Source organism: Clostridium moutaii (genome assembly GCF_041205085.1).
In the GTDB taxonomy this organism is placed as follows: Bacteria; Bacillota; Clostridia; order Clostridiales; family Clostridiaceae; genus Clostridium_B; species Clostridium_B moutaii.
The window spans coordinates 57,672-115,342 of record NZ_JBGEWD010000007.1 but is presented as its reverse complement, the minus strand read 5'-3'; the positions used below and the strand labels follow the sequence as shown (position 1 = coordinate 115,342).

Sequence of the window (57,671 nt, the reverse complement as noted above, 5' to 3'; positions counted from 1 at the left end):
TTAATGGAGGAGTTTAATATGAAGCATATAAGAACTATAAATAATACTAATATAAAAGATAGCCTAAAAAAACCAGGGTGTAAAGAATGTGCTAATTCATGCCAATCAGCATGTAAGACTTCTTGCACAGTAGCCAATCTGGCTTGTGAAAACTAACATAAATTTTAGGCAGTAACAAATAAAACAGTTACTGCCTAAAATTTATGTTGTAAAAAATTACTGCTTTTATTGTAGGAGGGAAAAACTTGGCTAATATTCATAAATTTATACAGGGCGGATATCGGTATGCATTAGATGTAAACTCTGGGGCACTTCATGAGGTTGACGAGTTAGTGTATGATATTTTAGATGATGAAGAATTGCCTGGTATAGAAGATACGTTAAAATTTCTTAAAGATAAATATAAAAAAAAGGATATTGTAGAGGCATACGGAGAAATAGAGCAATTAATTAAAAAGGAGATGTTATATTCTAAAGATCTGTATGAAGACATTGCACTAAAAAATGATAACTCAGCATCTTTTATAAAAGCACTATGTTTAAATATTGCACATGATTGTAATTTAAGGTGTAAATACTGCTTTGCAGATGAGGGTGAATATAAGGGAAGCAGAAAACTCATGTCTGCTGCTGTTGGTAAAAAAGCTATTGATTTTGTCATAGAAAAATCGGGTCCTAGAAAAAATATAGAGGTGGATTTGTTTGGCGGCGAACCTCTTATGGCTTTTGATGCTGTAAAAGAGATTGTGGATTATGCAAAATCTCAGGAAAAAATACATAATAAAAGTATTAGGTTTACAATGACTACAAATGCTACACTTTTAAATGATGAGATAATGGATTATTTAAATAAAAATATGGGGAATATAGTATTGAGCATTGATGGAAGAAAGGAAATAAACGACAGTGTAAGGGTGAGAATAGATGGAAGCGGTACTTTTGATTCCATATTACCTAAAATCAAAAGTATGGTAAAAATTAGGGACAAGTCTAAGCAGTACTATGCAAGGGGAACTTTCACCAGAAAAAATACAGACTTTTTTAAAGATATAAAATATCTTGCAGATGAAGGATTTGATGAAATATCTATAGAACCTGTAGTACTTCCTAAAGACAATCCATTGTCTCTAAGGGAAGAGGATCTTCCTACTATTTATGAACAATACGATAAGCTATATGAAGAAATGCTTCGTAATGGTGGAAAAAAATTTAAATTCTATCATTTTAATATAGATATTACAGGAGGACCTTGTGTATATAAAAGAATATCAGGCTGCGGAGCAGGACATGAGTATGTGGCTATAACTCCGGATGGAGACATATATCCTTGTCATCAATTTGTGGGCAATGAGGAGTTTAAAATGGGAAATTTGAATGATTGGAATAATTTGAGGAATGATATTTCCCAGGAATTTAAAAATGCCCATATATACAATAAACCTAAATGCAGACAATGTTGGGCAAGGTTTTACTGCAGTGGAGGATGTCAGGCTAATAATTATAATTTTAATGGAGATATGAAAGAGCCTTATGCACTAGGATGTAAAATGCAGAAGAAGAGAATTGAATGTGCTATTGCGCTTAAAGCTAGAAATACAGCTAAATAAAGGGATTAGTTTTAATAAAGAGCCCGATTCCCTGGTTTATTTAGAGCTAGGGACAGGCATTTTTTTATGTTTTTAAACGGATTTTCACCATGCCATATGGGGAATATCTTAGACAAAGCAGTAATATGGATTATATATATTCACATAAAGTTAATATATAATGTAATTCTATTTGGATTTATAGTATTGACGGTATTTTTTTTAAGTAATATAATTTTTAATGTGGATTGTTGTAAAAAAATAGTATTTATTAGGTTAAGGAGGATAAAGATGAAATCTAAGGTTAAAAGTACCATAGTTTTCTTCCTATGCATAATTTTAATAGGTTTTTTAGCTTATTCGGGAGCATATGGGGTAACTTTAGGAGGATATGAACTGAAACCTCTTGGTCAAGTGATAAATAAGGGACTTGATCTTCAAGGTGGCGTTTCTGTGCTTGAGGAAGTTCAGGGAAATAATGTGGATCAAAAGACCATAGATAGAACAGTGGAGCTTTTATCTTTAAGGGTTAATAAACTTGGAGTAAGTGAGACAGTAGTTGCCAGGGAAGGTCAAAAGAGAATAAGAATTGACATACCTGGAAAATTTGATGCCAAGGAAGTAATAGATGGTGTGGCAAAAACCGGTGAACTTAAATTTGTAGGGCCGGACAATAAGACCATACTTACAGGCAAGGACGTGAAGGATGCTACGGCTTCCATTGATTCACAAAATGGAAACAAACCAACTATAAGTTTGGAATTGAATTCAGAAGGGGCTAAGAAATTTTCAGATGCCACTCAAAAATTTTTAGGACAAAAAATTGCAATTTATTTGGATAATGAAATGCTTACCAATCCTCAGGTAGATGCACACATAACTGATGGTAGAGCTAGTATAAGTGGTGGTAATCAGACTTTGCAGGAAGCTCAAAGACAGGCTGACTTAATAAAATCAGGGGCGCTGCCGGTTACAGTAAAACCGGTACAGGTTAAAACCGTAGGAGCTTCTCTTGGAGCCAATGCCCTTCCACTTAGCATATTAGCTGGTAAGATTGGAATAGGACTTGTAATGCTGTTTATGCTGTTATATTATAGATTGCCGGGACTTATTGCAGACATAGCACTAACCTTGTATGTGTACATAGTTTTAGTAGCTTTTGCCAACGTGAATGTGACTCTCACTTTGGCGGGTATTGCAGCATTTCTTTTAACGGTGGGGATGGCAGTAGACGCCAATATACTTATATTTGAGAGAACTAAAGAAGAACTTAAAAGCGGAAGGTCAATTAAAGCGTCTATAGATGCAGGTTTTCGTAGGGCCATGAGTTCAATCCTGGATTCAAATATTACTTCCATTATATCAGGTTTTGTACTCTATAATATTGGAACAGGTTCAGTAAAAGGATTTGCCCTTACCTTGATTATAGGTGTAGTTTTAAGTATGTTTACGGCTATAACCGTAACCAGAACCCTTATGAAGTTAGTAGCCAATATAGGGTGGTTTAATCATATAAAAACTATTGGAACATTTGGAGTGCATGACTTTAGAAAGGGGGTAGTAAAATAGTATGAATGGCGTATATAAGATTATTGAAAAAAGGAAAATATGGTTTACTATATCCCTTATAATAATTGTAATTGGAATGTTTACCATTGCCACAAAAGGACTGGAATATGGATTGGATTTTAAGGGTGGCACCATAGTGGAAATAAATTTAGGTACAGATTTTAATAAAGCAGACGTGGATAGTATAATAAAAAAATACTCCAATGATTTTCAATCTAATAAGACTGATAATAAATCCATAACCGTAAAAGCAACTTCCCTTAGTAATGATGCTGTCAGCGGTATTGTAAAAGATATAAAAGCAAAGTATAAAAAAAGCAGTTTGACAAATCAAGAGAACATCGGAGCTGTTATAGGAAAAGAGACTAGAGTTAAAGCCATAGAAGCTGTGGTAATAGCTATTATAGCCATGTTCATATATATAGGTATAAGATTTGAACTGAGCTTTGGTATAGCAGCCATTATATCTCTTATTCATAATGTACTTGTAATGTTATCTGTATATGCAGTACTTAGAGTTTCCATAGATTCTAATTTTATAGCAGCAGCACTTACAGTTATAGGTTATTCCATTCATGATACTATAGTTGTTTTTGACAGAATAAGAGAAAACCAAAAATACATGCGAAGGGTAGATCCTATTATTGTTGCAGATGCTAGTGTTACTCAGACCCTGGCAAGATCTATAAATACTGTATTGACCGTTGTAATAACACTTTCTTCTGTGTATATTCTAGTTCCTTCTGTCAGGGTTTTTTCAGAACCTATCCTTATAGGAATAATTACAGGATGTTATTCTTCTATATGTATAGCTAGTCCATGTTGGGTTATGATAAAAAAACATATGTTGGCTAATAGAAAAAAATTACCTAAAACAACATAGTTAATTCTTTAAAATATACATTTAATATGATAAAATAAAAAATCTAGAGTATATTGCAACTCTGGATTTTTTTATTGTAGAAAATCTAACCATACTGTGTTTGTAATAGAAGACAATATCATTTATAATATAAGTGCTTTCGATAAATTTGGAGGATTTTATTATGGAGATGCAAAAGGAAAATATACAGGATTTTAATTTTTTAGGCATGAAAAACCCATTTCTTCTAAAAGATATGGGGGAAGCTTTAAAAAGAATAATAGAAGCTGTAAATGAAAGAGAAAAGATAGTAATCTATGGCACCTGTGATTTAGATGGTATAGCTTCAGTGTCTCTATTACTGCTTGTGCTGAAATATCTAAATGCGGATGTAGAATATTTTATATCTGATGAAATTAATGATTTTGATGTAAAATCAGATATAATAGAAAATCATATAAAATTTTTAGGCGCCAAGCTTATAATAACTGCTGGATGTGGGATAAAATCTGTTTCCGAGATAGAATTATGTAAAAATCTAGGGATTGACGTCATAATAACAGATTATCATAAAAGTGGAGAGGTTTTACCAAGAACAATTATTGTGGATCCAAATCAGAAACAGTGTACATATCCTTTTAAGGATTTGACTGCAGCAGGTGTAATATTTAAATTGTGTCAGGCTATATCAATGTATTATGAGATGAAATACATAGGCAAGTATTTGGATCTTGTAACCCTTGGGATTCTTTCAAAGCAAGTGGATATAAGCGGTGAAAATAAAATTATGGTAAATCATGGCATGTATTATATAAATTATACGAATAATTATGGAGTAAAGGCTTTACTTAAGGTAAATAATATTTCTAATGTGAATAGAGAAAATATATGCAATCTTTCAAGTGGGATGATGTGTTCAATTAAAAATAAAAGATATATAGATAATGCAAGGATTACAGTTGAACTTTTTATAACCGAAAGTATGGATAGGGCAGAACAGATAGCTAAATATTTAAAAAATGAAATTGTGTAGTTCATAAATACTATGGCTTGAATATTTATGAATATTTAATATATAATTATAGAATGAAGGAAAACTTATATTGGGATTAAAATTAGATTGCAAGCTAATAAAGTTATTTTGAGGGGGAATATAATTGGATTTACAGAACAGCATAAGAGTGATAGAGGGATTTCCGAAGAAAGGAATAAGTTTTAAAGATATAACTACTTTACTTCAAGATAAAGATGCCTTTAAATATACTGTAGATAAAATGGCGGCATATTTGAAGGACAAGAATATAGACATAATAGTTGTTCCTGAAGCAAGGGGCTTTTTGTTTGGGGCCCCAATAGCTTACGCTATAAATGCTGGTTTCGTACCTGTGAGAAAAAAGGGGAAATTGCCCTGCGATACACTAAAAGTTAAATATTATTTGGAGTATGGCAGCGATGAACTGGAGATGCACAAGGATGCAATAAAGCCAGGGCAGAGAGTTGCCATAATTGACGATTTGCTTGCAACTGGAGGTACCATTAGCTCTGTTGTTAAATTAGTAGAAGAAGCTGGTGGAAAAGTTGTAACCATAGACTTTGTAATAGAATTGACGGACTTGAAGGGAAGAGAAAAATTGAAGGAGTATGATGTAAATTCCTTGACTCAATACAATATTTAAAGGGTATCCAATGGCTAACATGGCTATGAATTTCAACTTTGTAAAGTGTGGGATGATAAGCAACTGAATAAGTTCTTATAAGGTTCAGGTAGGAAAAATATTTCTCATGGCAAAGCTCCACTTGAATCTAAGAATCACTTGATAAATTTCAAATTGCAAGTTTTAACGGTATATAATATAATGTTAATAAAAAATAATGGCTGGTTTAATAGACCAGCCATTGATTTTAGGGAGTATCAGTATGTTAGAACGATTAATAGAATTAATAGATAAAAATTGCAATAATATAGATAAAAATATGGTTAAAAAGGCCTATTATTTTGCTGATGAAGCCCATAAAAGGCAAAAGAGGGAATCTGGTGAGCCCTATATAATGCATCCTGTAGAAGTGGCTTGTATATTAGCAGAAATGGGATTGGATACTAGCACAATAGTGGCAGGACTTTTACATGATGTGATTGAAGATACCGACTTTAGCCATGAGGATGTGAGTAGAGAGTTTAGCCCTGAAGTAGCGAACCTGGTGGAGGGTGTTACCAAATTGGGTAAAATAGAATATAAGACCAAAGAGGAACAGCAAGCGGATAACGTCAGAAAAATGCTGCTTGCCATGGCAAATGATATTAGAGTCATACTTATAAAATTGGCAGATAGGCTTCACAATATGAGAACATTAAAATATTTACCTGTGGAAAAGCAAAAGGAAAAGGCGAAGGAAACCTTTGACATATATGCACCGCTGGCACATAGGCTTGGAATGTCAAAAATCAAATGGGAATTGGAAGACTTAGCTTTTAGATATATAAATCAGAATGAATATTATTTCATAGTCAGAAAAATTGCAGAAAAAAGAGTTGAAAGAGAAAGATATATAGAGCAGATAATAAAACAGCTAAAAGAGAGTTTAAAAAAGGCAGGTATAGATGCGGATATTGAAGGCAGGCCAAAACATTTTTACAGTATATATAGAAAGATGGTGCAGAAAAATAAGACTATAGATCAAATTTTTGATTTAACAGCTGTGAGAATTTTGGTGGATACAGTAAAAGATTGTTATGCGTCTCTTGGAATAGCTCATACTATATATAAACCCATACCGGGAAGATTTAAAGATTATATTGCTATGCCGAAACCCAATATGTATCAGTCACTTCATTCCACAGTTATGGGACCTCAGGGAAAGCCCTTTGAAATACAGATAAGAACTTTTGAAATGCATAAAACTGCAGAATATGGTATAGCGGCCCATTGGAAGTATAAAGAAGGGGTTGAAACGGCAGAGGATATAGATAAAAAACTTACCTGGCTTAGAGAAATGTTGGAATGGCAGAGAGAGACCTCGGATGCAGAAGAATTTATGGAAAGATTTAAAATAGACTTGTTTTCAGATGAAGTATTTGTCTTTACACCTAAAGGCACTGTTATAAATTTACCTTATGAAGCAACTCCCATAGATTTTGCCTATAAAATACATACGGATATAGGAAACAGCTGTATCGGAGCAAAAGTAAGCGGAAAAATGGTACCTCTGGATTATCATCTGAAAACAGGAGAAATTGTAGAAATACTTGCATCAAGCACTCCAAAGGGTCCCAGTATTGACTGGCTGAATGTAGTCAAAAGCAATCAGGCAAAAAGCAAGATAAGGGCTTGGTTTAAAAAGGCTAGAAGAGAGGAAAATATATTAAAGGGCAAGGATCTCCTGGAAAAGGAGACAAAAAAGCAGGGATATAATTTTGGTGAAATTGCAAAAGGTGAAGTTATAGATTTTGTACTTAAAAAATACAACATGAATTCTTTAGATGATCTGTATGCTTCCGTGGGAATTGGTGGTTTGAATTCTTCTACCATAGTTTTAAAGATGAAGGATATGTATATTAAAACTTCCAGAATGGATATTGATGATTGGAAAGAACTGCGGGATAAGCTGAATAAATTTACCAGTAAACCTCACAAAAAGGATAAAAAGTCTCCGGGGGTAATTGTAAAAGGTGAAACCAATGTACTTGTAAGATTTGCAAAATGCTGTAACCCAGTACCAGGAGATTCTATAATAGGTTATATAACCAAGGGCAGAGGGGTTTCTATTCATAGAAAAGATTGTAAAAATATAGATTTTCTGCTGAAAAACAAGGATAATAAGGTAGTAGAGGTAAGCTGGGGAAAACCTAAGGGGGAGTATATTACCGAAATTAAAATAGAAGCTGAAGACAGGCAGGGGATTTTGGCTGAATCAATGGAAATTATAAGCGACAGTAAAATTTATCTTTATGCTATAAATGCCAAACCAGTTAAAAATGGAATAGCTGTTATAAATGTAAAACTAAAAATATCCAGCATTGATGAGCTTAAAGATGTGATGAGAAAATTGAGGAAAGTAAAAGGTATTATTGAGGTTTATAGAACAGAAAATTGATTATTAAGTTAAGGGGTGTTTGCCATGCGTGCTGTAGTTCAAAGGGTGAAAAGCTCTAAAGTTGAAGTAGATGGAGAAATTATAGGTGAAATAGGAAGGGGATTGAATGTACTTTTGGGTATATCTGTAGAAGATAATAATGAAGATATACCTTATATGAAAGATAAAATACTAAATTTAAGAATATTTGAGGATGAAAATGGGAAATTAAATAAATCCCTTCTAGATGTAAAAGGAGAACTGCTTATAATTTCACAATTCACCTTGTACGGGGATTGTAGAAAAGGCAGGAGGCCAAGTTTTATAAGGGCCTTGTCAGGGGATAAGGCTAATGATATATATGAAAGATTTGTAAGGGAATGCAAAAATTCAATAGATAGAGTTCAGACTGGCAAATTTGGGGCAGATATGATGGTAACTATAGAAAATGATGGACCGGTGACCATTATGATAGACAGTGAGAAAAAATTTTAAATTTGATTTACGAATACAGGAGGTGTATTTTGTGAAATTAAGAAAATTAATTGTGGGAGTATATGCGGCCAATTGCTATATATTATCGGATGAAGATGCAGCAGAGTGTGTTGTGATTGATCCAGGTGGAGATGTAAAGGACATAATAAATGCAATAGATGATTCTAAGTCCAAAGTGAAATATATATTGTTGACTCATGGCCACGCAGATCATACAGAAGGGGCAGAACAGATAAAAAATAGATATAATGCTCCCATAGGAATAAACAAGTTGGATTATGAAATGATGAAAAAAAGAGATCTTATGTATGGTACTATGACAGCGGAACCTGATATTTATTTTAAGGATAATCAGGTATTTCAAATTGGAAATATAAATTTAAAAACAATATTTACTCCAGGACATACTCCTGGAGGAGTGAGCTTTTTAACAGAAAATTTAGTTTTTACTGGGGATACACTTTTTCAGGGATCTGTTGGAAGAACTGACTTCCCTGGAGGAAATTTTGAAGCAATTATAGGTAGTATAAAAAATAGACTTATGATTCTTCCGGATGAAACAGAAGTGTTACCAGGTCATGGGCTTAAAAGCTTTATTGGTAAGGAAAGAATTTATAATCCGTTTTTGTCTGAAGAAAGGAGTTGAAAATACTTTAGCTGCATTTTATTATCAATTAATGCTGCTTTTAAATGAATATGAAAATAAAAGTTAAATTAAATCCTAATATATACAGATATCAAATATTCCAGATAATAAACTTGTTTTATGATTTTACGGATATAGTTTTTGTAGAAGATAAAGACTGGGATTTTAATATTATGATATTGGAAAATATCATGTTGATAGAAGATAAGCAGGGTATTCATAAAACAGAGTTTCAAAGTGATTTAACGGACAATGAGAATGTTAGGAAAATAGTATTTTTATATTTTAGTCAAAACATAGACAGAAATTTACCCTGGGGAACTCTGGTTGGAATAAGACCAAGTAAAATAGCATTGAAATTGATAAAAGAGGGTAAGAGCAAGGGAGATATAGCAGAATATTTTTATAGGCACTTTTGCTGCAGAAAGGATAAATCAGAACTTTGTATTGATATAGCAAGCAGGGAAAGAAGTCTAGTAAATACCAGCAGCAAAAATATAAGTGTATATATAGGAATGCCATTTTGTCCTACTAAATGCATTTATTGTTCTTTTGCCTCTAATCCTATTGAAAAGTGCAAAAATGTTGTAGAAGATTATCTCGAGAGCTTGATTTATGAAATGAGACAAATTTCGCATTATATAAGACAACATAATTTAAATATAGAATGTGTGTATTTTGGCGGGGGAACCCCAACTTCAATAATTGATGAAAAATTTGAAAAAATAATGGATGAAATATATAATGGTTTTATATGTGATCATAAAATAAAAGAATTTGATGTAGAATGTGGCAGACCTGACAGTATAACTTTAAATAAATTGGAAATCATGAAAAAATATAAGGTAAGTAGAATAAGTATAAATCCACAGACAATGAATGACAGTACTTTAAAATTTATTGGAAGAAAGCATTCTGTAAAAGATATAGGGAAAAAATTTTATATGGCAAGACAATGTGGATTCAACAATATAAATATGGACATAATTGTAGGACTTCCTGGTGAAGGTATAGAACATATTAATAGGACTTGTGAAGAAATAGAAAGGCTTTCCCCGGATAACTTAACAGTACATGGTATGTCTGTGAAGAGGGGATCCAGGCTCTATGAAAATATATTAAACAATGTAAAATATTCTATTGCTGATAATAAAGAATTAAATTCCATGTATAAAAGGACATCTGCACTAGCTAAAACATTGGATATGAAACCCTATTATATGTATAGACAAAAAAACATGGTGGGCAACATGGAGAATGTAGGATATACCAGAGTTGACAATTCGGGAATCTATAATATAGAAATGATTGAAGAACAGCAGACCATAATAGCTTGCGGAGCTGATGCCGTTACCAAAGTTATATTTTTAGATGAAAACAGGTTGGAAAGACAGGCAAACGTAAAGGATGTGAGGGAGTATATAAATAGAGTGGATGAAATGGTTCAGAAGAAAATAAAACTTTTGGATACATTGTATTAAATATATTATAAGTAAATTGGTTATGAAATCCATAGGGTTTTATTGCCAGGCAAGCAGGGAGGAAATAAAGTATTATGATTATACAAGCACCTAGAGGTACTAAAGATGTATTGCCTACGGAATCTTATAAATGGCATTATTTAGAAGATATATTTAAAAACATAGCAGCTTCTTATGGATACAGGGAGATAAGAACACCTGTATTTGAATATACGGAACTTTTTGAAAGAGGAGTAGGTGAAACTACAGATGTAGTTCAAAAAGAGATGTATACATTTAAGGATAAGTCAGGCAGAAGCTTAACTCTTAAAGCTGAAGGAACTTCACCGGCAGTAAGAGCTTTTGTAGAGAGCAGTTTGTATAATGAAGCTCAGCCAACTAAATTATTTTATTTTACACCGGTTTTAAGATATGAAAGTGTCCAAAAGGGAAGACTTAGAGAGCATCATCAGTTTGGCATAGAGGCTTTTGGTGCTGAAGAAGCTTCACTTGATGCAGAAGTTATAAGTTTGGCAATGAGAGTATACAGGGAACTGGGAGTAAAGGGGTTGGAATTAAATATAAACAGCATAGGGTGTCCTAAGTGCAGAAAGAAATACAATGAGATCTTAAAAAATTTTCTATCTGAAAGATATGATGAGCTCTGTGATACTTGTAAAAGCAGATTTCATAAAAACCCTATGAGGATATTGGACTGCAAGGTAGAAAGCTGTAGGGAAATAGTAAAGGATGCCCCTTTAATATTAGACTATCTGTGTGATGAGTGCAGAGATCATTTTGAAAGTTTACAAAAGTATTTAACTGCCCTTGGAATAGAATATAAAATAAATCCGTTGATAGTTAGGGGACTAGATTACTACAGTAAAACTGTATTTGAAATAATCAATAATAACATAACTGTATGCGGTGGGGGAAGGTACGATTATTTAATAGAAGAGGTCGGAGGACCACAAATGCCTGCTGTAGGATTCGGAATGGGAATAGAAAGGACACTTTTAACCTTGGATGAAAATGGAATAGAAATACCAAGACTTCCCTATATAGATTTATATATAGGTGCTATGGGAAATGCTGCAAAGGTAAAAGCTCTTAATCTGGTAAATAAATTGAGAGAGAGAAATTTAAGGTGTGAGTGTGATCATATGAATAGAAGTGTAAAAGCTGAAATGAAATATGCAAATAAAATAGATGCCAGATTTACAGCCATAATAGGTGATAATGAGTTGCAGTCAAATACTGCTAAATTTAAGAGAATGTCGGATGGAGAACAATTTCAGATTGATTTGCAGAATATAGATGCAATTTTAAATTTAGTCAGATTATAAAATTGTGTTAAAAATTTAAATGGTCAAATAATGAAGGAATAGGAGTTGAAAAACCGTTAAAATAACATTATTTAAAAGCTTATAATGTAAATACACCTTGGAGTGCCGGACCAGGGAAGTTTAACTTCAGGCACAATGAACAGGTAAATGCACTTATTTTATATTACAATAAGGCATATATAACGGAATATAATGGGAGAATCATTAAATGGACTTAAGAGAACTCATATGTGCGGTGAACTTAGAGAAAGCAATATAGGTGAAAAGATTACAGTAATGGGGTGGGTTCAGAGAAAAAGAAATTTAGGCGGACTCATATTTGTGGATCTTAGAGATAGAACAGGAATACTCCAGATTGTATTTGGAGAGAAGATAAATAAGGAAGCTTTCGGGAAGTCAGACAATGTTAAATCTGAATACTGTATAGCGGCTACTGGAGTTATTGTAAAAAGAGAATCACCTAATAGGGGAATTCCCACTGGCATGGTAGAATTAAAGGGAGAGTGTATAAAAATATTTTCAGAGTCTAAAACACCTCCAATATATATAAAAGAAAACTTGGATACGGATGAAAATATAAGACTGAAATATAGGTATCTTGACCTAAGAAGACCTGATATGCAAAGAATACTTATGTTAAGGCATAAGGCAGCAAAGGTCATAAGAGATTTTCTAGATGAAGAGGGATTTGTTGAAATAGAAACGCCAATACTTGGAAAGAGTACCCCTGAAGGTGCCAGAGACTATCTTGTGCCCAGCAGAAATTATAAGGGGAAATTTTATGCGCTTCCTCAATCACCTCAGCTCTTTAAACAGCTTTTAATGGTTTCGGGGTATGATAAATACTTTCAGATAGTTAAATGCTTTAGAGATGAGGATTTAAGGGCAAATAGGCAGCCTGAATTTACTCAGGTGGATATGGAACTTTCTTTTGTAGAACAAGAGGATGTAATGAATGTAAATGAAAAATTGCTTCAGAGAGTATTTAAGAAAATATTGAATTTAGATATAAAGCTTCCTATAGAGAGAATGCCTTATAAAATTGCCATGGAAAAGTACGGAAGCGACAAACCGGATTTAAGATTTGGCATGGAGATAAATGATATAACTGAAGTTGTAAAAGATACAAATTTCAAGGTATTTCAATCTGCCATTGAAAGGGGTGGTTCTGTAAGAGCTATAAGAGTTCCGAATTCCGCTTCCATGAGCAGAAAGCAAATTGATAAGCTGGTGGAGTTTGTAAAAGATTATGGGGCTAAGGGACTTGTATGGATGGAATACAGAGAAGATGAAGTTAAGTCATCTGTATCAAAATTTTTAACTGAAAAAAATACTGAGGATATATTGGGCAGCATGGAAGCAGTGCCCGGAGATCTTATATTGATAGTTGCCGATAAAAATAAAATTGTATTTGAAAGTTTAGGTGCACTTAGAGTTCATATGGCAAAAGAAACAGGTATTTTAAAGGATAATAATGAATTTAGGTTTGTATGGGTAACAGAATTTCCTCTTCTATCTTATAATGAAGAGGAAAAGAGATATCAGGCGGAACATCATCCATTTACTATGCCTATGGATGAAGATATACAATATCTAGATAGTGATCCTGGAAGGGTGAGAGCCAAGGCATATGATATAGTGTTAAATGGAGAGGAGCTAGGTGGAGGAAGTATAAGAATACATGATACCAAGCTGCAGGAAAAAATGTTTCAGGTAATTGGAATTACAGAAGAAAATGCCTGGGAAAAATTTGGGTATCTTCTTGAAGCATTCAAGTTCGGGCCACCACCTCATGGAGGTTTGGCTTATGGATTTGACAGGATGGTAATGTTTTTGGCAAAAACTGATAATATAAAAGATGTTATAGCATTTCCTAAAAATCAAAATGCATTTTGCCCATTGACAGAAGCTCCAAATGTAGTAGATGAATCTCAACTAGAAGAACTTGGAATTGATATAGAGGATTTAAATAAAAAGAATTAAATATCTGCATAATAAAGATAAATTTTTAAAAATGTAGTATAATAATACTGATGATTTGAGGAAATATAATTTTTATTTATGTTTAAAGTTTAATAATTCCTGCTGTGTACGTGGAATGAGTTGATGTTGACCGAACATTTTATAAAAGGGAATTTGACTCTTCTCGTGGAATGAAACTCAATTTAATTTGAGCACAGGAAGCGAGAAGGAGATGCCCACCTGCTGGGAGCGGGTTCAAAGTAACTCACGATACGGCATGGTGGGATTTTACTGTTTTAAAATATATTTTTTGACAATTAATACACTTTTTTTCATATTTTCAATATTATAATTTTTGTAGACTGGTTTTTAAAGAAGACAGAGAGTCAATTATTTCTTCTCGAGGAAGGTTACCAGCACACAATTCACTGTCACTTTTTAACAAAAGATTGTTGTAAAACTCTATTGAATATTTGATAGATTGGGCACTATAGGCACTTTCCTGTAATAATTCATATATTATATCTTCAGCTTTATCGTATTTGCAGGATTTTGTATAATAAGCTATAATTTGATTTTCAAGTTCATAGGATAATTTGTACTGGCATATTTTACCTATGATGGAGTCTATATCTGAAAAATGAACCTCCAGCTCACAATCAACCCTTTCACTTAAATAGGCATTTAAAAATAAATGAAGAGATTTTTGATGTATGTAAAACGAATCATTTAATTTATTTTCACTTTCCAGGACATCACCCTCTTCTTCTAATAATTTAGCCATTATTATACACTTGTCTGTATTTATAGTTCCATTAATTTTTACCATTTCCATTAAGCTATCCACAGAAAGAGAGTTGAAAAATTTTAAACTTAGTCTAAACATATCTTTAAAAGCAGTATCAATTAAATCTAAGGTCTCCCTGTAATTTTTATTTTTTTTGCCATCCAATATCTTAATTAACAGTTCATTGAACTTTTTGATTAATTCTGCAGTTATAGTTCTTTTTAACATTGTATATACCTCCAAGATATTATAAAGAATAATGTCAATAATATTATATATTATTATACTAAAAAATTATTTTATTTACTATAAAAAGCCATAATAAATATTGAATACTAATATCCATTGTGATATTATAATATATAGAACATATAGTCTTTAAAACTACATTCGATAATATCAATATTTATATTTGATAAAGGAGTGATAATATATGGATAATCAATTGAAGTTTTACACAAGGGGTGAGGAAATCGCTAATGCTGTAACTCATGGAATAGGTGCGTTATTGTCAATCGCAGCTCTCGTGCTTTTAATTGTTTTCTCCGTTGAAAAAGGTGATAAATGGTATGTGATAAGTTATACTATATATGGAACTTCCATGTTCATTTTGTATTTAGGATCCACTTTATATCATAGTATAACTAATGTAAAGGCCAAAAGAGTGTTTAGAATATTTGATCATGCATCTATTTATTTATTAATTGCAGGAACATATACACCCTTTACGTTGACTATTTTAAGAAGTTCTGTAGGATGGACAATTTTTTGGATAATATGGACTTTGGCCATTTTGGGAATAATAATGAAAGTATTCTGGGTGGGAAAATATGAAATTGCATCTACTTTATTATATATTTTTATGGGATGGATAATAATTTTTGCCATGAAAAAACTGTTGATATTATTATCTCCCGTGGGTATAGCTCTTTTGGTTGCAGGAGGAATTATATATACTGTTGGGGCCATTTTATATATGATGGATAAAATACCTTATAATCATGCAATATGGCATCTTTTTGTCATGGGGGGAAGCGCATGTCACTTCTTCTGTATATTTTTATATCTGTTCCCCAATTCATAGTTATGGTTAAAAAGCGCTATTGAAATATATTCAATTTCAATAGTGCTTCAAAATGTGTAAATACTCAGTTGCAAAATAATTTTAGCTTTTATCCACTAGATTATTGGCTACATTTACCACAAAATCCTGGACATTTGTTATTATAGAAGTTACTTCTAGACTTCCTCTGTCTCTTAATTTATTTACTACAAATTCTGATATGTCTACAGTGTATATGTAAACGGGTCTTATTTTTTTACCCTCTATTTTGTATACTGGAGTCATATTTCCCGTTGCTATGGTATGAAGTTGAGTTGCCAGACATATAACTGTAGTAGCTTTTTTACAATAAGATCTCATGGTATCCTGAGCGTTATATACATCTGAGACTACAGAAGGAAGGGGTCCATCATCCCTTATAGAACCCGCAAGTACAAGAGGAATTTTATTTTTAATGCAGGAGTAGACAACACCATCTTTTATATTCTCTTTTTTAATGAAGTTATTAAGGGAGCCATCTTTTCTTACTTTGTTTATTACATCTATATGATTATAGTGGCCGTTTATTACAGAGTGTTGAGTATATATATTTTGACCAAGTGCTGTCTTAAAAAAAGAACCCTCAAGATCATGGGTTGCAAGTGCATTTCCTGCAAAAATACAATTTGCATATCCATGTTCTATAAGAGATGACATGGCTTTTTTAGAATCAGCATCAAATACTACAGCAGGGCCTAATACCCATAATATATATCCATGTTCTTTTTCATATTCCAGCAAGTCATATAAATTATCATAATCTTTGGAATAAGAACTCTCCCTGCTTCTTCCAGCTCTAAATGAAAACACTTGATTTTCCGAGCTGAAATTATCTTTAAATCCATTTGTATGCACGAAAATGCCTTCGCTGGAATCCTCACTTCTCCCAAGTATTACTTCTTCTCCGACTTCTAAATTTCTAAATTCTTTTATCTTTAAATTGCTGTCTTTATCTAATACTACTACGCAGTCCATTCGACTTTCAGATGCTAATACCCATTTTTGGCTTATTTTAAAATATTCTGGATATATGGAAGTAGCATGATAATTATCGGGAGCCACTCCTTTTACTTCAACTTTTTTTGTAGCTACATTAGGGGAAGAAAGAAATGGTTCGCTCAAAAAATTAGGTAAATGATAATCAGGTAATTTAAAATTCATTGCAAAGACCTCCCTATAGATTCAATTAAATATAATTATATCAAAAAATGTGAGTTAAAGGATAGGTTAGAGTTCAAATTTTTATATTATATGATAGTAGAATCCAATGTGGGGACTCCAAATAAGCAGAAACTTGTATTATTGTAAAAGATAATGGAAACTTAATTAGACATTTTATGACATAATAAATAGAATTCTATAATATAGGATGAAAAATATAATATTTAATAAAATATTATAGCATAAGATGCAAATAAATGATGAAATATTTTGGTAAAGTTTTAGTAAATATTAAAAGGAGTATTTATATATTATGTAGAATATATAAGCAATAAGTTTATTTGTAAAGGATAATAATTATGATTAATAGTAATGTTTTTGGATTTCATTCTTCATTTTACTATTGTGGATTAGAACATTTAATTGTAAATATGTATCAATATATTAAAGATAGTGTTGATAAAAGGGAAAAAATATGTATTTGTACTGATGACAGGATATATTTGGAATTATTAAAGTATCTAGGTGCATATAGCAAGTATATGAAATGTTTTAATGCAGTTGAAATGATGGATTATTATAAGAAAATGGGATTAAATGAGACAAAAGTAAAGCTTTCAAAATATATAGGACAAAATATTAAGAAGGGTTATACAGGAGTAAGATTTATTATGCAAATTGATTATGTGATTTCCAAAACCTCTTCCAAGGATTTCTTATGTTTTGATGAAAATATATCAGATATAATTTCAGGGACAAAGGCTTCCTTTATGTGTATCTACGACTTTGAAGACTATTTAAACAATAAGAATTTTATAGATGATAATGTCCTTAGGGAATCCTATAAAAATCATTTTTTTAGATTATATAAGGGTAAATTAGAAAAATGGAATAAACTATTAAATTTAAAATAATCCTAGTTGAAGAACTAGGATTATTTTAAATTACATTCAGAATTTTTAGCAAAATCCATTAACTTATGGGAGTTATTACATTATCAAGGCAATATAAGTTTAACCTTAATTAATAAAAAGTATACATTTGGAAGAATATATTATCAATAATAATATGTAATAATTAAATAGTATATATAAAACTTTGCCTAAGTTAGTAATTAAATTTACATTACCTTATTTCTAATTTATAATAAGGGTGATATTATATAAGAGTTAATAGTTAATGAGATAAGGCTTCTTTATAAACGAAATGATTTTGGAGGTAATTTAATGAATGATGAAAAACTATTAATACTAGATGGCCACAGTTTAATGAATAGGGCATTTTATGCACTGCCGGATTTAACTAATTCAGAGGGAACTCATACCAATGCAGTTTATGGATTTTTAAATATGTTGTTAAAAATGAAAAAGGAAATTGAGCCCGATTACATAGTCTGTACTTTTGACAGAAGTGCACCTACTTTTAGACATGATAAGTACAGTGAATATAAAGCTGGAAGAAAAAAGATGCCTCCTGAATTATCCCAGCAATTTCCTATAATACAGGAAATATTAAATATGATGTCCATAAATATTTTTGAGATAGATGGATTTGAAGCAGATGATTTAATGGGAACACTATCTGTTTTTGCTGAAGATAAAGGAGTAGAGGTATATATAATTACTGGAGATAGAGATGCTCTTCAATTAGCTACAGACAGGGTAAAGGTGGTTATAACTAAAAAAGGAATTACACAAAGGGAAATATATGATAAAAATAGAATGATAGAAGAATATGGCGTAACTCCTACACAATTTATAGATGTTAAGGGACTTATGGGCGACAACTCAGATAATATACCAGGTGTTCCGGGTATAGGTGAGAAAACTGCCTTTAAGTTAATAAAAGAATATAAAAACATAGAAAATGTATTTGAGAATATAGATAATATCAGTGGTAAAAAGTTAAGAGAAAATTTAAAAAAATATATGGAGCAGGCTGCATTTAGTAAAAAACTTGCTACTATTATTACAGATGTGCCTATAGAGATGGATTTAAAGTCAATTGAATCTAAAAGTGAATATGACGCTGAAGGACTAAAGGGTTTGTTTGAAAAGCTTGAATTCAAGTCTTTAATAAGTAAGATACCAAAAATAGAAGGGCAGGAAAAACCTGAAATAGATGACTTTAAGGTGGAAGTCAATAATATAAATACTTTAGCTGGATTACAAAAATTTGTAGATCATTTAGCGGACTCAAAGATAGAGGATAATTTATTATATGTGAATTTTAAAGTGGTAAGTGAGAAAGTATATTCTAAAAACTTTATAGATAAAATATTTATAAATTTAGGGGAAGAAAACTTTGAAATAGATATAAATAAATTGTATGGTGAAGACAGCAGCAGTACAGTTAAGCTTATGAAAAACTTATTTGAAAATCCTGATTTGGGTAAAGTCAGCTATGATATAAAAGCTCCTTGTAGTATACTGCATAAAATGGGCATAAAACTTTTGAAAATAAAATTTGACATAAAAATAGCAGCTTATCTCATAGATTCATCCAAGTCAAATTATGAACTTGCAGATATTATTAAGCAATATACTGGAATAAATATTTCCAAAGAAGATAAAAATCTTTTTGTTAAAGAAACCATGATGTTTGATAAAATATATTCTTCACTAAGACAAAAAATAGAAGAAGGAGATATGGAGAAGCTTTTGTATGAAGTGGAGCAGCCGCTTATACATGTGCTTGCGTCAATGGAATACGAGGGATTTAAAGTTGACATGAGTAAACTTATGCAGCAGGAGAATAAATTCAAGTTGGAAATAGAAAGGATACAAAAGAAAATATACTCCCTTGCTGAAGAGGAGTTCAATATAAATTCTCCAAAGCAACTGGGAAAGATACTTTTTGAAAAATTAGATCTGCCTGTGATAAAAAAAACCAAGACAGGATATTCCACTAATGCGGAGGTATTGGAAAAATTAAAGGATAAGCATCCTATAATTGAAAATATAGTTTACTACAGGCAGCTTACAAAATTGTATTCAACTTACATTGAAGGTTTAAAAACTGTTATAGGAGAGGATAGTAAGATTCATTCCAGTTTTAACCAAACAGTGACTACCACTGGAAGACTTTCAAGTACAGAACCTAATCTCCAAAACATACCTATAAAATATGAAATGGGTAAAGAAATAAGAAAAATATTTGTGCCGGATAATGAAAATTGTGTTATACTTTCAGCGGATTATTCACAGATAGAGTTGAGGGTACTTGCCCATATTGCAGATGATAAAAATTTAATAAGTGCATTTATAAATCACAGTGACATCCATACTAAAACTGCTTCAGAGGTATTTAAGGTACCAATAGATCAGGTTACACCTACTCAAAGAAGCAATGCAAAAGCTGTAAATTTTGGTATAGTATATGGTATAGGTGATTTCAGCCTGGCCAAAAACCTGAAGATATCCAGAAAAGAGGCTAAACTTTATATAGATACTTATTTTGAAAGATATCCAAACGTAAAATTATATATGGACAATATAGTAAAGGAAGCTAAAAAGGATTTTTATGTTACTACATTGATGAACAGAAGAAGATTTATACCTGAAATAAAGTCTTCAAATAAAATAATAAGATCTTTAGGAGAAAGGCTTGCCATGAATACCCCTATTCAGGGGAGTGCGGCGGATATTATAAAAATAGCTATGGTTAATGTGTACAGGAGATTGGAACAGGGCAATTTAAAAAGTAAATTAATACTTCAGGTACATGATGAATTGATTTTGAATGTATATAAGGAAGAGCTTGAAAAAGTAAAGGGTATTGTGAAAGAGGAAATGGAAAATGTATTGGATTTGAAAGTTCCTCTTGAGGTGGATATAAGTATAGGCAGCAATTGGTACGAGGCTAAATAAGAAGTGTTAAAAGAGGGATGGCTGTGATTAAAATAGGACTTACTGGAGGGATAGGAAGCGGGAAAAGCACTGTTTCCGATATACTTCGGGAAAAGGGTATGGAAATAATAGATGCAGATGATATAGCCAGAAATGTAATTGAGAAATATCCTGTTATAATTGATAAGATAAAATCAATTTTTGGGGAAAGATTTATAGATGATTCAGGAAAACTTAAAAGAAAAGAATTTGGAGATTATATATTTTCATGTAAATATGAAAGAATAAAATATGAAAATATTATAATGCCTTTTATTAAGAGAGAAATATTAGACAGTATTGATAAACTGGAAAAAAATAATGAAAGGATTTGTATAGTAGATGGAGCTACTCTTATAGAAAATAGATTTTATAAGCATTTAGATTTAATTTTACTGGTTTGGGTAAACAGGAGCGTTCAAATATGCAGGGTAAAAAAAAGAGATAAATTGACGGAGCTTCAGATAATCCATAGAATAAATTCTCAAATGTCTTTAGAAGAAAAGAAAAAATATGCAGATTTTATATTGGACAATTCAGATACGTTGGAAGAAACCAAAAGGCAGCTGGAGGAGATATTTAATAAGATAAATATGAAATTATAGGGGGGTGAAGTGCCTTAAAATAATATTTAGGGCATAGATGAGATTGAAATCTATAAGTAGAATAGTAGTATTTATGTTAATAATAATGGCAGTATTAAATGCAAAGAATATTGTAAGATACTATTTTCCTTTAAAATATTCAGGTTATATAGTGAAGTATTCTAAAGAATATAATTTGGATCCACATTTTGTGATGGCTGTGATTAAGACGGAAAGCAATTTTAAAGCAGATATCAGATCCAATAAAAATGCAATAGGTCTTATGCAGATAACTCCAGATACTGCAAAATGGGCGGCAGAGAAAATGAATATAAGAGATTTTAGAGAAGATATGTTAAATGATCCGGAGTTTAATATTAAAATGGGATGTTGGTATTTGAACAATTTAAAAACGGAGTTTAACGGTAACATGAAACTTGTCCTAGCTGCTTATAATGGAGGAAGAGGCAATGTGCAGAAATGGCTGAAGGACTCTCAACATTCAGCAGATGGAGAAAATCTTCAGTATATACCTTTTAAAGAGACAGACAAGTATATTAAAAAGGTGGAGGTTAGTTATAAAGTTTATGAATATTTGTATGGGGAAGCTTCTTTAGATGCATCCCTGGTAAATCTATGATAAATTTTAGTTGACAACTATGTAAAAAGTTATTATAATACTATTGTATGCGAGAGTGGCGGAACAGGCAGACGCGCACGTTTGAGGGGCGTGTGAGTAAAATCGTACGGGTTCAAGTCCCGTCTTTCGCACCAAATAGAATATAAAACTGTATATTAAGGATATTTAAATACGTTTAAAAAAGGCACTATGTTAGTTGTAAAAAACAGTTACCATAGTACCTTTTTTTATTACACCATAAATGCACTACTTCCAGCTAGTTTTTCCACTATCTCTGAATCATTAAAAATTTAAAGATTAAAAACATTTTTTGGAATCCATCTTATCCTGGACTTGAACAAGAGCTTCTCCAAAACGCTGAAAATGAACTATTTCTCTTGCCCATAAGAATTTAAGAACATCTATTATATCAGGATCGTCCGTTAAAGTTATTAGATGCTCATAAGTTGTTCTGGCTTTTTGTTCTGCTGCCATGTCCTCATGGAGGTCTGTTATTGGATCCGCTGTAGCGGTTATATAGGTGGCAGTCCAAGGAAATCCATTTGCATCCTGCCAATAAAGTGCACGTCCATGCTGAACAAAGTGCCCTCCTAGGCCTGCTTCCTCCAATTCACATACAGTAGCATCTTTTAATAATTGGTATACCATAGCACCTATAATTTCCACATGAGCCAGTTCTTCAGTGCCAATATCAGTAAGTAAACCTTTAGTTTTGCCTGTAGGCATGGTATAGCGCTGATTCAAATATCTGAGAGAAGCGCTTAATTCCCCATCAGGTCCTCCGTATTGAGCCACAAGGTATTTAGCCATTCGTATATCCTTGCTTTTAATATTAACAGGATGTTGTAATTTTTTTTCATAAATCCACATATATGTGACCTCCTATTTGTCAGGCTCCCAAGGCCAAGGTTCATTTATCCACGACCAAGGATATTCGCTTTGACTAAATCCAAAATTAGTGAGCATGCCGAAATTTACTTCATATTCTTTTTTTAGGTACATAAGCTGTTTTGATAAAGTATTATAATCGGCAAGAGCTTTCTTATTGTCAGGAAAATTGTCTAGAAAAATATTTAGATCCACTGCAGCAAATTCCACTTGTCTAATCTTATCTAATAATTTTTTACCATCCTTCATGTTTATTTCCTCCTATATTATCTTGATCTTCGGGATAAGGCATAACGAGATTAGGGAATACAGTACCCTTTTCCAATGCCGTATTTAAAGGAAGTAAACCTATATAAGGCTGCATAGGAACATAAGCTCTTGCTAAACTTTTACCTGATGAGTTAGTTGGAAACATAGAAGGGGATATATATTCGGAATCCGTATAGGGAACAAATTTTGAATGCACTATTTTCACCTCTTATATTCTCTTTACAATGATAATATATTCATGGTTATGAATTGTGTTAACGTAAATTGTACACATAAAATTTATTTGGGGTAAATTAATAGAAATGAGTTAATATGAATTTTTATGTATTTGCTTTTTATAAATTTATCAATATAGGTTTTAAATATTGCCATTTAATGATATAATCATCTTGGATAATATTATTAAAATATATGGAATTAAGTATAATAATGACTATGGGTAAATAAGATTGTGTAAACTCCTAGAAAATTTTAGCTATATAATCTGTGTACCCTCCACTTATATATTTTATATTTGTTAGGAGCTTACATAAATCTTTCTACTATATTATACGATTGAAGAATTTCTATTGCTTCAAATAAGATTATATTTTATTTGAAGTATTTTTTTAGGTATAAAATCATCTTTTATTATACAAAATAAAATTGGAGGTGTTTTTATGTCAATAAATTTAACAAACAAAGAAAGATTACTGTTGGAGGATCAAAAAAGCCATGAAGCTATGTGTATAAACAAGTACACAAATTATGCCAATCAAGCTAAAGATTCTCAGCTAAAACAATTGTTTTTAAACAATGCTTCAATTGAGCAAGAACACTTGAACAGCGTTAATTCACTTTTAAACGGAACAGTTCCAGATTTAAATAATAAGCAAGGTAATTCCAATTTAAATGTAAATTCAAGTAGCTCTTCACCGCAGGTAGGTATGGCTCAAGTTAGCGATGAGGATATGTGCAAGGATATGCTTATGACTGAAAAATATATTTCAGGTACATATGATACTTCAATATTTGAATTCAGGGATACAAATGCCCGAGATGTATTAAATCATATACAAAAGGAAGAGCAGAAACACGGTGAGTCCATTTATAAGTACATGGAAAGCAAGGGTATGTATAAGCTTCAGTAGTAAAATCATCTTACAAAAATATCATATAGCTAAAAAGGGATTATAAACTAACATTAATCGTCTTAAAAGCAATAGAAATATTCATAATACTTTTGAGGCGATTTTTAATATTAGACTTGCATACTATAATTTTATGATATATCATGAAATCATAGTATAACTTGATGTGGCAAGTCAAAGAGGTGATTATATAAGTAAAATTGCTTTAATATTCATGGATAATTCAGAATATTGATGTATTACTTAGACATAGGAGGATTAGTTATGGAAGATAAGTATGGAAGAAAGATAAATTATCTCAGGGTTTCACTTATAGATAGATGTAACTTAAGATGCAGATATTGTATGCCTAAAGAGGGAATAATAAAAAGACCCTATAATGAATTATTAAGGTTCGAAGATATATTAAAGATTATTAAAGCAGCAGCTCATCTTGGAATAAATAAAATTAGATATACCGGAGGAGAACCACTTATAGTAAAAGATATAGACTATTTAATAGAAGAGACTGCCAAGATACAGGGAGTTTCTGATCTAGCCATTACTACTAATGGTACATTATTATATGATTTAGCAGACAAATTAAAATCAGTTGGCCTAAAAAGAGTAAATATAAGTTTGGATACTTTAAAAAGGGACAAGTTTAATTATATTACAAGGGGAGGTAATATAGATACTGTATTAAAATCTATTGAAAAGTGCTTGAGTATTGGATTAACACCTGTTAAGATAAATGTCGTACTTATAAAGGGATTTAATGATGAAGAGGTTGTAGATTTTATAAGAATTACAAAAGATTTGCCTATAGAAATTAGGTTTATTGAATTAATGCCAATTGGACAGGGTGAAAAGCTTTATAAAACCAGTTATTTATCTTCGGAAAATGTTTTGAAAATTATAAAAAATACTTTTGAGTTAGTTCCTCAGAAAACTCATTCAGGAAGTACAGTTTCTTTATACAAGGTGGATAATTACCGTGGTAATATAGGATTTATAAGCCCAATGAGTTGTAAATTTTGTAAAAATTGCAATAGAATAAGACTTACTTCAGTGGGAAACCTAAAACCCTGTTTGCATTCAGACAAAGTAATTAATTTAAAATCCTGTCTGAATAATGCTGAACTTCTTACGGAAAACTTAAAACAAGGCATACTTAGTAAACCATTACAGCATAATATGGATTCAAAAAATAAAAGCGAAAGCAATAAGATGATGTATCAAATAGGAGGTTAAAAACTATTGTAAGTTTATCCCCATTGCTGTAAATATTTTTATCTGGGCTAATTCTGATTGGGACAAGTTGGTTAGCTGATAGGATTTTGAATTACCGGTTTTAGCCCAAATAACAAAATGTTCACAGTTATTTTCTAAAAGATTATAGCTTTTTTCCCCAAGTCTTGTTTCTGCCCTTTTTACAGTCTCTTTAGGATTAAATTCCACACTACTTTTTACATTTAAAATAAAATAATTTCCTGGTTTAAAATAAGTATCCATATCTGTTTCCTTTATTTGGGCATCTGTTGCAGTACCTGTACTGCTGCAATAATGAATCACTTTATTATTGCCAATATATATTCCATAGTGATTATATTTATATCCCATAAAATTATCAGTAGTTCCCACTATATCCCCATATTGAGGTTTTCTTACAATTCTCGATAGCGTAGATGAATTGCCTGCTTTTATAGTGAAGCATAACTTTTTGTCCTCTTTCATCCTATAATTTTTAAAATGTAAATTTGAAGATAAAGTAACATAAATTTTATCATTTTCATTAAATCCATCTAAAGGGGGATTTATAAGTAAAGTTTTACCGTTGGCACTGGGAAATATATATACATCAATAGTGTCATTATTTTTATCTTTTACAGATATATTTTTTAAAGTGGAATCGTTCCATATAATTTGACCCTCTAGTGGTATTTGAATCTGACTGTATTTATAAATATTTGTTGCTTTATTTTGAAATATATAAGTTCGACAGATAAAAAATGCAGCCGCAATTATTATAAATATTGATATTAATTTTACAAAAAAGTATTTCTTCATCTAAGACACCTTGCTTTGTATTTTTAATTATCTTTTTTAGGAAACCAACCTTTAGATACCCTTTCCTTTTGTTTAAATAATTCCAATATACCCCATAGAAAAGTGAAACCTAAAATGCCTAAAAAACCAGATAGTATGTTGGATTTAATTAATAGGGAAAATGCTATGCTCAAACAACCTATTAATAAAAATAAAGGCCATATTTTTACTCCAAAATAATATTCACCTTTTATTACAAGTATATGGCCAATACCTGTTAAGATTAATACGAAAATACCAGTTATAAGTCCATAGTAATTAAGCATGTAATCCCTCCTTATCAAGTGATTTTTGGGTTAAGGTGGAAGTCTTAACCATAAGGAATGCCACCGTATCTGAAACCTTAGAAAAACTTATCCAGGGGTGTATTATTGCTTATCCCACACTTTATGAAGTGATGGCCTTAGCAATGATAACCATCGGATAAAAATTTTGAATTTTACTGCCTGTACTAAATATAATACCAGTATATCTTTTTTATGTACATCCTACTATTATAAAACCAAATAGATGATATAAATTTTATATGATATAATAGCTATGGTATATCTGGATTCATATAATTTTTGAGTTTAAGGGAGGTATAGTATGAAAAGGTTTATTTCGGTGCTTTTACTGCTGATATTTCCAATTTTTCTCTTAGCAGGATGTGGACAAAAAAATAATCAGGCAGAAAATGAGTTTAAGAATAAAAACTGGAACGATATATTGAAATCTGCAAAGGGAACTACTGTAAATTTTTATGGATGGGGAGGAAGTGAACAAACCAACAAATGGTTGGATAATTATCTTTCTAAAGAGTTGAAACAAAAATACAATATAACTTTAAAAAGAGTACCTATGGATATTGATGATATATTGAATAAAATGCTTGGGGAAAAACAAGCTGATGGAAAGGGCACTATAGATGTAGTTTGGATAAATGGAGAAAATTTTTATACCGCAAAAAAAAACAGGTTGTTGTATGGACCATTTACGGGAAAATTACCTAATTATAAAAAGTACATAGATCAAAATTCCAAGGATGTCCAGTATGATTTTGGATACCCCATAGATGGATATGAAGCACCTTATGGAAAGGCACAATTTGTAATGATATATGATACAGCAAAAGTAACAAATGCTCCTAAAAACTATGAGGAGCTTATGAACTTTATAAAGGCGAATCCAGGAAAGTTTACCTATCCTGCACCACCGGATTTTACGGGAAGTGCCTTTGTAAGAAATATAATATACGATATAGTTGGTTATCAAAAATTCTCTAATATGAAACCGGATAAAGAAACTGTGGAAAAAGAGATAAAACCGGCTATAGATTATTTAGAAGAAATAAAGCCTTATCTTTGGAATAAAGGCGAAACTTATCCTTCCAATATATCTATGTTAAATAATTTATACAGTGAGGGACAAGTATTGGATACTATGTCTTACAATCCCAATTCCGTAAGTCAGCAGATAGAAAACGGTCAGTTTCCCAATACCTCAAAATCCTTTCTTTTTGAAAAAGGGACTGTGGGAAATACTAATTTTCTAGCAATACCTTTTAATGCTCCCAATAAGGCAGGGGCTATGGCGGTTATCAATATGGTGTTGAGTTTCGATGCACAATATTCCAAGTATAATCCTGATGTGTGGGGAGACTTGCCAGTATTTGATAATAATAAATTGGATAATAGTGAAAAGGAAAGGTTGGGTAAGGTAAAGATTGGTGAAGGTGCAATTCCTCAGGAACAGCTTTTTAAAGCCAGGTTACCCGAAGTACCGGCAGATTTAGTACCTATTATAGAAAAAGTGTGGATGGAAAATATACCAAACAAAAAATAGAGGAAGGGTAAAGGTGAAAAACCAGCTTATAGAAGAAAAAATGAAACCCTATTTTCTGTTAAGTCCCATGTTAATTATAATTGTAGGTATTTTAGGTTTTGGAATAGTAAATTGTATACTTCAGAGCCTAGGATATTTTCCTGCAGTGGGACTGAGAGAGATAACATTTAAATATTATAGAGAAGTATTTACCTCAGCTGATTTTATTCAATCCCTTAATTTTAGTGTGTATACTTCTATGGTATCTTCTATTTTATCAGTTGTCATGGGAATAAGTATTGCCTATTTTATACTTATTAGTAATAAGGGAAATGGTGTTTTAAATAAGATATATAGAATTCCAATAATAGTGCCGCATACAGTGGTGGTGCTTTTAGTATTTAATGTGTTATCTCAAAGTGGAGTAATCTCAAGAATTTTTTATTATATGGGGATTATAAAAAATACAAGTCAATTTCCTCTATTTATTTTTGATAGAAAGGGACTAGGGATAATTACTACATATGTGTGGAAAGAAGTACCTTTTATTGCATTGGTGGTTTATGGAACTATGTCAAGAGTGAATAAGAAATTATTTGAAGCCGCGTTGAATTTGGGTGCCAGTAAAAAAAGAGCTTTTTTCTATGTAGTATTGCCGCTCATAATGCCTTCCGTAGTTTCATGTTTTTTGATAGTATTTGCATTTTCCTTTGGGTCTTTTGAAGTTCCCTATTTAATAGGACCGACCTTCCCAAAGGCTCTTCCCGTTAAAGCGTATATAGAATATTCAAATTCTGATTTAACCAATAGGCCTTATGCCATGGTGATAAATACTATACTTATTATTATTACCTCTATACTGATATTTTTATATGAAAGATGTTTTTCATTATTTTGGGGAAAGCAGGATAGAAAATATGATAGGAAATAAAAACATTGTATCTAAAATTTTATTATATATTTTAGCTTTTATCTGCCTGTTTCCCATAATCATACTTATAATTTCAGCTTTTTCAGGAAATTGGCAGTGGCCTTATTTTATTCCAAGACAATTTAGCTTGAGGGGAATTAAGTATGTACTCAGCAGTAATAATTCTTTGAAAGTTTTAATTTATAGTGTAATTCTTTCAATGACAGTTACATTAATTACCATTACAATAAGCATACCAGCAGGACGTGCCCTTGGGATATACCATTTTAAGGGTAAAAATATAGTAAAGTTAATAGTACTTGCGCCTATAATAATACCACCAGTATCAGTTGGAGTGGGTATACATGTAGAATTTTTAAAGATTGGTATTGCAAATAGTTTTCTGGGTGTTGTTATAATTCATCTGATTCCCTGCATTCCCTATGCAGTGAGAATTATATCTGATGTGTTTGAAATATTGGGTGAACAGTTAGAACAACAGGCAAGGGTTCTAGGTGCTACTAAAATTCAAACGTTTTTTTACGTTACTTTGCCTACAATTATGCCCGCAGTGACTTCCTCTGCCTTTCTAGTATTTATAGTATCTTTTAGCCAATACTTTTTAACTTTTTTAATAGGAGGAGGAAAAGTTGTAACTTACTCTATTTTGATGTTTCCATTTATCGAAGGTGGAGATGAAAACATTGCAGCAAGCTTTAGTTTGATTTTTATAATAACTTCATTAATAGTTTTATTTGTAATAGAGAAAATTCTTAGAAGTTATTATGAGATGGAAGATTATTTTTATATATAATTGAATTTATTGAAAATGGAGATTAAAAATGTTTGGCATAGAACTTGTTAATATTAAGAAATCCTTTAATGATAAATATGTTTTAAAGAATGTAAGCTTTTCTGTGAATGAGGGAGAAATACTATGCCTTCTTGGACCATCAGGCTGTGGCAAAAGTACCATTTTAAAAATAATTGCAGGGCTTTTGGATGCAGATGATGGTAAAATATATCTAGATGGTAATTTAGTGAATAAAATTCCAGTAGAAAAAAGGGGGGCAGTTATAGTATTTCAGGATTTTTTACTTTTCCCACACTTGAACATAGAAGAGAATATAAGTTTTGGGTTGAAAATGAGAAAAAAAAATAAAAAATATATAATAGAAAAAGTAAAAAAAATCACTAAAATGGTTGGCCTTGATGGAATAGACAGGAAATATCCTTCTGAACTCTCAGGAGGACAAAAACAAAGGGTGGCACTAGCTAGGGCATTGGCAGTGGAACCCAAAATTTTATTGCTGGATGAGCCCTTTGCCAATTTGGATATAAACATTAGAAATTCCATGAGGGAACTTATACGTAATTTGCAGAGGAAATTAAATATAACTACTATTCTTGTAACTCACAATAAGGAGGAGGCTCTTACCATGGGTGACAGTATAGCTCTTATGATAAACGGGAATATAATACAACAGGATTCACCTGAGAATATGTATGAAAAGCCAAATTGCAAGGAAACTGCCAATTTTTTTGGAGATGTAAACTATATAGAGGGAAAGATGAAAAACAATATATTCAATTGTAAATTTGGAAGATTTCGGGCTACAGGCTATATTGGAAATGAAGGATGTGTGGAGGCACTTATAAAACCTGAAAAAATAAAACTCTTTAAAAATAAGGGGGATAATAAGGGTAAAATTTTAGATAAGAAATATGCAGGGGATAGAATTTATTATACAATAAAACATGGTGATTATTTCCTGAAATGTATAGAAGATAGTTCCAATAATTTTCAGGTGGGGAGCAATCTATATTTTAATATAGATTTTTCAAAAGCAGTATATTTTAATTCAAAGTGATGGACTTATACAACCATCACTTTGAATTAAACGGTACAAGTAATTTTATTTTATTTTCTATAAAATTTTTTTGCCCATAGTCTATATATATGTTGGCATAAATATCATTTACTGAATTGGGTATTATCCAGTTGCCCGTTAATTTTTTTATTTTATACTCAGCTATCTTTTCGTATTTAGGACTTTCTTTATCAGTAGATATAATTTCTGTGGATTTACTGTTAAAGCTTTGCAGATTCTGATTTTTACTATCACCTACATTTACAACATAAGTTTTGATGTTTTTATTTGACGTTTCTTTTATGTATTGATTTTTATTTGAGGATGAAATTGGAACTAAATTTTTGCTTTCAAGGATCTTGTCTACAAGACCTGTTTCCTTAGGCGCTGATACCCATATTAAAAGTGGAATAATAAATAATATAAATATAGCTGATATACACATGACCGTTATATTTATAATCATTCTCTTTATCCAATATTGTAGTATTTTCTTTTCACTATAGTTTTTGCCTATTATTTTTTTATTTTGTTTACGAAATAATTTTATCCCCAACAATATAGTTAAAAAACCTGATAAATATAAGAAAAAAAGCATAATTAATCTCTCCTAATATAAACTTCATATAGATTTTAACAGAAAAACTTATAAAAATATATATTTAATTTGCTAAACTTTTAGGTTTCATAAATTTATAACAAATAAGGAGGTATTTCTAATTTGATCATTTTAAAAATAATTGGAATTGCAATTTTACTATTTATATGCTTCTTAATTTTTCTAATAGTATCTAATACAAAATATGAAATTAAATGTATTTTAAAAGAAAATACACTTAATTATAACTTAAAGGTCAAATTACTTTTTGGAATTATTTCTGTAATAGGAACAGGAGGGGAAGAAAAAACAAAGATATTTATAAAAATATTTTTTTTGAAAAAAAGAATCAATATAAACTCTAAAAAAGATAAAGATCTTGAAGATAATGCCTCTAAACTACAGTACAATATTTTAGATAAAATTAAAAAAGTCTATGAATATAGAAAGTCCATAAAAAAAATTATTTTTATAATTAAACCTAAATATGTTAAAATAGAAGGAAATTATGGATTGAAAGATCCCTTTATGATTGGAATGCTAGGAGGGGTATTTGCTATAATTGGGAATATAGCTCCCAAAAAATCTGTAAATATAAAACCGGATTTTTTTAATGAGATTTTTAATTTTTGTGTTGAAGCTGGAGGAAGTTTTAGAATCATATCTTTAATTTTTATGGTTTTTAAGTTATTGTCATCTCATTTTGCAAAAAAAAGATTTCATAAAAAGTATATAATTAGAGAATACAGATTAAAAAGGTCAAAGGAAATCAAGGTCAACTAAGTTTTAATGTATCAGATCAATTGATTATTTAAGGGAGGTATTTATATGGATATTAAGGAAAATGCGGAAATGCTATTTTCAAAATTAGAAAATTTTTTAAAAACAGAAACTGTTGTAGGAAAACCCATAAATGTAGGTGATATAATTCTAGTACCATTTATAACTGTTAATTTTGGATGTGCAACTGGTGGTGGGGGACAAGAGGCTGCTGCAGATAAACAGGAAGGTTCTGGTGCCGGTATGGGTGCAGGGGCAAAGATAACTGCAGATGCAGTACTTGTAATAAAAGATGATACAGTTAAAGTTATTCCTATAAAAAGCAAGGATAATTTAGATAAAATTATAGAATTAGTCCCTGGTATAATTAAGAAAATGGGCATAAAGAAAAATAAAGATAAAGAAGAAAAGTAGACTATACACATATACAGTGAAACAATAATTCTCAGTATTAAAATTATGAATTGGAGTATACGATCTATTGGATCAAGTTTAGTGTACTCCCTTTCAGTGCATTCTAAGAGTTCTTTTTAAATGTAAATTTTAATTTCGTTTCAGAGATCACTACAGATAGAAATATTATGCTGCAGCCTATTATCATATTTAAGGTAAATACCTCATTTAAGAATATTATGGATATAATTGCTCCAAATACGGATTCCAGGGAAAGCAATATTCCAACATGATTTGGGTTAGTATATTTTTGGGCCACGTTTTGAATTAAAAATCCTATCATAGTACTGAAGACTATTAAATAAAAAAGTGGGAACAGAGCATCTTTAGGTATTCTTGAAAAATTGGGCTCAAAAATAATTGCAGATAAAAGAGAAAAAACACCGGCAAACATCATCTGTACTACAGATAATATTACAGGATTGGATCTCCTTGCAAAGCAGGCTATGGAAATTATATGTGATGCAAATAAAACAGCTGACAAAAGTGTGAGCCAGTCTCCAATATTTATATTGAACTGCATATCGGATTTCAAACTTAATATGGCTATCCCAATAAGGGAAATCACAGCTGAAATTATAGCACGATATGTTGGCCTTGTCTTAAATACCGCCCAGTATAAAAAGGGGAGTACGATTACATAAACTGAAGTTAAAAAAGACTGCTTGCTTGCAGTTGTATATTTAAGCCCTATGGTTTGTGCTGTATATGCTAAAAATAGGAATATACCTATTATAAGACCTCGAATTATATCTTCTAAAGTTATTTTTATCATTATTTTTAAAAATATAATTGAAATTAAAATTCCAGCACATAGAAATCTTATAGCCATCGTATATAAAGGAGTTATATTACTTAGAACGTCTTTTGTAGCAGCATAACCTCCACCCCATAACATAGCAGCCAGTAATAGAGATAAATCCGCTATCAAATTTTTTTTGTTTCCTTGAATTTCCATAATTCATACCTCTAATATTTTATTTTTGGCATCGTCAAATATATTGTAGTGATATTTATATTTATTGTCAAATAATTTCAGCTGAAAGCATTTGACAAATTAATTTTTATAGACAAATAATGATTATATGGTACTTAGTACAAAGGAGGACATTTATGTATAAATTAGTATCCATGGATATGGATGGAACCTTGCTAAACGAAAATCATGTTTTAAGTAAAAATACCATAGATATAGTGAAAAAAATAAAAAAAATCGGAGTAAAGGTAATCTTAGTCTCAGGAAGGGGAATTAACAGTTTAAGAGTTTTCGCAGATGAATTGGAACTGGAGGATTTTCTCATATGTCTAAATGGAGCAAATTTATATAAAGGGGGAAAATTGATTTCAGGGGAACCTATTGAAAATGAAATATGTAGTGAAATTATACATACATGTGAGAAAAATAATATCTATACTATATTATTTGATAATGAAAAAGTTTATATAGAAAAACCTACTGATTATATGAATATAAATGCTTACATAGGAAATTGGAATGTAGTTGGAAAGTTATCTTCATTTTATAATAACCAGACAATGTATAAGATGGTGCTTTCGGAAGATCGGAAAAAGCTTTTAAAAATAAAGAAAGAAATACTGGATAAATTCAATGATAAAATAAATGCAAATTTTTCACTCCCAAATTATCTGGAAATATTCAGTAAGAATGTAGATAAAGGAAGAATGATTAAAAAGGTTGCAGATCATTATAAAATAAAAAGAGAACAGATATTATCTATAGGAGATTGGGATAACGATATGCCAATGATAAAATATGCAGGGTTTGGTATAGCAATGGGCAATGGTTGTGAGGCATTAAAATCAGTGGCAGATTATGTAACTAAAAGTAATAGAGAAGATGGAGCGGCCTATGCATTGGAAAAGTTTATATTAAATAAATTATAAAGTAAATTAATATTAATGAGCATAGACATAGAGGGACTTGTAAAGAGCTCATTGAATTTAGGTGTAGTTCAAACTAAAGAGTATAGTGTAAAAATTATAATATGAAAAGTTATTTGGCAAGAAACCTTTAGTAAGTACAATCCATGCAGGGCTTGAATGTGCACTTTTTGAAGAAAAGTTTAAGGGACAATTAGATATGATATCTTTAGGACCAACTATGTTTGGAGTCCATACTGCAGATGAACATTTGAGCATACCGTCTACACAGAGAACATGGAAGTATCTTGTTGAAGTATTAAAAACTCTTAAGTAAATAAAAAGGCAGATTTTAATCTGTCTTTTTATTATGCCTTTCCTATAAAAACACTTAGTATAAGTATTACAAGTACTAATGAGGTGATTTTTACATATAGATAATCCTTTTCTTTAAAAAATACAAATATGGAAACTGCTACACGAAGTACTGGTATTGCCATTAAAAATAATAATCCTAATAGTATAACTGCATAGGGTTTAAATTTTATACTTCCCTTTAATATTTCAATGGGAGTAGTTGGAAAGTAATTTCCGCTGTAACCACTGGTACCGGATATCAAAAACATTGAAAATCCTATGGTTATTACAATTGAACTTATTATTACCCCTATTCTTAAAAATGAGCCTATTATCATGTCCATTTCTTCCATTTCTTCATTGGTGACTTTCTTCTGGTACATTTATTTACCCCCTAATCCCTTTAGTATCATCTCCACTGATATATATATCAAAAAAGGGATGAAGATTTTTCTTATAGTTTTACTTTTCATATTTTGCATGATTTTAGTGCCAATGGTAGCCCCAGCTAAGACTCCCAAAGCTACTGGAGCAGAAATTTTAGGATCAATATCTCCTCTTAGCAGATATATACTGGCGCTGGCAACTGCAGTGACACCCATCATGAAATTACTTGTAGCACTGGAGACCTTTAAAGGAAGTTTCATAAATAAATCCATGGCCATAACTTTAAAACTTCCACTTCCAATTCCAAGAAGGCCGGAAATAATTCCAGCACCGTACATTATTCCAAATCCGCTGGGAACACCAGCTACTTTGTAGAATACATTTTTATCTAGGGCCTTATCGTAGTAGTGCCCATTTAATTTAAGCTTTTCCGCCAGTGGGTGGGTTTCAACATCATTGGGTAACTCACTTTTCCTTTTTTTAAACATGGCAAAAGCAGAATATAGGAGAAGCAGGCCAAAAAGAAAATAAAGATAATCAGGGCTTATAATTCCTCCTAAAAAAGCTCCGGTTATTGCACCTATGGTGGTAGCTATTTCAAGAAACATCCCAACTCTTAAATTTGTTATTTTATCCTTTATGTAAGCTGCAGCAGCTCCGCTTGACGTAGCAATTACGGATATTAAGCTTGCCCCAACTGCATATCGTATATCTATTCCAAATAATAGGGTAAGGGCAGGAGTAATTACTGTTCCGCCGCCTAGACCTAAAATAGAACCAATCATACCTGCGAGTACAGATATACCTAGAAGTTCTAATAAAAATAATGACAAAATACCATCTCCCGTGTTGAATAAGTTTTATTTTTCAAGTATTATTATAACAAGAAAAAATATATATTAGAAATATATATTTAGTGTTTTTAATATATTAAATTTATATACTATAGGAGATATTATAAATGAATGAGAAAAGTTTGAATTTCAATATTAAAATATTAATTTTTGTGGGAATTTTGGCTACAGCATATCTTTACATAGATAAATTAGAAATGCTTGTATTAATACCTTGTATACTGTGTATATATGATGGAGTTTATATATTCCTTAAAGTCAAAAATAGAGATGGGATTAAATTGATATTTTTCATAGGTACTGTTTTAGCATTGATTTTAATGGTTCATATTACAGTAGTATATGGTATATCCAATCCAGTCCCTGTAATTCTCATATTTATTATGACTAATTTGTTTTTTTTGTATAATCTAATACTATACTCTTTTAATAAATATAGTAAAACAAGTCTTGTGTTTATATTTTTAGGATGGATTATATGTGACAGTATTCCGATACTTATGGTACTTATATTGTCAGCAGGACTTTCTAGTTGATAATATCAAAAATACAACATAGTACACTATGTTGTATTTTGAATAAAAATCACTTTTTATTTTTGATTATTTTCTTTAAAGTATCTATTAAAGTGTCAACTTCATTATAGGTGTTATATAGACCAAAGCTTAATCTGACAATACCAGGATGAAAATTATTAAAATGAGTTTTGAAATAGTTTATTTCCTCAGGAGAAAGTCCCAATAGCCTTTGAACATAAGGATGGGCGCAGAAACAGCCGCTTCTTACTGAGATACCTGATAAATCTGATAGAAGTTTTGCAGTGGTTTCATGGTGAATTCCTTTTATATTAAAGGGAAGAATGGCAACTTTATTGCAACTTGGATTTGTGTCGCAGTATATGGTAATATCTGGAAGCTGAAGCATTTTACCCAAGGCATAATTGTATATGTCCATCTCCCTCTTATCTATAGAATTTATCGATAATTTATTTAATACTTTAATTGAAGAAGTAAGGGCTGTAACTCCAAGTACATTAGGAGTTCCTGCTTCATTTTTTCCAGGAGGGTCATCCCAGAGCACATAATCATCTGTTACCACTTTTATTGTGCCGCCCCCGCTGTATTCAGGTGATGCATTATAGAAGGTATTTTTTGGCCCTATGAGTACTCCTATTCCAAAGGGAGCATACATTTTATGGGCAGAAAAGGCTAAATAGTCAATAGATTCTTCTTTTGATTGCTGTTCCATATATATGGGATAATGTGGCACAAGCTGTGCGCCGTCCACTAAAATTTCAGCTCCGTGGCTGTGGGCAATTTTAGCTATTTTATATATTGGATTTTTATATCCAGTTACATTAGATGCCCCAGTTACACATACAAGTTTCACTTTACCATGATGCTTTCTTAGTTTATATTTTAAGTCTGACAAACTTAATTTACCAAGCTCGTCCACTTCGACATAATCCACTTTAAATTTACTTCGCCATGGTAAATCATTAGAATGATGTTCCATTCTGGTAGACAATATAATTGAGCCCTCATATAAATCGCTAAATATATAAGATAATTTATTAATGGCTTCTGTAGTATTATTTACATAAATTACTGTATTTTTTTTAGAATTGCAGTGTACAAAGTTACATATAATATTTCGTGACATTTCATAGGCATCGGAAGATAATTTGGATTTAAAACCAGTTCCCCTATGGATGGATGAATAATATGGTGAAAAACTATTTATTTTTTCCATAACATAGTTAAAAGGAGGAGTAGTAGCGGCATTGTCAAAATTTATAGCAGGTACAAGTCTGCCGTTTTTTAAGGGAACTTTTATATCCGCACCGGCTATGAGATCTCTATAATTATAAAATGTTTCTGTATGAGGCATATAAAAATCACTTCCTGTTAGTCTTAATATAGTTTAAAAGTAATTGTACAAATATAGAAAATATACTTTTGTATTTATTTATATTATGTAACTGTAATTGTAAATGTACCAAAATAGTTTTGCTTTTATAATATAATATTCACAACTATATCATATTTTGATAAAATATAGGTAATATAAGTATAGTATACAGGAAAAGATTTAAAATAAAATCGAGAGGGGGAATTGCCACTTAAAAGTGGCAATGTTATATGATGAAAAAATTAATAAATGATCCTAATCTGGTAGTGGAGGATATGGTACAGGGGATGGTAACGGCACATCCGGAATATCTGAAAAAGAGCGAAAAAGGAAATATTCTAATAAGAAGTGACGCACCAGTAAGAGGTAAGGTTGCACTTGTAAGTGGTGGGGGCAGTGGACATGAGCCGGCTCATGCAGGATATGTTGGAAAGGGAATGCTAAGTGCTGCGGTTTTAGGTCCTGTATTTACTTCTCCTACTCCAGATCAAATATATGAGGCCATTAAGGAAGTGGATGGAGGAAGAGGAGTACTACTTATAGTAAAAAATTACAGTGGTGACGTGATGAACTTTGATATGGCAAAGGATATGGCAGATATGGACGGAATAAAAGTAGACAGTGTAATTGTAAATGATGATGTAGCTGTTGAAAACAGTACTTTTACAGCAGGCAGACGTGGAATTGCAGGTACCGTATTTGTGCATAAGATATCCGGTGCAAAGGCACAGCAGGGAGCAAGTTTGGAAGAAGTTAAAAAAGTTGCAGAAAAAACTATTGCAAATGTACGCAGCATGGGAATGGCATTGACTCCTTGCATAGTACCAGCAGCAGGAAATCCTAATTTTACTCTTAAAGAGGATGAAGTGGAGATAGGAATTGGTATTCATGGAGAACCAGGAACTCATAGGGAAAAAATAAAGAGTGCAGATGATATAGCAGAAGAATTGCTGAATAAAATTTTAGAAGATATGACCGTTGAAAGTGAAGAAGAGGTTGCGGTAATGGTAAATGGAATGGCGGGAACCCCTCTTATGGAGTTATATATAGTGAATAAAAAGGTAAATGAGATTTTAACTGAGAAAGGTATAAGGATTCATAAAACTTTTGTAGGAGAATATATGACATCCCTTGAGATGGCAGGATGTTCTATAACTCTATTGAAATTGGATGAAGAATTAAAGGAACTATTAGATGAAAAGTCAGATACTTTAGGATTTAAAGTGATGAATATATAAGGAGATAGATATATGAGTGTAAATGGAAAACAAGTAAAAGAAATAATAAATGCCATAGCTGTGGTTATAGGTGAAAATAAAGATTATTTAACTAAATTGGATGCAGCTATAGGAGACGGAGATCATGGCTTGAATTTAGACAGAGGATTTGAAGCTGTGAGGAAAAAATTAAAGAACGAAGGTGAAAGCGACATAGGCAATATTTTAAAAGATGTTGGCATGACATTGGTTTCAAATGTGGGAGGAGCTTCAGGCCCGCTTTATGGTACGGCTTTTATGAAAGCCGCAGTGACAGTAAAAGGCAAAAATACTGTAGATATAAATGATTTTTTTAAAATGCTTCAGGAAGCATTGGCAGGAATTAAAATGAGAGGCAAGGCAGAACTTGGGGATAAGACTATGATAGATTCCATAGAACCAGCAGTAAATTCATTAAAAAATTCATTGGATAAAAGATTAAATGATGTGGAAGCACTTAAAAATGTAAGGGATGAAGCTCTTAAGGGAGTGAATAATACTAAAAATATAAGTGCAAGAAAAGGAAGAGCCAGCTATTTAGGAGAAAGAAGTATAGGGCATCAGGATCCTGGAGCTACTTCCAGCTATCTTATACTCAATGTCATTTATGAAGAGATAAAAAAACTAACAGCAGATTAATAAAGAGGTGGATTTTATGGTTGGTATTGTAATCGTATCTCATAGCAGTGAGATTGCCAATGGAGTGAGAGATTTAGTTCAGCAGATGTCCCCGATAAGTAGTGTTGTATCTGCAGGAGGAACATCAGATGGAAGGCTTGGTACTGATGTAGATAAAATAAAAAGTGCTATATTGGAAGTTTATTCTGAAGATGGGGTGCTAATATTATTTGATTTAGGTAGTGCTTATATGAATGCTCAAATGGCTATTGAATTTTTAGACGAAAATATGCAATCCAAAGTAGAAATAGTAGATGCAGCACTGGTAGAAGGGGCATTGACAGCTGTAGTGGATTCAAGCATAGGTAAAACCAGAGAAGAAATAAAATACAATTTAAAGCCTCTCTGCATCAATAAGATGCCGCATAAATAAATTTTAAAAGAAATTAGGAGGATAGATGTCCTAATTTCTTCTTAAATTTATATGGATATTTTCAATTGACAGTTAATTGCTATATATATATCATAAAATGATTTATATAATTAAATAGCGTAAACAATTGCAATATATTATGTAATATTTCTATAAGTGATATAAAGATATTAACTTTTGCTAAGAATTTTATTGTATAAAGGATGCTAATATGTTATTATAAAAACGAAAAATAAAAACAATATACCAAATGTGTATTTTATATACGAACGATAATTTAAAATAAAACGTTTAAATAGTAAGATTTTATATTTTATATAAGCAGCTGTGCAGGTAAATAAATTTTGACATAGTGAATAATAAAATTCTATTAATAGAATTTTATAACTAAATTATTTCATATTTTTGAATAGGCTTACTAAGATTTACTAGAGCAATAATTATATTTATAAAGAGGAGGAAATCAATAATGAGCAAGAATGAACTAAAGAAAAACTTAGGATTAGTACCTGCTCTCGCCATAGTTGTTGGAATGGTCATAGGTTCTGGTGTATTTTTTAAACCTACTGCCGTATTTAATGCAACAGGAGCACCAGGGCTTGGAATAATGGCATGGATACTTGGCGGAATTATAACTATAGCAGGGGGACTTACTGCTGCTGAAGTTTCAGCAGCAATACCAAGAACAGGGGGAATGATAGCTTATCTGGAGGAGACATACGGAAATATGTGGTCCTATTTGTTAGGATGGGCACAGACTGTAATATATTTTCCAGCTAATATTGCTGCTCTTTCCATAATATTTGGAACTCAGGCAGCTTCATTACTGGGTATGTCTGATTCAGCCATAGTTATAATAGCTATTATAGTTACTATATTTTTGATAATCATGAATTCACTTGGTTCTAAAACCGGCGGTGCCATTCAGACCGCTGCGACTATATGCAAGTTAATACCGTTGTTCGCAATTATAATAATAGGATTTATAAAAGGAAATGGTGGGGTAGTAAGACTATTCCCAATTGTGGCCCAAAATCATCCCATAACCACAAGTCTTGGATCTGCCCTTGTAGCTACAATGTTTGCTTATGATGGGTGGATAAACGTTGGAGCTATATCTGGAGAGATGAAAAATCCAGGAAAAGATCTTCCAAAAGCAATTGTAGGTGGATTATCATTAGTAATGGCTGTTTATTTACTTATTAATGTAGCTTATTTATTTGTGTTACCGGCAAGCAGCCTGGCAGCAACAAAAACACCAGCAGCAGCTGTAGCCAATATAATATTTGGACAAGCAGGTGGAAAAATAATAACTGTAGGAATATTAATATCGATATTCGGTACTATAAATGGATATATAATGACAGGTATGAGAGTTCCATATGCCATGGCTATAGAAAATAAATTACCAGGAAGCAAATGGTTGTCAAAATTAACTCCGAATTCTAAGGTACCTGTAAACAGTGGTATACTGTTGGGAATTATATCAATAATATTTATATTTTCAGGTAAATTTGATCAGCTGACAGATCTTTTGATATTTGTAATATGGATATTCTATGTAATGACTTTCTTTGCAGTATTTGTTCTTAGAAAAAAGAGGCCGGAGCTTGAAAGACCGTATAAAGTTCCGTTTTATCCGGTAGTTCCTATTATAGCTATAGTGGGAGGGCTTTATATAATATTTAATACATTGTTTACTCAGCCTTTAAATGCAGGATTAGGTTTGATTGGAACTTTGATAGGCTTACCTGTATATATAAGTAGAAAGAATAAGTTTAAAAAGATTGATGACAATGAAGATTAAGAAATTTTTTTAATATGTAAAATAAACACTATTATTATTTAAAAGCTAGTTGCAAATTTTAATAGTGTTTTATCTTTTAAATATTTTTACAGCCAGAATAATGAAAGGTTGGTGTTAAGAATGAGGGAATATAGTGTTTTTGATATATTAGGGCCTATAATGATAGGGCCATCAAGCTCACATACTGCTGGAGCAGCAAGACTAGGAAAAATTGCAAGAACTATAGCTGGTGGCAAAGTTCAAAAAGTACAGTTCTTCCTTCATGGTTCTTTTGCAAAAACTTATAAAGGACATGGTACTGATAAAGCATTGGTTGCTGGAATATTAGGCATGAATCCCTGGGACGAAAATTTAAAAAAATCTATGCAGTTGGCAAAAGAAAAAAATATACAAGTTGAATTCATAGAAACGGATTTGGGAGATGTGCATCCAAATACGGTTAAGTTTATAATAACAAAAGAAGACGGCAATACTTCAGAAATAATGGGTTCATCCATAGGCGGCGGCAATGTAGTCATAAATGAAGTGGATGGAGATAAGATAGAGTTTACAGGGGCTTATCCTACTATATTGATAAATCATGTGGATATACCAGGTATGGTTGCCAAGGTATCTGATATACTTTATAAGTATAAAATAAATATAGCCTTTATGAAGGTGTACAGAAAAAGTATAAAAGGTGCTGGCGCAGCTATGGTATTTGAAGTAGATGATTTTATTTCAAAGAATTTAATAGATGAAATAAATAAAATACCAAATATACACAAAGTAAGGGCCATAAATCCTATAAGCGAGGAGGAATAATGTATGGTTAATACTGGAAAAGAATTAGTGGAAGCATGCCAAGAGAAAGATATGAAAATTTGGGAATATACAATTGAACAAGAGATGAAGTCCACTGAAAAAAGTAAAGAAGAGATTTTTAAAAATATGAAGAAGAACTTTCAGGTAATGAAGGATGCAGCAGAATATGGGTTGGAGCATAAAGTAAAATCAGTAAGCGGTCTTATAGGTGGAGATGCATATAAATTAAATGAATACTGCCGACAGGAGAAAACATTGACTGGCAGGTTTATGGTAAAGGCTATGGCAAGAGCTCTTTCCTGTTCAGAAGTAAATGCTGCTATGGGGAAAATAGTAGCAGCACCTACAGCTGGTTCTTGTGGAATAATACCGGCGGTCATAATAACTGCAGGAGAAAAACTCAATAAAAGTGAAGATGAATTGATTCAAGGTCTTTTTACGGCAACTGGAGTTGGAATAATAATAGCTAAAAATGCTACTATGGCAGGAGCAGAAGGCGGATGTCAGGCAGAATGCGGCTCAGCTTCAGCTATGGCAGCGGCAGGTATAGTTGAAATGATGGGAGGAACTCCAGAGCAGGCATTAAATGCCAGCGCCATAGTTATAAAAAACATAATTGGATTAGTATGCGATCCCGTAGCAGGTCTTGTAGAAATACCTTGTGCAAAGAGAAATGCATCAGGAACTGTTAGTGCATTGACTACGGCTGATATGGTTATGGCAGGTGTGGTCAGCAGAATTCCATTTGATGATACTGTTTCGGCAATGTATAAGGTGGGTAAACAGCTTCCGTGTGCACTTAGAGAAACAGCTCTTGGCGGACTTGCGGTTACAGAAACTGGCCTTAAATTAAAACAAAAAGTACTTGGAAAATAATAAACATGCATGGATTTTAACAGAAAAAGGGATATATACATAAAAAACAAGTATATATCCCTTTTGAGTTTACCTGCGTTAATTTATAGTCATTATAAAAAACCACCCTTTCTAGAAAGGTGGTAAAACATTACACTCATTTATGTTAAGATGTTTTTTATTATATTGCAAAATATATTATAATTTTACAACATTGGCAGCTTGAAGACCTTTTGGTCCTTCTTCAACATCAAATTGAACTTTTTGACCTTCTTCAAGATTTTTTCTTGGTTCATCACTTTGGATTGCAGTGAAGTGTACGAAGACATCATTTTCTCCCGGTACTTCAATAAATCCGAATCCTTTTTCTGAATTAAACCATTTTACTGTTCCTGTTTTCATTTATTATCCTCCTAAAGATAAAACACTTATAATTGATATATCTAATTTTGTATATCGGTGTTTATTAATTACATTAGTATAACACAAAAATATAATATTAACAAGAGATTTGATAAACTTTTGATAACGTCATAGTATTACCTAACAACATTATTATACATTAAAATTGACATATTAGCAAAAAAAAATTATAAATTTGTATTGTAAATTTATAATTATTGACATATGGGTGGACTTTAACTAAAATGAATGTATTATATTAATATCATGCTTATTTTTTATGCGTGTGAATATGGCAAATTGTTATAAACAATTATATATAATGGGTCTGGGGATTTTGCGAAATATAAAATAATAGATAATTGAATAATATTATAACTTATTATGCAATTATAAGAAAATAACATTAATATATTAAGGCAATTGTAATTAAAAAATAAGTTTTTAGAAATAGGAGGTGATTTTTAATGCAAAAAGATGATTTAATTAATAAAGGTATAGAGCATCATCTTGTGCTGATTATGGCTGTAATTTGTGGAGTTACGGTGGCAAATTTATATTACAATCAACCATTATTAGGTCAATTATCCCGGGAATTTAATATATCCACAGGAAATATAGGGTTGGTATCTACCTTGACTCAAATAGGCTATGGAATGGGAATGTTTTTTATAATACCATTAGGTGATATTTTAGAAAGAAAAAATATGATTTTAAAATTATTGTTAGCATCAATGGCATCGCTGATGTTATTTACTTTTTCAAGAAGTTTAAGTTGGTTTGTTGGAAGCAGTTTTTTAGTAGGATTTACAACTGTAGTTCCACAACTTGTTATACCTTTTGCTGTAGAACTTTCTAGTCCTAATGAAAGAGGAGAAGTTTTGGGAACGGTTTTAAGCGGACTTTTGGTTGGAATTTTATTGGCACGTACTGTAAGTGGATTTCTGGGAGCATTTTTAGGATGGAGAAGCGTATATTATATTGCCTCAGCTCTTATGATTATTTTGTATTCAGTGGTGTATAAATTATTTCCTAAAAATGTTCCTAGTACCAAAGACTCTTATAAAAATATAATGATTTCTTTAAAAGATTTGGTGAAAAAGGAATCAGTACTTAGAGAATCCTCTTTAAGTGGAGCTATGATGTTTGGAGCCTTCAGTGTATTTTGGACAACTCTTATATTCTTTTTGGAATCTCCCATATATAATATGGGAAGTAAAGCTGCAGGGTTATTTGCACTATTGGGAATAAGTGGTGTTATTGCAGCACCCATCATGGGAAGACTTAGTGATAGGAAAAGTACTGAATTTGCTGTTGGAGTTTCTATTTTTTTTGCTGTAACTGGTTTTGTGGTGCTTTTTATATTTGGAAGTAAAATAATAGGGCTGATTTTAGGATTGATTTTATTAGATTTAGGTACTCAATCAGGACAAGTTTCTAATCAGACACGGGTACATAGTCTTTCTCCAGAATCTAGAAATAGATTGAATACGGTTTTTATGGTGGCTTATTTTACAGGTGGAGCCCTAGGTTCATTTGTAGGGACTTATAGCTGGAATTTATATGGTTGGAAGGGTGTTTGTACAGCAGGATTAACCTTTTTAACTGTAGCTGTTGTTAATCATATAGTTACCATTAAAAATATACTTTGAAATAAATATTTTAATATACTTGCAAAATAGAACAAATTACTATATAATAATAATTAGCAAAGGAAATCATTTATTTATTAGTAAAGCTTACTATAATTATCAAAATAGAGAATAATAGTAATAAATGCTATATGGAATAGTTGATTAAGGAAATTAATGCAGCTTTAAACATTGAAAATGTATTGAAATTAAATGTAGAAATTATTAAACAAGTTTTTAAATGTTTTCCTTTGTAAAAAGTAATAACATCATCAAGTTCTTAACTATTATATACCCCCAAATTTCCTGAAAGAGGCTTCCAAAGGATAATTAATTATCTTTTGGAGAGCCTCTTTCTTATATTTGGACAGGTAGTATATAGTATTTGATTTTAGTTTAAGTTATAATTAAGGAGGAGATTTAAATGATTACATTTAAATAAGAATCACTTGATACACGGGAGGAATCTTATATGCTTTTTATTGAACATTATAATACTAATCCTTATATAAATCATGCCATTGAAGAATATGTTATGGATAAGTTTCATGAGGAATGTTTTATGTTGTGGAGAAATAGACCTTGTATTCTAATCGGGAAAAATCAAAATACAATGGCAGAAATAAATGTGGATTATGTAAAAAAGCATAATTTGCCAGTTGTTAGAAGAATGTCAGGCGGGGGAGCTATATTTAATGATTTGGGGACTCTGAATTTTACCTTCATAGCTATGAATGATGACAATATTTTTGCGGATTTTGGACGGTTTACAGAACCTATAATGAGAGCACTGAAAAATTTACATATAGGAGTGGAGCTTTCTGGTAGAAATGACTTGGTCATAAATGGAAGAAAATTTTGCGGAAATTCTCAATGCAAGCATGGAAATAAGATTTTACATCATGGAAGTATTTTATTTTCAGTTGATATGGAAAATTTAAATAGATCATTAAATGCAAGTTCAATTAAATTTTCGGACAAGTCTGTTAAGTCTGTAAAAAGTAGGGTTGTAAATTTAGGCGAATATTTTAAAGAGCCAATGACAGTAATAGATTTTAAAAATTTCTTAATAAAATCAATAATGGAAGAGCATAAATGCAGTAAAGTATACAGATTTTCAAGAGATGATTGGAAAAGAATAAAAAAAATATCAGACGATAGGTACGCTTCATGGCAATGGAACTATGGTAATTTTAAAAAGTTCAATTATTCCAATGAAAAAAAGTTTAAAGGAGGAATTGTGCAGGCTGATATAAATGTATATAAGGGAGTAATAGATTATATAAAGTTTTTTGGGGATTTTTTTAGTAAAAGGGAAATTGATGAATTTGAGAAACAGTTTATAGGTGTAAGATATGATAAAGGTGAAGTTTTAAAGGTACTTGAAAGTGTAAATATTGAAATGTACATGCATAGTATAAATGCGGAGAATATCATGGAGGTTATGTTCTAATGGCAGCATGCAGTATACTGATGTTATAATTTAAGATATATTAAAGTGGGGAGAGAGGGAGAGTGTTTTATGCAAGGTAGAAAACCGGATTGGCTGAAAGTTAAGATAAGGGGAGGAGAATTTTCAGGAGAAGTTAAGGACATATTAAAAAAGTATTCTTTAAATACTGTATGCAGAGAGGCAAATTGCCCTAACAGGATGGAATGTTTTAATAAAAGAACGGCAACTTTTATGATATTAGGTAAAAATTGCACTAGAAACTGCACCTTTTGCAATGTTACAAAGGCCAAGCCTGAAGAGGTTGATGAAAAAGAACCTTTTAATGTGGCACAGGCAGTAGATAAGCTTGAGCTGAAACATGCAGTTATAACCTCTGTTACTAGAGATGATCTGGAAGATGGAGGTGCTTCTCATTTTGCCAGAGTCATACAGGAAATAAAAAAGCTAAGAAAAAATGTAACAATAGAAGTTTTAATACCGGATTTTAAAGGGGATAAAATGTCTCTAAAAAAAGTGGTGGATGCAAAACCAGATGTTATAAATCACAATGTAGAAACTGCACCCGGTCTTTACAAGGAAGTAAGACCCATGGCAGTATATCAACGCTCATTGGAACTGTTAAATAGGGCTAAAGCCATGGACAGTTCAATTCTTACAAAATCAGGATTTATGCTTGGGCTCGGAGAAAAAAAAGAAGATATTATACAGATATTAAAAGATTTAAGAAAGGTTAATTGTGATATTGTTACAATAGGTCAATATCTAGCACCTTCTTTAAAGCACCATCCTGTTGTGGAATATGTCCATCCTAGTATATTTGAAGAATACAGGAAAATAGGATTGAAATTGGGATTCAAGTTTGTTTCATCTTCTCCTTTAGTGAGGAGTTCCTATCATGCAGAAGAAGCTTTGAAAAATAAATATAATATCAAAATGGAATAAAATACAGGTATTTTCTCAAAATGATATAAATTTGTATCGTTTTGAGAACCGTTTATTTATATGATGAGAGAATTTATGCTATGATTTGTAGCTAAAATTTTATCATTATGAAGTGATTTTTAGGTTAAGGTGGAGCTTGCTTATGAAGAAATAGCCTAGTACATATAATTATGCATTGATTTTTTAAATGATATATTTATAATTAAAACAATGGTATAAAAATTGCTTATAATTTAATTAGATGCAGTAATTTTAAAAATTAGGAGGTATTATTATGCATATTCCTGACAATTATTTAAGCCCGTCAACTTGTGCGGTTATGGGAATAATAATGTTGCCCATATGGACAAAGGCTGTTAAAAAAGTCAAAACAGATATTAGCAAGAAAAAAATTCCACTATTAGGTGTATGTGGAGCGTTTTCATTTTTGATTATGATGTTTAATGTACCCATCCCGGGGGGAACTACAGCTCATGCTGTAGGAGGAACTCTAATTGCGATTTTATTGGGGCCTTATGCAGCAACTATTTCAGTGAGCATAGCTTTGCTTATACAGTCACTTTTCTTTGGGGATGGAGGAATACTTGCCTTTGGAGCAAATGCCTTTAATATGGCATTTGTAATGCCATTTGTAGGATATGCACTATTTAAATTTATAAAAAGTGGATTAAAGGGTACTAAAGGGGAGTACATAGCGGCTTTTATTGGAGCATATGTGGGAATTGTGGCTGCAGCCTTTATGGCTTCCATTGAATTTGGAATACAGCCTATTCTTTTTAAAGATGCATATGGACATGCTCTTTATAGTCCGTATGGATTAAAGATTGCTATCCTGGCTATGGTTCTAACTCACCTTTTAATAGGTATACTGGAAGGTTCTATAACTGCAGCAGTATATGCTTATGTTAAAAAAATGTCACCGGATATAATATATAACAACAACGAAAATGCAAAAGCAAGCAATAGAAAACCACTTTATGGGATTTTAGTAGCACTTATAGTATTATGTCCTTTAGGCCTTTTAGCCAGTGGAGATGCATGGGGCGAATGGGATGCAGAAGGCATAAAGTCCCTAGTAGGTTATGTACCTAAAGCTTTCAGGCATGGAATGGATTATCATGCTATTGCAGCAGACTATTCTATATCAGGTATGAATAGTGTAATTGGATATATTATTTCCGCAATAGCAGGAACTGCGATTATTATAATTGTATTTAAAATAGTAGGATCCTTAAAAAAGCATCCTAAAAACACATAATGATCTCCTATATTATAGAAAAAGGGTTGTTTCAAAATAAATTTTGAAACAACCCTTTTACATGGTATGAAGAACATAAATTAATAGTTAATGAAAAATTTAACTTATAACTTATAACTTTTGACTATATTTTTTAAGGCATCGATTAAAATATCTATATCCTGTTTTGTATTGAAATATCCTATGCCTATTCTCATGGCACCGATTTCATATGTCCCCATTACTTTATGAGCTGTCGGAGCACAGTGAAATCCAACTCTTATCATTACGTCATATTCTTGATCCAATTTAAAAGCAATTTCTTCTCCTGACATGTTCTTTATGTTAAAGGAAATGACACCAACTATTTTTTGAGGATCCTTGGGCCCGTATATGTGTATCCCAGGAATTTCTTCTAACTTTTTAAGTGCATATTCAATTATTTTATCTTCTCTGGATCTTATTTTTTCTACACCTAAATTGGATATATATTTAATTCCCTCACCTAAACCAACTATTCCTGACACATTTAAAGTTCCTGCTTCAAACTTATTAGGACAGAAGTTAGGCTGATATGGATTTTTAGAATCTTCACCAGTACCACCTGATTTTAGAGGACGTATGTTTATATCACAATTTAATAAAAATCCACCAGTACCTGTAGGCCCAAAAAGACTTTTGTGACCTGTAAAAGCAAGAATATCTATATTATCCCTTTGAACGTCTATAGGATAAGCACCTGCCGTTTGGGCGCTATCTATTAAAAATGGTATTTTATGTTTTTTCGCTAAAGCTCCTATTTCTCTTATAGGCTGAATGGTTCCAAGTACATTGGAAGCATGAGTAAATACTATGAGTTTTGTATTTCCTTTTATAAGGTTTTCTACATCTTCTGGATTAGTTATTCCCTCAGATGTACAAGGTACTTGGGATATCTCTACATGCTTATCCCTTTCGAGGATCTTTAAGGGTCTCCATACGGAATTATGTTCCAAACTGCTGGTTATAACGTGATCTCCAGAATTTAATATGCCATTTATCAACACATTTAAAGAATCAGTTATATTGTAAGTAAAAATCACTTTAGAAGGATCTTTGCCATTAAACAATTTACATATATTGTTTCTACAATCAAAGATAAGTCTATCGGCAGCAATGGCCGATTTATAGGCACCTCTTCCTGCAGTAGCACCTATATTTTTCATGAATTCTGAAATTGTATCTATCACTATATCAGGTTTCGGATAGGATGTAGCAGCATTATCTAAATAAGTTCCCAAAAGTGTTACCTCCTTATTTATAATTTTAAATCATAATCATATTATAACTTTATTATGTAAAAGTAGAAAGAGATAATTGATATATATCTTAGTTTTGTGTCATTATATTTTTTTAATTCTAATTTTCAAGTCATATACCATATGTTATTATATAATTAATATATGGTATTAGATTATTAAAAAAGCAAAACTAACACCATGCTTGCTATTTAAAAGGAGTGATATAATTTGAGAGAAATTTATTACAATAGTACTAGAGGACTAAATGAAAATTTTACTGCGTCTGAAGCCATATTGCAAGGTATAGCTGGAGATGGGGGACTATTTGTTCCCAATAATATTCCATTTATAAATGAAGAAGAACTGAAAGAATGTAAGCACATGAACTTTAAGCAATTATCACTGTATATAAGCAAAAAATTTTTTACGGATTTTGATGAAAATGAATTGAAAAAATGCATAGATATGGCTTATGAGCATAAATTTGAATCTGAGGATATAGCTCCTTTAAATAAAGAAGGAAATGTGTTTTATCTGGAATTATTTCATGGACCAACTTTGGCTTTTAAAGATATAGCATTATGTCTTCTCCCACACTTGATGAAAGCTGCAGCTAAAAAGCAGAATCTGCGTAAAGATATAGTTATACTTACTGCTACTTCCGGTGATACCGGGAAAGCTGCATTGGAAGGTTTTTCAGATGTGGAGGGAACAAAAGTAGTGGTATTTTTCCCTGAAGAAGGCGTGAGCAACATACAGAAAAAGCAGATGATCACTCAAACAGGCACAAATGTAAAAGTTGTGGGCATAAAAGGGAATTTTGATGATGCTCAAAGGGAAGTTAAGAGAATCTTTAATGATGTTGAATTTAAGAAGGAACTGGAGAAAAAATCTTATATGTTTTCTTCAGCTAATTCCATAAATATCGGCAGGCTGATACCACAAATAGTATATTACTTTCATGGATATATGGAACTTTTAAGAAAAGGGGAAATAAAATTTGGAGAAAAGATAAATTTTGCAGTTCCAACGGGAAATTTTGGAAACATACTTGCAGCTTATTATTCTAAGAAGATGGGTTTGCCTATAAATAGGCTTTTATGTGCTTCAAATGAAAATAAAGTATTATACGATTTTTTGAATACAGGAATCTATGATGCTGAAAGAGAATTTTTAGTGACTATATCGCCTTCTATGGATATATTAATATCCAGTAATCTTGAAAGGCTAATATATGATATAAGCGGTAGAGATGCTGGTATTGTGAAGGATCTTATGGATGATTTGAGTAAGCGGGGTAAATACAAGATCAGTGAACATATGAAGAATGAGATGAAGATATTTTATGGCGGTTTTGCCAGTGACGAAGAGACACGGCAATCTATAAGAGAGGTATTTAACAAGTATAAATATCTTATGGATACTCATACTTCAGTTTCTTATTCTGTATATAAAAAGTATTTGAGAGATACCGATGACAATACAAAGACTATAATAGTTTCCACTGCAAGTCCTTTTAAGTTCACAAGATCTGTAATGGGTACTTTGGATGATAAATATAATTCTAAAGATGATTTTCAGCTTATAGAGGTAATGAGCAAAGTGGCCGAACTTAAAATTCCAAAACCTATAGAAAAATTAAGTAAGTGTAAAATTCAACACAGCACTGTATGCGAAATAAATCAAATGGAGTCTGAAGTTGAGAAATTTTTAAAATAGAATTCTACATAAAAAATAAAATTTACCAAATAATTTAAATGAGTTAGTTGGTAAATTTTATTTGATTATTGTAAAAAAATTCAATAAATAGATGATATTAAAAATAAAATTATAGCTGTATTTTGTAAAATAAGGTTGTAAATGAACGATAAGTATTATACAAAAATGCTATGATATACATGTAATCAGTAGTATAATATTGAAATAGAAGCAACAATAAGTTGATATTAAAGGTCAAGTGAAATGTTATATATATTTTATTATAATCTCAATCAAGCAATAGGATAGTATATATTTATACATTTATAAGGAAAATTTTTCCTTATAAAATATACTTTTACGGGTATTATTATAAAGGCGGATAATTTATATTAAATGATTCTTAGGTTTAGGTGGAGTTTGCTCATTGGGATAAAATTGTAAATATATTAAATATAATAGAGCTTATATTTGATAAACTGGGATTAAATAGGTTGTAATAAAGGAGAGGTTTATGTTTGTATCATTATTGGAGAGATATAATCAACTTAAACATGATTATGAAAGCTATCAAAGGGTAGCGGAAGAAACCATACAAAAGCAAAATAGGAAGATTAGAGAATTGGATAAAAAACTGGATATGCTATCTTCAATAATAGAAATAAATCAGTATATAAATAAATGCCTTGGCAGTGATGAAATAATTTCTAAGATAAATGATATAATGATAGGAATTTTAGGTGTGAATTATTCCAGTGTGTATCTTCTAGAAAATAGAAAACTAAAGCTAAAGTCTACTAATTTATATAATACAAAACACCATTTCAAAATAGAAGAGTACAATAGTAAAAAGTTAACTAAATTAACTCCATATTTACTTAACTCTCTTGATAATATATATGCAGATAGCAGTATTCAGATACATTCCTCATTATTTATGCCTATATATTTAAAGGAAGATCTTTTGGGTGTTATTTTAGTGGAACATAATATATACAATTATTTAAATCAAGGAAATATAAAATTATTATCTGCACTTAGCAATCAAATTGCCATATGTATAGAAAATAATAGACTTTATAATAAAATAAAGGAGAATTCTCAAAAAGATTTTCTCACGGATCTGTTCAGCAGAAACTATTTTTTTTCGGTTATACAAGAAAAGATAAAAGATTGTGGAAAAGGTTTTGCTATTGTAATGATAGACATAGACAACTTTAAAAGCTGTAATGATACTTTTGGACATCAATATGGTGATGTGGTTCTTAAAAGGGTCAGCAGTATAATAAAGGATAACCTCAGGAAAGAAGATATGGTAGCTAGATATGGTGGAGAAGAGATTATAATATATATGTATAATATAAAAGGGGTGTCAGATGTATATAGCAGGATGAGCAGTATAGGAAAATTTATAGAGGAAGAGCCTATAGAATACAATGGAAAGTTGTGCCATGTGACAGTTTCTATGGGGATAAGTATATCTTATAATAAAAATGAAAATATCGAGGATATAATAAGAAAAGCAGATATGAATTTATACAGGGCAAAAAACTCCGGGAAAAATAGAGTAGTTTGTTGATTATAATAATATATAGGATTTGAAAAGGGTGATAGATATGAGTAAAAGGTGGACTGAAGCTCAGAGTGAAGCCATTTTTACACAAAAGTGCAATTTGTTAGTGGCAGCAGGAGCTGGGACAGGTAAAACAGCGGTGTTGGTGGAAAGAATAATACAAAAAATAACTGATGATAGTGAAGATGTAGATATAGACAAATTATTGGTTGTTACATTTACAAATGCAGCAGCTTCTGAAATGAAAGAGAGAATAGGAGAAGCGCTTTCTAACTTATTAGAGGTAAATTATAATTCTAAAAATATTCAAAAACAATTGGCTTTATTAAATCAATCCAATATAATGACTATCCATTCCTTTTGTCTTAAGGTTATAAAAAGTAATTTCCATTTAATAGATTTGGATCCTAACTTCAGAGTATGTGATAATACTGAGTCCATGCTCTTAAAACAAGATGCACTTGAAGAGGTCTTGGAAGAAAAGTATCAAGAAGAAGAAGGGGAATTTTTAAGGCTGGTAGATAGTTTTGGAAATAAAAATGACATTAAACTTCAAAATATGGTCATGTCGTTATATGAATTTTCAAAAAGTAATCCATGGCCTAAAAGATGGCTGCAGGAAGCTGTGGAAAATTTTAATGTAGAAGAAGATTTTAATTTTGAAGACACTATTTGGGCTAAAACATTAACTCACAGTTTAGATATGGAGATTAATGGTTACAAGGATAAGATGGAAAATGCCGTGAAAATGATTAAAGACACCAAAGGTCTGGAGCATTATTTAAGCCCCTTTGAAAATGATATTGAAACTATATACAGAATGCTGGGTGCTGATTCCTGGCATAAAATGAAAAGGGAATTTATAAAATTAGAATTTGATAAACTTCCAGTCAAAAAAGTGGAAGATGACATAAAAAATATAAAAGAAAAAGTTAAAAATATAAGAGATGAAGTAAAAAAGAAATTAAATGACATAAGAGAAAGTATATTTTTAAGCTCAGTTAATGTGGGTAAAGATATGAAGGAAGTATACCCTAGGATCAAGTGCCTGGTTTCTCTTGTAATAGATTTCAGTGATAAGTATTATGATAAGAAAAGAGCAAGGGGAATACTGGATTTTAGTGATATAGAACATTTTTGCCTTGAGATATTAACGGATGTGGATGATATGGGAAATAAGATACCTTCACAAATAGCTTTGGAATATAGAAGGTATTTTGAAGAAATATTTATAGATGAATATCAAGACAGCAATGAAGTTCAAGAAGTTATAATGAATATGATAAGCAGAAAAGCTCAAGATGCAAATTTGTTTATGGTAGGAGATGTAAAACAGAGCATATACAGGTTTAGACAGTCAAAACCAGAGTTGTTCCTACAAAAATATGCTGCTTATTCTGAAAAAAAGGGAAGTAGAAATAGAAAGATAAAATTATCTGAAAATTTTAGAAGCAGAAAAGAGATAATAGATGCGGTAAATTATTTGTTTAAGCAGATAATGTGCAGGGAAATAGGGGAGTTGGATTATGATGATGATGAATGTTTAATAAGTTCAGCTAAATATGGAGTTTGCCAAGGAAGATGCGGTGGAGATATAGAAATTTACATAGCAGATAAAAAGGAAACTGGGGAGGGTCTGGAACTAGATAATCAGGAGTTATTGGATAATATTCAGGTTGAGGCCCGTATTGTAGCTGAAAGGATAAATGAATTGATAAATCCCAAATCAAATGGGGAATGTTTTAAAATATATGATAAGGTAATAGACAGTTATAGAGCCGTAATGTATAAGGATATAGTAATATTGATGCGTGCAACTCAAAATTGGGCACCAACTTTTGTAGAGCAGCTGAATGATTTGGGAATACCTGTATTTGCAGATACTTCAGTAGGCTATTTTGAAGCTATTGAAATAAAAACTGTAATATCCCTTCTTGAAATAATAGATAATCCAATACAGGATATACCCCTCATAGCTGTACTCAGATCCCCTATAGAGGTATTTTCACCAGAAGAGCTTATGGACTTGAGAATAGTGAATAGGGAAGTTCCTTTTTATGAAATATTAAAGGCAGTGGCAGAAGAAAAGGCAGAATCAAAATATTCCTTAGATCATATAGGGGATGAATTGAAATATAAAGTTAAAGCGTTTTTGAAAAAGCTTAACAGCTGGAGGAAAAGGGTAATATATATGCCAATAGATGAATTCATATGGCACCTTTATACAGAAACAGGTTATTATGGTTTTGTAGGAGCTATGCCTGGAGGAATTCAAAGACAGGCAAATTTGAGAATGTTATTTGAAAGAGCAAAACAATATGAAAAAAGCAGCTATAAGGGGCTTTTTAATTTTATAAATTTTATGAATAAGATCAAAAACAGCAGTGGGGATTTGGGAAGCGCAAAAGTGCTTGGAGAAAATGAAAATGTGGTTAGAATAATGAGCATACATAAGAGCAAAGGACTTGAATTTCCTGTAGTGATACTGGCAGGAGCAGGAAAAAATTTTAATTTAACAGATGTAAACAAGAGCGTACTGTTTCATAATAAACTGGGATTTGGACCGGATTGTGTAAATGTTGAGAGGCATATATCCTATCCTACTGTTATGAAGCAGGTATTAAAAAGAAAATTAAAAGTTGAAACTCTTTCTGAGGAAATGAGAATATTATATGTAGCCTTTACTAGAGCAAAAGAAAAACTTATAATAACGGGAATGATAAATGACGTTGAAAAGACAGCCAAAAATTGGTGTGAATATGCATCTTATAGTGGAGTCAAACTTCCGGAGTATTCCCTTATAAATGCTAAGAATTTTCTTGATTGGATAGGACCGGCAGTTGCAAGGCATCCTTGTGGAAAATCCATTAGGGATATTTCTAAGGCTTATGGCAATTTAAATTGGATAATTGAAGGAGATAACTCCAAATGGAAAGTATGTATTAAAAGTAAAGATAGTTTTATTAAAGGTATATCTAAAGAAAAAACTTGTGAGGATATAATGGAGTGGATTAAAAATTTAGATCTGAACTGTAGTGAGAGAAGATATGAAAATGAAGTCCATAAAAGGCTTGGCTGGAAATACAAGTATGGCGAAGCTTCTAAAATACCTGCTAAGTTTTCAGTATCAGAATTGAAGAGAAGATTTAAATTAATTGACAGAGAAAATAGTGTGGAGTTTATAGAACCTGTATATTTGAAAAAACCACTTTTTTTAAAAGAAAAAAAAGGTTTTACCGCAGCGGAGAGAGGAACAATTATGCATTTGGTAATGCAGCATATTGATATTAAAAAAGTTAACTCCTATTCTGAAATAGAAGAACAAATATATAAATTAGTGCTG

General features: G+C 31.4%; 54 protein-coding genes, 1 tRNA gene and 1 other RNA gene (1 of these 56 only partly in view). 42 read left to right on the top strand and 14 right to left on the bottom strand.

The window, feature by feature from the left end; translation table 11 throughout:
• Positions 1 to 18: 18 nt before the first annotated feature.
• The 13 genes from scfA to ssrS all read left to right on the top strand — a co-directional run bounded on the left by scfA (position 19) and on the right by ssrS (position 14,288).
• Entirely contained in the window at positions 19 to 156 is a 138-nt protein-coding gene (scfA, locus tag AB8U03_RS09060) for a six-cysteine ranthipeptide SCIFF (RefSeq protein ID WP_369704224.1), read from the top strand.
• 89 nt (positions 157 to 245) lie between these two features.
• The gene (scfB, locus tag AB8U03_RS09055; protein WP_369704223.1) at positions 246 to 1,607 is read left to right on the top strand and encodes a thioether cross-link-forming SCIFF peptide maturase; all 1,362 of its coding nucleotides are present in this window, start codon (positions 246 to 248) and stop codon (positions 1,605 to 1,607) included.
• A 270-nt stretch (positions 1,608 to 1,877) separates the two neighbouring features.
• The gene (secD, locus tag AB8U03_RS09050) at positions 1,878 to 3,155 is read left to right on the top strand and encodes a protein translocase subunit SecD (protein WP_369704222.1); all 1,278 of its coding nucleotides are present in this window, start codon (positions 1,878 to 1,880) and stop codon (positions 3,153 to 3,155) included.
• 1 nt (position 3,156) lies between these two features.
• Positions 3,157 to 4,038 (top strand): protein translocase subunit SecF, encoded by an 882-nt coding sequence (gene secF, locus AB8U03_RS09045; RefSeq protein ID WP_369704221.1) that lies wholly within the window; start codon positions 3,157 to 3,159, stop codon positions 4,036 to 4,038.
• 163 nt (positions 4,039 to 4,201) lie between these two features.
• Positions 4,202 to 5,050, top strand: coding sequence for a DHH family phosphoesterase (locus AB8U03_RS09040; protein WP_369704220.1), 849 nt, complete (start codon positions 4,202 to 4,204; stop codon positions 5,048 to 5,050).
• Positions 5,051 to 5,174: 124 nt separating this feature from the next.
• Entirely contained in the window at positions 5,175 to 5,693 is a 519-nt protein-coding gene (locus AB8U03_RS09035) for an adenine phosphoribosyltransferase (RefSeq protein WP_369704219.1), read from the top strand.
• A 241-nt stretch (positions 5,694 to 5,934) separates the two neighbouring features.
• Positions 5,935 to 8,109 carry a RelA/SpoT family protein gene (locus AB8U03_RS09030; RefSeq protein WP_369704218.1) on the top strand — a complete coding sequence of 725 codons (2,175 nt, stop codon included), beginning with the start codon at positions 5,935 to 5,937 and terminating at the stop codon, positions 8,107 to 8,109.
• A gap of 24 nt (positions 8,110 to 8,133) precedes the next feature.
• A complete protein-coding gene (dtd, locus tag AB8U03_RS09025) occupies positions 8,134 to 8,583 on the top strand; it encodes a D-aminoacyl-tRNA deacylase (protein WP_369704217.1) in 450 nt (149 codons plus the stop codon).
• 31 nt (positions 8,584 to 8,614) lie between these two features.
• Positions 8,615 to 9,229, top strand: coding sequence for an MBL fold metallo-hydrolase (locus tag AB8U03_RS09020; protein WP_369704216.1), 615 nt, complete (start codon positions 8,615 to 8,617; stop codon positions 9,227 to 9,229).
• Positions 9,230 to 9,279: 50 nt separating this feature from the next.
• The gene (locus tag AB8U03_RS09015; protein WP_369704215.1) at positions 9,280 to 10,710 is read left to right on the top strand and encodes a coproporphyrinogen III oxidase; all 1,431 of its coding nucleotides are present in this window, start codon (positions 9,280 to 9,282) and stop codon (positions 10,708 to 10,710) included.
• A 74-nt stretch (positions 10,711 to 10,784) separates the two neighbouring features.
• Positions 10,785 to 12,035: a histidine--tRNA ligase gene (hisS, locus tag AB8U03_RS09010; RefSeq protein WP_369704214.1), complete on the top strand. Its 1,251-nt coding sequence runs from the start codon at positions 10,785 to 10,787 to the stop codon at positions 12,033 to 12,035.
• Positions 12,036 to 12,227: 192 nt separating this feature from the next.
• Entirely contained in the window at positions 12,228 to 14,018 is a 1,791-nt protein-coding gene (aspS, locus tag AB8U03_RS09005; protein ID WP_369704213.1) for an aspartate--tRNA ligase, read from the top strand.
• 93 nt (positions 14,019 to 14,111) lie between these two features.
• Positions 14,112 to 14,288: non-coding RNA, 6S RNA (gene ssrS / locus AB8U03_RS09000), on the top strand.
• Between the two features lie 55 nt (positions 14,289 to 14,343).
• On the opposite strand, the gene AB8U03_RS08995 is transcribed toward ssrS, so the two are convergent.
• The gene (locus AB8U03_RS08995; RefSeq protein WP_369704212.1) at positions 14,344 to 15,012 is read right to left on the bottom strand and encodes a DUF6483 family protein; all 669 of its coding nucleotides are present in this window, start codon (positions 15,010 to 15,012) and stop codon (positions 14,344 to 14,346) included.
• A gap of 205 nt (positions 15,013 to 15,217) precedes the next feature.
• Between AB8U03_RS08995 and trhA the strand changes: the two genes are divergently transcribed.
• Positions 15,218 to 15,868 carry a PAQR family membrane homeostasis protein TrhA gene (trhA, locus tag AB8U03_RS08990; protein WP_369704211.1) on the top strand — a complete coding sequence of 217 codons (651 nt, stop codon included), beginning with the start codon at positions 15,218 to 15,220 and terminating at the stop codon, positions 15,866 to 15,868.
• A gap of 81 nt (positions 15,869 to 15,949) precedes the next feature.
• Here trhA and AB8U03_RS08985 read toward each other — a convergent pair whose 3' ends face one another.
• Positions 15,950 to 17,047, bottom strand: a complete 1,098-nt coding sequence (locus AB8U03_RS08985) for a putative NPN-dependent ornithine cyclodeaminase (protein WP_369704210.1) — start codon at positions 17,045 to 17,047, stop codon at positions 15,950 to 15,952.
• 359 nt (positions 17,048 to 17,406) lie between these two features.
• On the opposite strand from AB8U03_RS08985, the gene AB8U03_RS08980 reads away from it, so the two are divergent.
• The 5 genes from AB8U03_RS08980 (at position 17,407) to AB8U03_RS08960 (ending at position 22,292) form a co-directional block, all read left to right on the top strand.
• Entirely contained in the window at positions 17,407 to 17,961 is a 555-nt protein-coding gene (locus AB8U03_RS08980; protein WP_369704209.1) for an MEDS domain-containing protein, read from the top strand.
• A gap of 312 nt (positions 17,962 to 18,273) precedes the next feature.
• Positions 18,274 to 20,916: a DNA polymerase I gene (gene polA, locus AB8U03_RS08975; RefSeq protein WP_369704208.1), complete on the top strand. Its 2,643-nt coding sequence runs from the start codon at positions 18,274 to 18,276 to the stop codon at positions 20,914 to 20,916.
• Positions 20,917 to 20,933: 17 nt separating this feature from the next.
• The gene (gene coaE / locus AB8U03_RS08970) at positions 20,934 to 21,539 is read left to right on the top strand and encodes a dephospho-CoA kinase (RefSeq protein ID WP_369704207.1); all 606 of its coding nucleotides are present in this window, start codon (positions 20,934 to 20,936) and stop codon (positions 21,537 to 21,539) included.
• Between the two features lie 43 nt (positions 21,540 to 21,582).
• Positions 21,583 to 22,158, top strand: a complete 576-nt coding sequence (locus AB8U03_RS08965; RefSeq protein WP_369704303.1) for a lytic transglycosylase domain-containing protein — start codon at positions 21,583 to 21,585, stop codon at positions 22,156 to 22,158.
• 49 nt (positions 22,159 to 22,207) lie between these two features.
• Positions 22,208 to 22,292 (top strand) — tRNA-Leu (locus tag AB8U03_RS08960).
• A 163-nt stretch (positions 22,293 to 22,455) separates the two neighbouring features.
• Here the strand turns inward: AB8U03_RS08960 and AB8U03_RS08955 are convergent.
• Genes AB8U03_RS08955 through AB8U03_RS08945 form a run of 3 tightly spaced genes read right to left on the bottom strand, consistent with a single transcriptional unit; the run spans position 22,456 to position 23,512 of the window.
• The gene (locus AB8U03_RS08955; protein WP_369704206.1) at positions 22,456 to 23,028 is read right to left on the bottom strand and encodes a manganese catalase family protein; all 573 of its coding nucleotides are present in this window, start codon (positions 23,026 to 23,028) and stop codon (positions 22,456 to 22,458) included.
• Positions 23,029 to 23,040: 12 nt separating this feature from the next.
• The gene (locus AB8U03_RS08950) at positions 23,041 to 23,295 is read right to left on the bottom strand and encodes a spore coat protein CotJB (RefSeq protein WP_369704205.1); all 255 of its coding nucleotides are present in this window, start codon (positions 23,293 to 23,295) and stop codon (positions 23,041 to 23,043) included.
• Positions 23,282 to 23,512: a spore coat associated protein CotJA gene (locus AB8U03_RS08945; protein ID WP_369704204.1), complete on the bottom strand. Its 231-nt coding sequence runs from the start codon at positions 23,510 to 23,512 to the stop codon at positions 23,282 to 23,284. The genes AB8U03_RS08950 and AB8U03_RS08945 overlap by 14 nt, the downstream gene beginning before the upstream one ends.
• Before the next feature lie 463 nt (positions 23,513 to 23,975).
• On the opposite strand from AB8U03_RS08945, the gene AB8U03_RS08940 reads away from it, so the two are divergent.
• On the top strand, positions 23,976 to 24,446 hold the full coding sequence (locus tag AB8U03_RS08940; RefSeq protein ID WP_369704203.1) for a spore coat protein: 471 nt from the start codon (positions 23,976 to 23,978) through the stop codon (positions 24,444 to 24,446).
• 264 nt (positions 24,447 to 24,710) lie between these two features.
• Positions 24,711 to 25,679 carry a GTP 3',8-cyclase MoaA gene (gene moaA / locus AB8U03_RS08935; protein ID WP_369704202.1) on the top strand — a complete coding sequence of 323 codons (969 nt, stop codon included), beginning with the start codon at positions 24,711 to 24,713 and terminating at the stop codon, positions 25,677 to 25,679.
• Between the two features lie 3 nt (positions 25,680 to 25,682).
• Here moaA and AB8U03_RS08930 read toward each other — a convergent pair whose 3' ends face one another.
• The gene (locus AB8U03_RS08930; RefSeq protein ID WP_369704201.1) at positions 25,683 to 26,495 is read right to left on the bottom strand and encodes a lecithin retinol acyltransferase family protein; all 813 of its coding nucleotides are present in this window, start codon (positions 26,493 to 26,495) and stop codon (positions 25,683 to 25,685) included.
• 23 nt (positions 26,496 to 26,518) lie between these two features.
• Positions 26,519 to 26,800, bottom strand: a complete 282-nt coding sequence (locus tag AB8U03_RS08925; RefSeq protein WP_369704200.1) for a DUF4491 family protein — start codon at positions 26,798 to 26,800, stop codon at positions 26,519 to 26,521.
• Between the two features lie 322 nt (positions 26,801 to 27,122).
• Here AB8U03_RS08925 and AB8U03_RS08920 point away from each other — a divergent pair, with 322 nt between their 5' ends.
• From AB8U03_RS08920 to AB8U03_RS08905, 4 genes are read left to right on the top strand one after another with little or no spacing between them, the layout of a single operon-like run.
• Positions 27,123 to 28,358, top strand: coding sequence for an ABC transporter substrate-binding protein (locus AB8U03_RS08920; RefSeq protein ID WP_369704199.1), 1,236 nt, complete (start codon positions 27,123 to 27,125; stop codon positions 28,356 to 28,358).
• A 28-nt stretch (positions 28,359 to 28,386) separates the two neighbouring features.
• A complete protein-coding gene (locus tag AB8U03_RS08915) occupies positions 28,387 to 29,268 on the top strand; it encodes an ABC transporter permease (RefSeq protein ID WP_369704302.1) in 882 nt (293 codons plus the stop codon).
• Positions 29,255 to 30,061, top strand: coding sequence for an ABC transporter permease (locus AB8U03_RS08910; protein ID WP_369704198.1), 807 nt, complete (start codon positions 29,255 to 29,257; stop codon positions 30,059 to 30,061). Before AB8U03_RS08915 ends, AB8U03_RS08910 begins: the two co-directional genes overlap by 14 nt.
• Positions 30,062 to 30,089: 28 nt before the next feature.
• Positions 30,090 to 31,118 (top strand): ABC transporter ATP-binding protein, encoded by a 1,029-nt coding sequence (locus AB8U03_RS08905; protein WP_369704197.1) that lies wholly within the window; start codon positions 30,090 to 30,092, stop codon positions 31,116 to 31,118.
• A 16-nt stretch (positions 31,119 to 31,134) separates the two neighbouring features.
• Here AB8U03_RS08905 and AB8U03_RS08900 read toward each other — a convergent pair whose 3' ends face one another.
• Positions 31,135 to 31,716, bottom strand: coding sequence for a hypothetical protein (locus AB8U03_RS08900; RefSeq protein ID WP_369704196.1), 582 nt, complete (start codon positions 31,714 to 31,716; stop codon positions 31,135 to 31,137).
• A gap of 123 nt (positions 31,717 to 31,839) precedes the next feature.
• Between AB8U03_RS08900 and AB8U03_RS08895 the strand changes: the two genes are divergently transcribed.
• Together AB8U03_RS08895 and AB8U03_RS08890 are read left to right on the top strand one after the other, a co-directional pair.
• Positions 31,840 to 32,499 (top strand): hypothetical protein, encoded by a 660-nt coding sequence (locus AB8U03_RS08895; protein ID WP_369704195.1) that lies wholly within the window; start codon positions 31,840 to 31,842, stop codon positions 32,497 to 32,499.
• A 45-nt stretch (positions 32,500 to 32,544) separates the two neighbouring features.
• Complete coding sequence (locus AB8U03_RS08890; protein ID WP_369704194.1) at positions 32,545 to 32,910, top strand: GerW family sporulation protein; 366 nt, start codon at positions 32,545 to 32,547, stop codon at positions 32,908 to 32,910.
• Positions 32,911 to 33,013: 103 nt separating this feature from the next.
• On the opposite strand, the gene AB8U03_RS08885 is transcribed toward AB8U03_RS08890, so the two are convergent.
• Entirely contained in the window at positions 33,014 to 33,907 is an 894-nt protein-coding gene (locus AB8U03_RS08885) for a DMT family transporter (RefSeq protein WP_369704193.1), read from the bottom strand.
• A 155-nt stretch (positions 33,908 to 34,062) separates the two neighbouring features.
• Between AB8U03_RS08885 and AB8U03_RS08880 the strand changes: the two genes are divergently transcribed.
• Positions 34,063 to 34,854 carry an HAD family hydrolase gene (locus AB8U03_RS08880; RefSeq protein ID WP_369704192.1) on the top strand — a complete coding sequence of 264 codons (792 nt, stop codon included), beginning with the start codon at positions 34,063 to 34,065 and terminating at the stop codon, positions 34,852 to 34,854.
• 344 nt (positions 34,855 to 35,198) lie between these two features.
• Here AB8U03_RS08880 and AB8U03_RS08875 read toward each other — a convergent pair whose 3' ends face one another.
• Both AB8U03_RS08875 and AB8U03_RS08870 read right to left on the bottom strand, forming a co-directional pair.
• Positions 35,199 to 35,570, bottom strand: a complete 372-nt coding sequence (locus AB8U03_RS08875) for a DUF1634 domain-containing protein (protein ID WP_369704191.1) — start codon at positions 35,568 to 35,570, stop codon at positions 35,199 to 35,201.
• The gene (locus tag AB8U03_RS08870) at positions 35,571 to 36,407 is read right to left on the bottom strand and encodes a sulfite exporter TauE/SafE family protein (RefSeq protein ID WP_369704190.1); all 837 of its coding nucleotides are present in this window, start codon (positions 36,405 to 36,407) and stop codon (positions 35,571 to 35,573) included.
• Between the two features lie 128 nt (positions 36,408 to 36,535).
• Here AB8U03_RS08870 and AB8U03_RS08865 point away from each other — a divergent pair, with 128 nt between their 5' ends.
• Positions 36,536 to 36,964 carry a hypothetical protein gene (locus tag AB8U03_RS08865; protein WP_369704189.1) on the top strand — a complete coding sequence of 143 codons (429 nt, stop codon included), beginning with the start codon at positions 36,536 to 36,538 and terminating at the stop codon, positions 36,962 to 36,964.
• A 49-nt stretch (positions 36,965 to 37,013) separates the two neighbouring features.
• Here the strand turns inward: AB8U03_RS08865 and AB8U03_RS08860 are convergent, their stop codons facing one another.
• Entirely contained in the window at positions 37,014 to 38,318 is a 1,305-nt protein-coding gene (locus tag AB8U03_RS08860) for an aminotransferase class V-fold PLP-dependent enzyme (RefSeq protein WP_369704188.1), read from the bottom strand.
• A 254-nt stretch (positions 38,319 to 38,572) separates the two neighbouring features.
• Between AB8U03_RS08860 and dhaK the strand changes: the two genes are divergently transcribed.
• The 6 genes from dhaK (at position 38,573) to sdaAA (ending at position 44,133) form a co-directional block, all read left to right on the top strand.
• Positions 38,573 to 39,577 (top strand): dihydroxyacetone kinase subunit DhaK, encoded by a 1,005-nt coding sequence (dhaK, locus tag AB8U03_RS08855; protein ID WP_369704187.1) that lies wholly within the window; start codon positions 38,573 to 38,575, stop codon positions 39,575 to 39,577.
• Between the two features lie 12 nt (positions 39,578 to 39,589).
• Positions 39,590 to 40,234, top strand: coding sequence for a dihydroxyacetone kinase subunit DhaL (dhaL, locus tag AB8U03_RS08850; protein WP_369704186.1), 645 nt, complete (start codon positions 39,590 to 39,592; stop codon positions 40,232 to 40,234).
• A 16-nt stretch (positions 40,235 to 40,250) separates the two neighbouring features.
• Positions 40,251 to 40,646, top strand: coding sequence for a dihydroxyacetone kinase phosphoryl donor subunit DhaM (gene dhaM, locus AB8U03_RS08845; protein ID WP_369704185.1), 396 nt, complete (start codon positions 40,251 to 40,253; stop codon positions 40,644 to 40,646).
• Between the two features lie 469 nt (positions 40,647 to 41,115).
• Positions 41,116 to 42,453, top strand: a complete 1,338-nt coding sequence (locus AB8U03_RS08840; protein WP_369704184.1) for an APC family permease — start codon at positions 41,116 to 41,118, stop codon at positions 42,451 to 42,453.
• A gap of 120 nt (positions 42,454 to 42,573) precedes the next feature.
• Positions 42,574 to 43,257, top strand: coding sequence for an L-serine ammonia-lyase, iron-sulfur-dependent subunit beta (sdaAB, locus tag AB8U03_RS08835; RefSeq protein ID WP_369704183.1), 684 nt, complete (start codon positions 42,574 to 42,576; stop codon positions 43,255 to 43,257).
• A gap of 3 nt (positions 43,258 to 43,260) precedes the next feature.
• Positions 43,261 to 44,133: an L-serine ammonia-lyase, iron-sulfur-dependent, subunit alpha gene (gene sdaAA / locus AB8U03_RS08830; RefSeq protein WP_369704182.1), complete on the top strand. Its 873-nt coding sequence runs from the start codon at positions 43,261 to 43,263 to the stop codon at positions 44,131 to 44,133.
• A gap of 177 nt (positions 44,134 to 44,310) precedes the next feature.
• Here sdaAA and AB8U03_RS08825 read toward each other — a convergent pair whose 3' ends face one another.
• The gene (locus AB8U03_RS08825; protein WP_106011167.1) at positions 44,311 to 44,514 is read right to left on the bottom strand and encodes a cold-shock protein; all 204 of its coding nucleotides are present in this window, start codon (positions 44,512 to 44,514) and stop codon (positions 44,311 to 44,313) included.
• Positions 44,515 to 44,981: 467 nt separating this feature from the next.
• Between AB8U03_RS08825 and AB8U03_RS08820 the strand changes: the two genes are divergently transcribed.
• The 4 genes from AB8U03_RS08820 to cbiM all read left to right on the top strand — a co-directional run bounded on the left by AB8U03_RS08820 (position 44,982) and on the right by cbiM (position 49,798).
• On the top strand, positions 44,982 to 46,166 hold the full coding sequence (locus tag AB8U03_RS08820) for an MFS transporter (protein WP_369704181.1): 1,185 nt from the start codon (positions 44,982 to 44,984) through the stop codon (positions 46,164 to 46,166).
• A 451-nt stretch (positions 46,167 to 46,617) separates the two neighbouring features.
• On the top strand, positions 46,618 to 47,598 hold the full coding sequence (locus tag AB8U03_RS08815) for a lipoate--protein ligase (protein ID WP_369704180.1): 981 nt from the start codon (positions 46,618 to 46,620) through the stop codon (positions 47,596 to 47,598).
• 69 nt (positions 47,599 to 47,667) lie between these two features.
• Positions 47,668 to 48,540 carry a lipoyl synthase gene (gene lipA / locus AB8U03_RS08810; RefSeq protein ID WP_369704179.1) on the top strand — a complete coding sequence of 291 codons (873 nt, stop codon included), beginning with the start codon at positions 47,668 to 47,670 and terminating at the stop codon, positions 48,538 to 48,540.
• Between the two features lie 274 nt (positions 48,541 to 48,814).
• Positions 48,815 to 49,798 carry a cobalt transporter CbiM gene (cbiM, locus tag AB8U03_RS08805; protein ID WP_369704178.1) on the top strand — a complete coding sequence of 328 codons (984 nt, stop codon included), beginning with the start codon at positions 48,815 to 48,817 and terminating at the stop codon, positions 49,796 to 49,798.
• Positions 49,799 to 49,902: 104 nt separating this feature from the next.
• On the opposite strand, the gene AB8U03_RS08800 is transcribed toward cbiM, so the two are convergent.
• Positions 49,903 to 51,057 carry an aminotransferase class V-fold PLP-dependent enzyme gene (locus tag AB8U03_RS08800; protein ID WP_369704177.1) on the bottom strand — a complete coding sequence of 385 codons (1,155 nt, stop codon included), beginning with the start codon at positions 51,055 to 51,057 and terminating at the stop codon, positions 49,903 to 49,905.
• A 228-nt stretch (positions 51,058 to 51,285) separates the two neighbouring features.
• Between AB8U03_RS08800 and thrC the strand changes: the two genes are divergently transcribed.
• The 3 genes from thrC to addA all read left to right on the top strand — a co-directional run.
• Positions 51,286 to 52,776, top strand: coding sequence for a threonine synthase (gene thrC / locus AB8U03_RS08795; protein WP_369704176.1), 1,491 nt, complete (start codon positions 51,286 to 51,288; stop codon positions 52,774 to 52,776).
• Positions 52,777 to 53,269: 493 nt separating this feature from the next.
• A complete protein-coding gene (locus AB8U03_RS08790) occupies positions 53,270 to 54,334 on the top strand; it encodes a sensor domain-containing diguanylate cyclase (RefSeq protein ID WP_369704175.1) in 1,065 nt (354 codons plus the stop codon).
• A 37-nt stretch (positions 54,335 to 54,371) separates the two neighbouring features.
• Positions 54,372 to 57,671, top strand: partial view of a helicase-exonuclease AddAB subunit AddA gene (addA, locus tag AB8U03_RS08785; RefSeq protein WP_369704174.1) — the 5' portion only. Its footprint extends 408 nt past the window's final position; 3,300 of the gene's 3,708 nt are visible here — the first part of the coding sequence; the start codon lies at positions 54,372 to 54,374; its stop codon lies off the right edge, out of view.

Coding starts and splice junctions, on each gene's coding strand:
- scfA (WP_369704224.1), top strand. CDS start 19: ATGAAGCATATAAGAACTATAAATAATACTAATATAAAAGATAGCCTA.
- secD (WP_369704222.1), top strand. CDS start 1,878: ATGAAATCTAAGGTTAAAAGTACCATAGTTTTCTTCCTATGCATAATT.
- secF (WP_369704221.1), top strand. CDS start 3,157: ATGAATGGCGTATATAAGATTATTGAAAAAAGGAAAATATGGTTTACT.
- AB8U03_RS09040 (WP_369704220.1), top strand. CDS start 4,202: ATGGAGATGCAAAAGGAAAATATACAGGATTTTAATTTTTTAGGCATG.
- AB8U03_RS09030 (WP_369704218.1), top strand. CDS start 5,935: ATGTTAGAACGATTAATAGAATTAATAGATAAAAATTGCAATAATATA.
- dtd (WP_369704217.1), top strand. CDS start 8,134: ATGCGTGCTGTAGTTCAAAGGGTGAAAAGCTCTAAAGTTGAAGTAGAT.
- AB8U03_RS09015 (WP_369704215.1), top strand. CDS start 9,280: ATGAAAATAAAAGTTAAATTAAATCCTAATATATACAGATATCAAATA.
- hisS (WP_369704214.1), top strand. CDS start 10,785: ATGATTATACAAGCACCTAGAGGTACTAAAGATGTATTGCCTACGGAA.
- aspS (WP_369704213.1), top strand. CDS start 12,228: ATGGGAGAATCATTAAATGGACTTAAGAGAACTCATATGTGCGGTGAA.
- AB8U03_RS08995 (WP_369704212.1), bottom strand. CDS start 15,012: ATGTTAAAAAGAACTATAACTGCAGAATTAATCAAAAAGTTCAATGAA.
- trhA (WP_369704211.1), top strand. CDS start 15,218: ATGGATAATCAATTGAAGTTTTACACAAGGGGTGAGGAAATCGCTAAT.
- AB8U03_RS08985 (WP_369704210.1), bottom strand. CDS start 17,047: ATGAATTTTAAATTACCTGATTATCATTTACCTAATTTTTTGAGCGAA.
- AB8U03_RS08980 (WP_369704209.1), top strand. CDS start 17,407: ATGATTAATAGTAATGTTTTTGGATTTCATTCTTCATTTTACTATTGT.
- polA (WP_369704208.1), top strand. CDS start 18,274: ATGAATGATGAAAAACTATTAATACTAGATGGCCACAGTTTAATGAAT.
- coaE (WP_369704207.1), top strand. CDS start 20,934: ATGGCTGTGATTAAAATAGGACTTACTGGAGGGATAGGAAGCGGGAAA.
- AB8U03_RS08955 (WP_369704206.1), bottom strand. CDS start 23,028: ATGTGGATTTATGAAAAAAAATTACAACATCCTGTTAATATTAAAAGC.
- AB8U03_RS08950 (WP_369704205.1), bottom strand. CDS start 23,295: ATGAAGGATGGTAAAAAATTATTAGATAAGATTAGACAAGTGGAATTT.
- AB8U03_RS08940 (WP_369704203.1), top strand. CDS start 23,976: ATGTCAATAAATTTAACAAACAAAGAAAGATTACTGTTGGAGGATCAA.
- moaA (WP_369704202.1), top strand. CDS start 24,711: ATGGAAGATAAGTATGGAAGAAAGATAAATTATCTCAGGGTTTCACTT.
- AB8U03_RS08930 (WP_369704201.1), bottom strand. CDS start 26,495: ATGAAGAAATACTTTTTTGTAAAATTAATATCAATATTTATAATAATT.
- AB8U03_RS08925 (WP_369704200.1), bottom strand. CDS start 26,800: ATGCTTAATTACTATGGACTTATAACTGGTATTTTCGTATTAATCTTA.
- AB8U03_RS08920 (WP_369704199.1), top strand. CDS start 27,123: ATGAAAAGGTTTATTTCGGTGCTTTTACTGCTGATATTTCCAATTTTT.
- AB8U03_RS08910 (WP_369704198.1), top strand. CDS start 29,255: ATGATAGGAAATAAAAACATTGTATCTAAAATTTTATTATATATTTTA.
- AB8U03_RS08905 (WP_369704197.1), top strand. CDS start 30,090: ATGTTTGGCATAGAACTTGTTAATATTAAGAAATCCTTTAATGATAAA.
- AB8U03_RS08900 (WP_369704196.1), bottom strand. CDS start 31,716: ATGCTTTTTTTCTTATATTTATCAGGTTTTTTAACTATATTGTTGGGG.
- AB8U03_RS08890 (WP_369704194.1), top strand. CDS start 32,545: ATGGATATTAAGGAAAATGCGGAAATGCTATTTTCAAAATTAGAAAAT.
- AB8U03_RS08885 (WP_369704193.1), bottom strand. CDS start 33,907: ATGGAAATTCAAGGAAACAAAAAAAATTTGATAGCGGATTTATCTCTA.
- AB8U03_RS08880 (WP_369704192.1), top strand. CDS start 34,063: ATGTATAAATTAGTATCCATGGATATGGATGGAACCTTGCTAAACGAA.
- AB8U03_RS08875 (WP_369704191.1), bottom strand. CDS start 35,570: ATGTACCAGAAGAAAGTCACCAATGAAGAAATGGAAGAAATGGACATG.
- AB8U03_RS08865 (WP_369704189.1), top strand. CDS start 36,536: ATGAATGAGAAAAGTTTGAATTTCAATATTAAAATATTAATTTTTGTG.
- AB8U03_RS08860 (WP_369704188.1), bottom strand. CDS start 38,318: ATGCCTCATACAGAAACATTTTATAATTATAGAGATCTCATAGCCGGT.
- dhaK (WP_369704187.1), top strand. CDS start 38,573: ATGAAAAAATTAATAAATGATCCTAATCTGGTAGTGGAGGATATGGTA.
- dhaL (WP_369704186.1), top strand. CDS start 39,590: ATGAGTGTAAATGGAAAACAAGTAAAAGAAATAATAAATGCCATAGCT.
- dhaM (WP_369704185.1), top strand. CDS start 40,251: ATGGTTGGTATTGTAATCGTATCTCATAGCAGTGAGATTGCCAATGGA.
- AB8U03_RS08840 (WP_369704184.1), top strand. CDS start 41,116: ATGAGCAAGAATGAACTAAAGAAAAACTTAGGATTAGTACCTGCTCTC.
- sdaAB (WP_369704183.1), top strand. CDS start 42,574: ATGAGGGAATATAGTGTTTTTGATATATTAGGGCCTATAATGATAGGG.
- sdaAA (WP_369704182.1), top strand. CDS start 43,261: ATGGTTAATACTGGAAAAGAATTAGTGGAAGCATGCCAAGAGAAAGAT.
- AB8U03_RS08825 (WP_106011167.1), bottom strand. CDS start 44,514: ATGAAAACAGGAACAGTAAAATGGTTTAATTCAGAAAAAGGATTCGGA.
- AB8U03_RS08820 (WP_369704181.1), top strand. CDS start 44,982: ATGCAAAAAGATGATTTAATTAATAAAGGTATAGAGCATCATCTTGTG.
- AB8U03_RS08815 (WP_369704180.1), top strand. CDS start 46,618: ATGCTTTTTATTGAACATTATAATACTAATCCTTATATAAATCATGCC.
- lipA (WP_369704179.1), top strand. CDS start 47,668: ATGCAAGGTAGAAAACCGGATTGGCTGAAAGTTAAGATAAGGGGAGGA.
- cbiM (WP_369704178.1), top strand. CDS start 48,815: ATGCATATTCCTGACAATTATTTAAGCCCGTCAACTTGTGCGGTTATG.
- AB8U03_RS08790 (WP_369704175.1), top strand. CDS start 53,270: ATGTTTGTATCATTATTGGAGAGATATAATCAACTTAAACATGATTAT.